The 57671-nt window shown below is 46.3% G+C and carries 57 protein-coding genes, 1 tRNA gene and 1 other RNA gene (1 of these 59 running past the window's edge); 21 read left to right on the forward strand and 38 right to left on the reverse strand.

Going from position 1 to position 57671, the window contains the following annotated elements; genetic code table 11:
* Window positions 1–72 precede the first annotated feature (72 nt).
* Genes C6G87_RS01070 through C6G87_RS01125 form a run of 12 tightly spaced genes read right to left on the reverse strand, consistent with a single transcriptional unit; the run spans window position 73 to window position 10496 of the window.
* Window positions 73–522 (reverse strand): ribosome maturation factor RimP, encoded by a 450-nt coding sequence (locus tag C6G87_RS01070; protein ID WP_233708941.1) that lies wholly within the window; start codon window positions 520–522, stop codon window positions 73–75.
* Window positions 516–869: a 30S ribosome-binding factor RbfA gene (gene rbfA, locus C6G87_RS01075; RefSeq protein WP_104751705.1), complete on the reverse strand. Its 354-nt coding sequence runs from the start codon at window positions 867–869 to the stop codon at window positions 516–518. The genes C6G87_RS01070 and rbfA overlap by 7 nt, the downstream gene beginning before the upstream one ends.
* Window positions 869–3601, reverse strand: a complete 2733-nt coding sequence (infB, locus tag C6G87_RS01080) for a translation initiation factor IF-2 (RefSeq protein ID WP_104751706.1) — start codon at window positions 3599–3601, stop codon at window positions 869–871. The genes rbfA and infB overlap by 1 nt, the downstream gene beginning before the upstream one ends.
* Window positions 3598–3858, reverse strand: a complete 261-nt coding sequence (locus C6G87_RS01085; protein WP_104751707.1) for a DUF448 domain-containing protein — start codon at window positions 3856–3858, stop codon at window positions 3598–3600. The genes infB and C6G87_RS01085 overlap by 4 nt, the downstream gene beginning before the upstream one ends.
* A complete protein-coding gene (gene thrB, locus C6G87_RS01090; protein ID WP_104751752.1) occupies window positions 3848–4756 on the reverse strand; it encodes a homoserine kinase in 909 nt (302 codons plus the stop codon). Before thrB ends, C6G87_RS01085 begins: the two co-directional genes overlap by 11 nt.
* 53 nt (window positions 4757–4809) lie before the next feature.
* The gene (locus C6G87_RS01095; RefSeq protein ID WP_104751708.1) at window positions 4810–5280 is read right to left on the reverse strand and encodes a hypothetical protein; all 471 of its coding nucleotides are present in this window, start codon (window positions 5278–5280) and stop codon (window positions 4810–4812) included.
* A 15-nt stretch (window positions 5281–5295) separates the two neighbouring features.
* On the reverse strand, window positions 5296–6204 hold the full coding sequence (gene lpxC, locus C6G87_RS01100; RefSeq protein WP_104751709.1) for a UDP-3-O-acyl-N-acetylglucosamine deacetylase: 909 nt from the start codon (window positions 6202–6204) through the stop codon (window positions 5296–5298).
* A complete protein-coding gene (locus C6G87_RS01105; protein ID WP_104751710.1) occupies window positions 6201–6800 on the reverse strand; it encodes a septum site-determining protein MinC in 600 nt (199 codons plus the stop codon). The genes lpxC and C6G87_RS01105 overlap by 4 nt, the downstream gene beginning before the upstream one ends.
* 3 nt (window positions 6801–6803) lie before the next feature.
* Window positions 6804–8165, reverse strand: a complete 1362-nt coding sequence (locus tag C6G87_RS01110) for a M23 family metallopeptidase (RefSeq protein WP_104751711.1) — start codon at window positions 8163–8165, stop codon at window positions 6804–6806.
* 11 nt (window positions 8166–8176) lie between these two features.
* A complete protein-coding gene (locus C6G87_RS01115) occupies window positions 8177–9151 on the reverse strand; it encodes an outer membrane beta-barrel protein (RefSeq protein WP_233708942.1) in 975 nt (324 codons plus the stop codon).
* A gap of 9 nt (window positions 9152–9160) precedes the next feature.
* Window positions 9161–9802: an outer membrane beta-barrel protein gene (locus tag C6G87_RS01120; RefSeq protein WP_233708943.1), complete on the reverse strand. Its 642-nt coding sequence runs from the start codon at window positions 9800–9802 to the stop codon at window positions 9161–9163.
* A 46-nt stretch (window positions 9803–9848) separates the two neighbouring features.
* On the reverse strand, window positions 9849–10496 hold the full coding sequence (locus C6G87_RS01125) for a hypothetical protein (RefSeq protein ID WP_104751754.1): 648 nt from the start codon (window positions 10494–10496) through the stop codon (window positions 9849–9851).
* Window positions 10497–10618: 122 nt separating this feature from the next.
* On the opposite strand from C6G87_RS01125, the gene panB reads away from it, so the two are divergent.
* The 4 genes from panB (at window position 10619) to C6G87_RS01145 (ending at window position 13385) form a co-directional block, all read left to right on the forward strand.
* Window positions 10619–11425, forward strand: coding sequence for a 3-methyl-2-oxobutanoate hydroxymethyltransferase (panB, locus tag C6G87_RS01130; RefSeq protein WP_104751713.1), 807 nt, complete (start codon window positions 10619–10621; stop codon window positions 11423–11425).
* Window positions 11425–12423 carry a Holliday junction branch migration DNA helicase RuvB gene (gene ruvB, locus C6G87_RS01135; protein ID WP_104751714.1) on the forward strand — a complete coding sequence of 333 codons (999 nt, stop codon included), beginning with the start codon at window positions 11425–11427 and terminating at the stop codon, window positions 12421–12423. Before panB ends, ruvB begins: the two co-directional genes overlap by 1 nt.
* A gap of 64 nt (window positions 12424–12487) precedes the next feature.
* Window positions 12488–12848, forward strand: a transfer-messenger RNA (tmRNA) gene (ssrA, locus tag C6G87_RS01140).
* Window positions 12849–12890: 42 nt separating this feature from the next.
* Window positions 12891–13385: a hypothetical protein gene (locus C6G87_RS01145; protein ID WP_233708944.1), complete on the forward strand. Its 495-nt coding sequence runs from the start codon at window positions 12891–12893 to the stop codon at window positions 13383–13385.
* On the opposite strand, the gene C6G87_RS01150 is transcribed toward C6G87_RS01145, so the two are convergent.
* The 3 genes from C6G87_RS01150 to C6G87_RS01160 are packed head-to-tail and all read right to left on the reverse strand — an operon-like array spanning window position 13382 to window position 14950.
* Window positions 13382–13714, reverse strand: a complete 333-nt coding sequence (locus C6G87_RS01150) for a chaperone NapD (protein WP_104751715.1) — start codon at window positions 13712–13714, stop codon at window positions 13382–13384. The two genes, C6G87_RS01145 and C6G87_RS01150, sit on opposite strands and share 4 nt — an antisense overlap.
* Window positions 13711–14193: a 4Fe-4S dicluster domain-containing protein gene (locus C6G87_RS01155; protein WP_104751716.1), complete on the reverse strand. Its 483-nt coding sequence runs from the start codon at window positions 14191–14193 to the stop codon at window positions 13711–13713. The genes C6G87_RS01150 and C6G87_RS01155 overlap by 4 nt, the downstream gene beginning before the upstream one ends.
* Entirely contained in the window at window positions 14171–14950 is a 780-nt protein-coding gene (locus C6G87_RS01160; RefSeq protein ID WP_104751717.1) for an exodeoxyribonuclease III, read from the reverse strand. Before C6G87_RS01160 ends, C6G87_RS01155 begins: the two co-directional genes overlap by 23 nt.
* 72 nt (window positions 14951–15022) lie before the next feature.
* Between C6G87_RS01160 and C6G87_RS01165 the strand changes: the two genes are divergently transcribed.
* Window positions 15023–15098 (forward strand) — tRNA-Phe (locus C6G87_RS01165).
* Between the two features lies 1 nt (window position 15099).
* Here C6G87_RS01165 and C6G87_RS01170 read toward each other — a convergent pair.
* Entirely contained in the window at window positions 15100–15858 is a 759-nt protein-coding gene (locus C6G87_RS01170) for a TSUP family transporter (RefSeq protein WP_104751718.1), read from the reverse strand.
* 176 nt (window positions 15859–16034) lie between these two features.
* Between C6G87_RS01170 and C6G87_RS01175 the strand changes: the two genes are divergently transcribed.
* Window positions 16035–16334 carry a type II toxin-antitoxin system RelE/ParE family toxin gene (locus tag C6G87_RS01175; protein ID WP_233708945.1) on the forward strand — a complete coding sequence of 100 codons (300 nt, stop codon included), beginning with the start codon at window positions 16035–16037 and terminating at the stop codon, window positions 16332–16334.
* A gap of 14 nt (window positions 16335–16348) precedes the next feature.
* On the opposite strand, the gene dxr is transcribed toward C6G87_RS01175, so the two are convergent.
* The 8 genes from dxr to C6G87_RS01215 are packed head-to-tail and all read right to left on the reverse strand — an operon-like array spanning window position 16349 to window position 27753.
* Window positions 16349–17467 (reverse strand): 1-deoxy-D-xylulose-5-phosphate reductoisomerase, encoded by a 1119-nt coding sequence (gene dxr, locus C6G87_RS01180; RefSeq protein ID WP_382262341.1) that lies wholly within the window; start codon window positions 17465–17467, stop codon window positions 16349–16351.
* Window positions 17451–18236 carry a phosphatidate cytidylyltransferase gene (locus C6G87_RS01185; RefSeq protein ID WP_104751720.1) on the reverse strand — a complete coding sequence of 262 codons (786 nt, stop codon included), beginning with the start codon at window positions 18234–18236 and terminating at the stop codon, window positions 17451–17453. Before C6G87_RS01185 ends, dxr begins: the two co-directional genes overlap by 17 nt.
* A gap of 2 nt (window positions 18237–18238) precedes the next feature.
* Complete coding sequence (locus C6G87_RS01190) at window positions 18239–19843, reverse strand: SLC13 family permease (RefSeq protein ID WP_104751721.1); 1605 nt, start codon at window positions 19841–19843, stop codon at window positions 18239–18241.
* Window positions 19844–19902: 59 nt separating this feature from the next.
* Complete coding sequence (locus C6G87_RS01195; RefSeq protein WP_104751722.1) at window positions 19903–20976, reverse strand: DNA-methyltransferase; 1074 nt, start codon at window positions 20974–20976, stop codon at window positions 19903–19905.
* Window positions 20970–21770 carry an HpyAIV family type II restriction enzyme gene (locus C6G87_RS01200; protein ID WP_104751723.1) on the reverse strand — a complete coding sequence of 267 codons (801 nt, stop codon included), beginning with the start codon at window positions 21768–21770 and terminating at the stop codon, window positions 20970–20972. Before C6G87_RS01200 ends, C6G87_RS01195 begins: the two co-directional genes overlap by 7 nt.
* A gap of 8 nt (window positions 21771–21778) precedes the next feature.
* Complete coding sequence (locus C6G87_RS01205; protein WP_104751757.1) at window positions 21779–22531, reverse strand: pseudouridine synthase; 753 nt, start codon at window positions 22529–22531, stop codon at window positions 21779–21781.
* On the reverse strand, window positions 22531–26103 hold the full coding sequence (gene dnaE / locus C6G87_RS01210) for a DNA polymerase III subunit alpha (protein WP_104751724.1): 3573 nt from the start codon (window positions 26101–26103) through the stop codon (window positions 22531–22533). The genes C6G87_RS01205 and dnaE overlap by 1 nt, the downstream gene beginning before the upstream one ends.
* A 54-nt stretch (window positions 26104–26157) precedes the next feature.
* Complete coding sequence (locus tag C6G87_RS01215; RefSeq protein WP_104751725.1) at window positions 26158–27753, reverse strand: methyl-accepting chemotaxis protein; 1596 nt, start codon at window positions 27751–27753, stop codon at window positions 26158–26160.
* Window positions 27754–27850: 97 nt separating this feature from the next.
* On the opposite strand from C6G87_RS01215, the gene waaF reads away from it, so the two are divergent.
* Window positions 27851–28837, forward strand: a complete 987-nt coding sequence (waaF, locus tag C6G87_RS01220; protein ID WP_104751726.1) for a lipopolysaccharide heptosyltransferase II — start codon at window positions 27851–27853, stop codon at window positions 28835–28837.
* Here waaF and C6G87_RS01225 read toward each other — a convergent pair.
* From C6G87_RS01225 to C6G87_RS01245, 5 genes are read right to left on the reverse strand one after another with little or no spacing between them, the layout of a single operon-like run.
* Window positions 28834–30531: an SEL1-like repeat protein gene (locus tag C6G87_RS01225; RefSeq protein ID WP_104751727.1), complete on the reverse strand. Its 1698-nt coding sequence runs from the start codon at window positions 30529–30531 to the stop codon at window positions 28834–28836. The genes waaF and C6G87_RS01225 overlap by 4 nt on opposite strands.
* 9 nt (window positions 30532–30540) lie before the next feature.
* Window positions 30541–31119: a hypothetical protein gene (locus C6G87_RS01230; RefSeq protein WP_104751728.1), complete on the reverse strand. Its 579-nt coding sequence runs from the start codon at window positions 31117–31119 to the stop codon at window positions 30541–30543.
* Window positions 31116–31970, reverse strand: coding sequence for an MlaD family protein (locus C6G87_RS01235; protein WP_104751729.1), 855 nt, complete (start codon window positions 31968–31970; stop codon window positions 31116–31118). Before C6G87_RS01235 ends, C6G87_RS01230 begins: the two co-directional genes overlap by 4 nt.
* On the reverse strand, window positions 31955–32737 hold the full coding sequence (locus C6G87_RS01240; protein WP_104751730.1) for an ABC transporter ATP-binding protein: 783 nt from the start codon (window positions 32735–32737) through the stop codon (window positions 31955–31957). The genes C6G87_RS01235 and C6G87_RS01240 overlap by 16 nt, the downstream gene beginning before the upstream one ends.
* 7 nt (window positions 32738–32744) lie before the next feature.
* Window positions 32745–33860 carry an MlaE family lipid ABC transporter permease subunit gene (locus C6G87_RS01245; protein WP_104751731.1) on the reverse strand — a complete coding sequence of 372 codons (1116 nt, stop codon included), beginning with the start codon at window positions 33858–33860 and terminating at the stop codon, window positions 32745–32747.
* A 72-nt stretch (window positions 33861–33932) separates the two neighbouring features.
* On the opposite strand from C6G87_RS01245, the gene C6G87_RS01250 reads away from it, so the two are divergent.
* Entirely contained in the window at window positions 33933–34607 is a 675-nt protein-coding gene (locus tag C6G87_RS01250) for an outer membrane beta-barrel protein (RefSeq protein WP_104751758.1), read from the forward strand.
* Here C6G87_RS01250 and C6G87_RS01255 read toward each other — a convergent pair.
* The 8 genes from C6G87_RS01255 to C6G87_RS01290 all read right to left on the reverse strand — a co-directional run bounded on the left by C6G87_RS01255 (window position 34604) and on the right by C6G87_RS01290 (window position 43245).
* The gene (locus tag C6G87_RS01255) at window positions 34604–34945 is read right to left on the reverse strand and encodes a branched-chain amino acid transporter permease (protein ID WP_104751732.1); all 342 of its coding nucleotides are present in this window, start codon (window positions 34943–34945) and stop codon (window positions 34604–34606) included. The genes C6G87_RS01250 and C6G87_RS01255 overlap by 4 nt on opposite strands.
* Window positions 34942–35619: an AzlC family ABC transporter permease gene (locus tag C6G87_RS01260; RefSeq protein WP_104751733.1), complete on the reverse strand. Its 678-nt coding sequence runs from the start codon at window positions 35617–35619 to the stop codon at window positions 34942–34944. The genes C6G87_RS01255 and C6G87_RS01260 overlap by 4 nt, the downstream gene beginning before the upstream one ends.
* Entirely contained in the window at window positions 35612–36715 is a 1104-nt protein-coding gene (locus C6G87_RS01265) for an ABC transporter permease (RefSeq protein WP_233708946.1), read from the reverse strand. Before C6G87_RS01265 ends, C6G87_RS01260 begins: the two co-directional genes overlap by 8 nt.
* On the reverse strand, window positions 36712–37770 hold the full coding sequence (locus C6G87_RS01270) for an ABC transporter permease (protein WP_104751735.1): 1059 nt from the start codon (window positions 37768–37770) through the stop codon (window positions 36712–36714). Before C6G87_RS01270 ends, C6G87_RS01265 begins: the two co-directional genes overlap by 4 nt.
* The gene (locus C6G87_RS01275; protein WP_104751736.1) at window positions 37770–38756 is read right to left on the reverse strand and encodes an HlyD family secretion protein; all 987 of its coding nucleotides are present in this window, start codon (window positions 38754–38756) and stop codon (window positions 37770–37772) included. The genes C6G87_RS01270 and C6G87_RS01275 overlap by 1 nt, the downstream gene beginning before the upstream one ends.
* Before the next feature lie 9 nt (window positions 38757–38765).
* Window positions 38766–40244, reverse strand: a complete 1479-nt coding sequence (locus C6G87_RS01280; protein ID WP_104751737.1) for a TolC family protein — start codon at window positions 40242–40244, stop codon at window positions 38766–38768.
* A gap of 21 nt (window positions 40245–40265) precedes the next feature.
* Window positions 40266–41555, reverse strand: a complete 1290-nt coding sequence (locus tag C6G87_RS01285) for a hemolysin family protein (RefSeq protein WP_104751759.1) — start codon at window positions 41553–41555, stop codon at window positions 40266–40268.
* 76 nt (window positions 41556–41631) lie between these two features.
* Complete coding sequence (locus C6G87_RS01290; protein WP_104751738.1) at window positions 41632–43245, reverse strand: inorganic phosphate transporter; 1614 nt, start codon at window positions 43243–43245, stop codon at window positions 41632–41634.
* Between the two features lie 83 nt (window positions 43246–43328).
* Here C6G87_RS01290 and C6G87_RS01295 point away from each other — a divergent pair, with 83 nt between their 5' ends.
* From C6G87_RS01295 to C6G87_RS01315, 5 genes are all read left to right on the forward strand, one after another.
* Complete coding sequence (locus tag C6G87_RS01295) at window positions 43329–43880, forward strand: 5'-methylthioadenosine/S-adenosylhomocysteine nucleosidase family protein (protein WP_104751760.1); 552 nt, start codon at window positions 43329–43331, stop codon at window positions 43878–43880.
* 583 nt (window positions 43881–44463) lie between these two features.
* Window positions 44464–45831, forward strand: coding sequence for a Na+/H+ antiporter NhaC family protein (locus C6G87_RS01300; RefSeq protein WP_104751739.1), 1368 nt, complete (start codon window positions 44464–44466; stop codon window positions 45829–45831).
* 138 nt (window positions 45832–45969) lie between these two features.
* Window positions 45970–46557 carry an LPP20 family lipoprotein gene (locus tag C6G87_RS01305; protein ID WP_233708949.1) on the forward strand — a complete coding sequence of 196 codons (588 nt, stop codon included), beginning with the start codon at window positions 45970–45972 and terminating at the stop codon, window positions 46555–46557.
* 12 nt (window positions 46558–46569) lie between these two features.
* Window positions 46570–47181: an HP0838 family lipoprotein gene (locus C6G87_RS01310; protein ID WP_104751740.1), complete on the forward strand. Its 612-nt coding sequence runs from the start codon at window positions 46570–46572 to the stop codon at window positions 47179–47181.
* A 12-nt stretch (window positions 47182–47193) separates the two neighbouring features.
* Window positions 47194–48921 carry an OmpP1/FadL family transporter gene (locus C6G87_RS01315; RefSeq protein WP_382262330.1) on the forward strand — a complete coding sequence of 576 codons (1728 nt, stop codon included), beginning with the start codon at window positions 47194–47196 and terminating at the stop codon, window positions 48919–48921.
* 11 nt (window positions 48922–48932) lie between these two features.
* Here the strand turns inward: C6G87_RS01315 and C6G87_RS01320 are convergent, their stop codons facing one another.
* Window positions 48933–50084 carry a pyridoxal phosphate-dependent aminotransferase gene (locus C6G87_RS01320; RefSeq protein WP_104751742.1) on the reverse strand — a complete coding sequence of 384 codons (1152 nt, stop codon included), beginning with the start codon at window positions 50082–50084 and terminating at the stop codon, window positions 48933–48935.
* Window positions 50085–50160: 76 nt separating this feature from the next.
* Between C6G87_RS01320 and C6G87_RS01325 the strand changes: the two genes are divergently transcribed.
* The 8 genes in view from C6G87_RS01325 to epsC are tightly spaced (at most 46 nt apart) and all read left to right on the forward strand, a layout consistent with a single transcriptional unit that may run on beyond the window.
* Complete coding sequence (locus C6G87_RS01325; RefSeq protein ID WP_104751743.1) at window positions 50161–51144, forward strand: lipid A deacylase LpxR family protein; 984 nt, start codon at window positions 50161–50163, stop codon at window positions 51142–51144.
* A gap of 14 nt (window positions 51145–51158) precedes the next feature.
* On the forward strand, window positions 51159–51986 hold the full coding sequence (locus tag C6G87_RS01330) for a hypothetical protein (RefSeq protein ID WP_104751744.1): 828 nt from the start codon (window positions 51159–51161) through the stop codon (window positions 51984–51986).
* Entirely contained in the window at window positions 51983–52321 is a 339-nt protein-coding gene (locus C6G87_RS01335) for a diacylglycerol kinase (protein WP_104751745.1), read from the forward strand. Before C6G87_RS01330 ends, C6G87_RS01335 begins: the two co-directional genes overlap by 4 nt.
* Complete coding sequence (gyrA, locus tag C6G87_RS01340) at window positions 52297–54750, forward strand: DNA gyrase subunit A (protein ID WP_104751746.1); 2454 nt, start codon at window positions 52297–52299, stop codon at window positions 54748–54750. The genes C6G87_RS01335 and gyrA overlap by 25 nt, the downstream gene beginning before the upstream one ends.
* Entirely contained in the window at window positions 54716–55147 is a 432-nt protein-coding gene (locus C6G87_RS01345) for a hypothetical protein (RefSeq protein ID WP_104751747.1), read from the forward strand. Before gyrA ends, C6G87_RS01345 begins: the two co-directional genes overlap by 35 nt.
* A 1-nt stretch (window position 55148) precedes the next feature.
* Complete coding sequence (locus C6G87_RS01350; protein WP_104751748.1) at window positions 55149–56288, forward strand: sigma-54-dependent transcriptional regulator; 1140 nt, start codon at window positions 55149–55151, stop codon at window positions 56286–56288.
* 46 nt (window positions 56289–56334) lie between these two features.
* Window positions 56335–57258, forward strand: a complete 924-nt coding sequence (gene cysK, locus C6G87_RS01355) for a cysteine synthase A (RefSeq protein ID WP_104751749.1) — start codon at window positions 56335–56337, stop codon at window positions 57256–57258.
* A protein-coding gene (gene epsC / locus C6G87_RS01360) for a serine O-acetyltransferase EpsC (RefSeq protein WP_104751762.1) crosses the window boundary here: on the forward strand, window positions 57239–57671 show its 5' portion. It continues 83 nt past the right edge of the window; 433 of the gene's 516 nt are visible here — the first part of the coding sequence; the start codon lies at window positions 57239–57241; its stop codon lies off the right edge, out of view. Before cysK ends, epsC begins: the two co-directional genes overlap by 20 nt.

Genomic DNA, 57671 nt, shown 5'->3' on the forward strand with positions numbered 1-57671 from the left:
CCCTAAAAATACCCCCCCCAACACCCACCAAAACCGCCGATCACTCTTGCCCAAGGCAACCCCGCATTCTTACTATTTAACTTTCTCAAACTCAAACACGCTTTTAGCTTTTTTGATTTGGGCAAAGGGTACATGTTTGATCTCTTCTTCTAGTCTAAAGACAATGACATCCCCTTGCACCTCCTGCACCACGCCCTTAAAGCGTTGGTGATCTAAAGTGCGTACCTCCACCAAGTCCCCAATAGAGAGCGCAAAATGCCTCAACTTGCTCAAAGCGCGCTCCAAGCCCATAGAGCTCACCTCTAGGGTGTAGGCACCGGGCATGTTGGCATGCACATCTAACAAGGGCGAAATGAGCAAACTAGCTTCTTGGCATGTGTCCAGGGTTGTGGGACCTTTTAGGGCTTTAATGCTAATGCGCAAAATATCGCGCTGGTTTTCTTTCAATAAAGCGACATCATAAAGCGCGCAATCCATACTCTGTAGGGTGTTTTCTAAGAGGGGTTCTAAATGCTCTAGCACTTGGACTCCTTGGCAATCGTTGCAAAGAGACTCTCTAGGCGCGCCTCTTGTTCTAAGGATTCATCAAGATGAAAGCTCAATTGGGGGCATTTAAACCACCCGCTCACCTGTAAGACATGCGCTCTGAGTAAAGGCGTGGCTTTTTTTAGAGCTTTGAAAATAGCGCTTCTTTCTTGTGCGTCCAAAAAACGCCCATCTAGGTAAATGTGGGCGTGGTACTTGCCCTTAGAACAATGCGCCCTAGTGAGCGTGAGCGCGTGCAATCTAGGATCGCCTAGCGCGCTCAAGGCTTCTTGCAGATACTCTAACAAACCCGCATCAAGGCGTTTGGCATGGATATTCTCCATCAGAGCACCCTAGCCTGCTGGACTTCTTTAAAGCTTTCAAAGACATCGCCCACGCGCACATCGTTATAACGCTCCAGCATGATCCCGCATTCATAGCCCTTAGAAACTTCGTTGGCATCGTCTTTAAAGCGTTTGAGAGAAATGATCTTACCCACATGCACCACCACGCCCTCTCTAATGAGGCGCACCTTGATCCCCTTGTTGATCACCCCATCAACCACCATGCACCCAGCAATCGTGCCCACTTTGGGGATCACAAAGGTTTCGCGCACTTGGGCTTGCCCGGTGTCTTCTTCGTGAATGAGCGGGCTCATCAACCCGCCCACTAGGGCTTTCATGTCATCTAAGAGCGCGTAGATCACGCTATAGGTTTTGATCTCCACGCGCAATTCTTTGGCGCGCGTGCGCACAATGCCGGTGGGGCGGATATTAAAGCCCAACACGAGCGCGTGCGCGTTATTGGCGACCAAGCTAAGATCGTTCTCGCTAATCCCTCCCACTCCCGCACCAATGATTTGCACGCTCACCTCTTCGTTATTCAAGCCCAACAAGCTATGCTTGATCGCCTCCAAAGAGCCCTGTGTGTCCGCCTTGAGCACCACGGGGATTTGGGTGAGTTCTTTAGTGGCGACCATAGAGGCGAGCTCGTCAATATGCACCTTTGTACTCTTGCTCAAGGCTTTTTGACGCAAGTAAGTCGCCTTCTTGTGCGCTAAGGAGCGCGCGGTGTTTTCATTCTCCACGGCGATCAAAGTTGAACCTGCCATGGGCACTTCGCTTAAGCCCGTGATGAGCGCTACACAAGAGGGTTTGAGCTCCTTAACACTGCTGCCTTGATCATCGGTCATCGTCCTAATCTTGCCAAAGGCAATATCTGCCACCACCGCATCGCCCACTTTGAGCGTGCCTTGTTGCACGATCACGGTGGCGACCGCACCCCGTCCCTTTTCTACACTCCCCTCTAACACCACCGCGCGCGCGCTCCCCTTTTCAGGGGCTCTAAGCTCCATGATCTCTGCTTGGATCAAAATGGTTTCTAAGAGGGTGTCAATGCCCTGCCCCGTCTTAGCCGAAATGGGGATAAATTCAAACTCCCCGCCCCAATCGCGCGGGCTAAAACCCAACTCGGCGCATTCGGCTTTGAGTTTGTCCACATTGGCGTTTTCTTTATCAATCTTGTTCATCGCCACAATGATCTGCACACCGGCATCCTTAGCCTGCTTGAGCGCTTCAATGGTTTGGGGTTTGACCCCATCATCAGCAGCGATCACAATGATGGCGATGTCGGTTACCTTCGCCCCGCGTTCGCGCATCTGTCTGAAGGCTTCATGCCCGGGGGTGTCAATAAAAGAGATCCACCTGCCATCTTTTTGCACCATGTAAGCCCCGATGTGCTGGGTGATCCCACCTGCTTCGCTCACAGCCACGCGCTGGTTACGAATCTTATCCAATAAAGAAGTCTTGCCATGGTCTACATGCCCCATGATCGTTACCACAGGGGGGCGCTCGCTCAATGTTTCTGTGCTGGTTTCTTCTTCTTCGGGGATAAAAACCTGTGCGCTCTCAATCTGCACCTCTAGCTTAAACTCTTCGGCTAAAATCTCAATCGCATCGCGGTCTAAAAAGTCGTTTTTAGTAACCATCATGCCCAAATTAAAGAGGGTCTTGATCACATCTGCCAAGTTGAGATTTGCGCTTTGGGCAAATTCATAAACCCGCACTTCCTCAGAGATGGTGATGTTATTTTGCACGCTCTTTTGGGTGCTTTCAGGGCGATAAACCCGTCTCTTCTTGGTGGCGCGGCGAATCCCCCCTTCATTGACCCAGGGGGTTTTACGCTGGATTTTGACTTTATCGGTGATCGCCTTAGGGGGGGTTTCTTCTTTGATCTCCAAATCTTGAGCGTGGAAATCAAAGAGCATGATTTCATCTTGTTCGTCTTCATAGAGATCGTTAAAATCGCGATTTTGTGAGAAATCCAACCTTTGGGCACGATTCTTGGGGCTGGGTTTGGCAGCACTCTTGGGTTTAGAGGGTTTCTTAGCCTTTTTCTCACCTGATTCCTTATGACTCATCATAGAGGCTAGAGCCGCCCTAGCCAAAGCCGCCTCTTCTTGATCGGTGCGTTTGACAATGCGGATTCCGCGTGTTCTTCTAGAGAGCGCATTGGGTTCTTTGGGCGCAACAGGGGGCTCTGTAGGGGCAACTAGGCTTTCTTGTTGGGGCGTAGGGTTTGGAGCGGGGGGTGGAGATGGAGGAGCGGATTCCACTTTGGGAGGGGTGTTTTTAAGAGGACTTGGCTGGGCTTTGCTGATTTGTGGCACTGGAGCAGAGCTGAGCTTGGGAGATTGAGAGGGACTGGGCTTAGGGGGCGTGCCGGTGCTTACGATCTCAATGCTGCGTTTTCTAGAAACGCTACGCGGAGCTTTGGGGGTGGGTACACTCTCCTCCTTGGGAGGGGTCTGCGGAGAAGCTATAGGGGCGATTACCTCTGATTTAGAAAGTGCTTCCATTTTAGCTTTGCTAGCAGAAGAAGCTCTTTTAGAAGGGCGCTTAGGAATGCGCGCGTTGAGCTTATTGGTGATGAAATCGTAAAGTTTGGTAGCAGTTTCTTCATCCAAACTAGAATTTGTTTTAAGATTCAAGCCAATTTCCTTGGCTTCCTCAATCACCATTTTCACATCGGTTCTGCCCAGCTCTAATACAAAATCCTTCAATGCGATATCACTCATGACGCTCTTACCTCTTCTAGCCACGCTTGAATGTAGTTTTTATTTTTGGGGGCATGCCTGACTTTCAAGACTTGTTTATAAACATTCTTGGCATGCAGGCATGCGCCGCACAAATAAAAACTACGCCCGCTTCCTTGAAACACAACAATTTTACTACCCTGCACACTAAAACGCAATAACTCTGCCTGCATTAAACGCTCCCTACAACACACACATGTGCGTACCGCGTTTTTAGAAAAAAAGACGCTAGTCTTCAATCTGCACTCCTTCATTGTCAAAATCTAACGACAATACCCTGAAATTATAATATTTTTCTTGTAATCTTGTTTGCAACGCATGCGCATCTTCAGCATAACACATGTTAAAAAACGATGAACCGCTCCCAGAGAGTGTACTCATCAACGCGCCATGTTCTAACGCCATTTTCTGCACGCCATAGAGCACGGGATAGAGTTTCATGCGCTTATCCTGATGCAAACGATCCTTAGAGGCCACTTGTAATATATCCCATTTCTCTTGGCTAAAAGCCATGCACATCAAACTAGCATGTGCTAGATTGTAAGCCGCATCAGAGTGGCTGCAACGCTTGGGCAACGCTTGTCGTGAGAGTTTTGTAGAAATGGTATGAGGAGGGATCACTACAACCGCTTTGAGGTAACTAGGAATTAAGGTGCGCAAATGATGAACTTTTTTTTTGTTTTCAGTGGATTCTTGATTGGGAAATTTTTCGACCATAGCGACATTAAACCCCCCAAAAACCGCTGGAGTGATATTATCCGGGTGGGATTCATAGACCAAGCTTGCGTTTAACACTTCTTCTTTTTCAATCGTACCATTCAAATAATAATTAATTGCGCTCAAAGCGCCCACAATAATTGCAGAACTACTACCCAATCCTCTAGAAATGGGGATAGCATTGTGAAAGAGAAATTCAAAATTCTGCTGTATACCCCGCTTCTGTAACGCGTTTTTGAACAAGTTAACAAAAATGTTGTCCACCAAAAATTTAGAGAAACCTTCACCTTCGCCCTGAATCTTGATACTCGTAAATACAGAAGGCACGACGCTAAAGCGATTCTTAAGATTCAAGCTCAGACCTAGACAATCAAACCCCGGTCCCAAGTTCGCGCTTGTGGCAGGCACACTGACAACCAAATCACTTCCTAAATTTTGATGCCACATTATAGCTTAATATTGCGTTTTTTACCCTAAACAGGGGGCAAAAGATATAAAGGTTTGGGGTCTGCATCAAACAAATTAGGCTTAAGAAGAACTGGCAATTGCATGGTTTGAACCTTAGGACTTTCCAAAGGACTTAAACAGATTGTACCTTGATGGTATACATAGTAGCTTTTACCAAAAGCTCTAATAGGTTGATAGGCATTAAAGACAAAGCCCAAAGCCCCATAAAGCTTAAGATTTTGTGTGATTGCTAGAGTGTGCACAAAGACATGCACGAGCTTCATCGCGGTAAAACTCCCCGGACCAGTGGCGTAGTAGAGGGTTCGCAAGGTGTAGTTCCTGCACGCAATCCATTTAGCGACATATCCAAACAATGTGGTTAGCGCAAGACTAGCTTGTTTGGTAGAACTCAAGCTATAGCACAACTCGTTTTGCACATAAACACCCATTTGTACAGGACTCTGTAAAGCAAGCACTACAAGCGCGCATGATCGCACCGACAAACCCTAAACTTAGTGATAGGCAACAGCTACTTCTGCAGAAGAAGTATCCTGCTTTTGTGGTGTAGGAGATACATGTACCACCTCATAAGCTTGCGTTTCTAAAACCTCATTGACAAGCATGGCATTGAGTTTATGGCTTCCCATGTAAGAGTGATACGCCCCAATAACTCCCATGCCTAAAAACGCTAAATCTCCCATTGCATCTAAAATCTTATGGCGCACAAACTCCTCTTCATAACGCAACCCTTCTTGGTTGACGATCCCCTGCTCATCTAATACAATGCAATTATTCAAGTTCCCACCCTTAGCAAGTCCGATAGAACGCAAGTAATTCACCTCCTGCAAAAAACCAAAGGTACGCGCGCGGGCGATCTGCTCTTTATACTGCTGCCTTGAAAATTCAAAGTGGTAATGTTGCTCTCTAATCATGGGGTGAGGAAAATTGATAGTAAAGTCAAAAGAGAGAGACGGGTTAGGGCTGATTTTAGCAAACTTGACCCCATCCCTAACCTCTACCTCCCGTGTGATACGCATAAAAGACTTGGGGGCTTCCAGCTCCACAATGCCCGCTTCATCCAAGAGCATGCAGTGGGCAATGGCAGAGCCGTCCATAATAGGAATTTCTTCATTGTCTACAGAGATTTTAAGATTATCGATCCCATAAGCACTCACTGCTGAAAGCAAATGTTCCACAGTAGAAATACGCGCCCTGGGGTTATTCCGGGAGCTCAAAGTCGTTGCCATCGTGGTGTCTACCACGCTCTTATGCGATAAGGGCATTTGTGCATGCAAATCTGAGCGCACAAACACGATTCCATGCCCTGCCCCTAAAGGTTCTAAAACCATTCTAACGGGCACACCCTTGTGCAAGCCAATTCCAACAACTTCTACACTTCTTGCAATGGTTCTCTCTTTCATGCAATATCCTTTATTTTAATTATATCGTCATTTCTAGTTATCAATTTTAACTTGTCATTTTCGTTAATGCGCGCCAACATTACGTCATTAAGAATTTCGCCTTGAAAAGTGATATGGGCAGAATACACATTTTTAAGCACCATACACACCCCCATGCAAATAATAATCCCTTCACAACGCCCATAGATACTAATATTCTGTTCTGAAACAATCTTAGCGCCATGATTAATATTGCCCAAAAAGATCAGGCTAGAAAGACTATCGATTTCTTCTCCGCTGCGGATATGACGTTCAAAAATTTGCACACGATCCAAAATAGGCTGGGGGGATTTAGTCTCCACAGATTCTAAAGCCTCCATAGCTTCATAAATCACAATTTGATCGCTGGGTTTTCCCTTAAGCTCCCTAGCGCTCACGCTGTAAGCAAGTCCATAGTGAGCTAGGACTTCCAACACTTCCAACTCTGGAGGGGCTTTAAATAAAAGTAAATAGTCTTGCAAAAGCGGGGCGTTTTTATGGATAAAATTCAGGTATTGTTCCTTGCGCGCGATGCTTAACTCAAAGCAACGCACTTGCTTTTGTCTAGTTTGTAACACCGATCACCTTTGTTCTTGAATACGCCGTTGTGCTTGGTGCAACACATCATTAAGGCGCTGGATAAAAAGAGTATCCATCCACTCATGCGGGCGCACCGACACACCTTGTACTAACACTTCAAAATGTACATGATCGACTTTGTTCATAAAACTCTTGCCACTGATCCCTAGCACGCTTGTAGGTTCTACCGAATCTGCTTTTCTCACTAGAAGCGAAGAGAGTCCCCCATAGAGTGCATGTAAACCCAAACCATAGGATATAAGCACACTCTTTCCATAACTTTGCATTTCTTCTGCCAACACCACGCGCCCTTCATTGCTGGCAATAATTTTAGAACGCTTTCCAAAGAAATCCACGCCCAAATGCAAGGATTCTCTCAATAAGTTTCTTTTGAAGAAATAGCGTCTTTTAGTGCCAAAAGCGATCAAGATTCTAGGTTTTCCAACGCCTAAAGGGTTAAATGTTTTAAATCTGAAAGCATCATAGGTGGGAAAGTTGGCTAAATCCTGTTTGATAATTTCTTGAATATTAGTGCGCATGTTAGCGCGTTCAAAATCAGGATAAGTGTTGAGACTTGCTATGGCTTCCGCTTCACGTGGATATTTTTTAGCCATGTCAATTTTGTGTTCAATATAGGGGATCTTGGTAATTTGTGTAAAACTTATGGGCAATGTTTTGGTATTGTAGGCTTTATCGCGTGCAATAATGGTGGCGCTAAAGGCACGTTGCTGTAAAGACCATGGTAGAATAGAAGCATAATATTTGTCTTTGGTAAAGGGGAAAGCTTTAAAATCCTGACTTCCATTGTGAATCCATACCGCATCTAAAGACTCTTCATCAACTTTGAAAACCACTAAGGCGCTACCTCCATAAGTAATACTAGGAGATTGGGCAATGGTTTGGATAGTGGGCGCTGTGGTGTCTAGTGTTAGATCAAATTTAGTTGTGCTGGTGTTACCGCTGAAGAAGTTTGCATTGCTCCAATCGCGCATGGTAATTTCATAGTGCAGGAGGGTTTGATCGCCCAGCTGGATACTAGGCTTAGGCAAGTCAAAATTCAAACGACTAGGTTCGTCTAAGACTATTTGTTTTTTTTCATAAACCACTAGATGATCGTTAGTAGAAACTTTGACATGGTAAGAGCGAATTTTAGAGGGAGACTCCAAAGTAACGACCATGCGATGTTGCAGATTCCAATGCGTAGGATTCTCAATGATCACATCCTGCATAGGAGTCCTTTTGCCGCTCGCTTTGATAACTTTCATCGCCAAGCTAATACGCCCCTGATTATCTTTGCTAATCCAATAATTATAACTCAAATACCCGCATCCTATAAGCAATGCCATGATAATCCAACGCAACACGATTTATCTCCCTAAAAAACATAAAGCACATTCAACACAGCAAAGCTAGAACGCTTAAAACCGATGTTGTTGCCAATCAATGTTCGACTATTCTGCCCATTATAATAAGTGGCTGCGCTCTCCATACCAAGACGCAAATAGGTCAAAGGAATCTTAGTGCCTAATTCAAAACGCAAATGCCGCTTATAAGTGAAAACCAGTCCAATATTGATCGTGTAATCAGCTTGCATGAGCATTTTCCAAAACACATTGGAGCTTTTATAGGCGTTGGCAATCACTTCATTAAAAGCGCTACTGCTCATCCCGCGTAACACCATCATGCCCACACCAAAACCCGCATAGGCACCGATGAAATGTTGCTTTTGTTTATCCAAAGGCACATCTACCAACGCATCCATATTTAAAGACCCTAATCCATAAACCCATTTCCCAAAACCCTTAGAGCTATTTTTATTGTTCAGTGTGCTGATTGTAGCAAGTCCGGGCACAACGAGCAAATCTCCATAAATCCGTGTTCCAAAGTAAAGATTGAAGAATTGCTGGTAACCAAGCTCTAAATTCAACATATTAGCTACGCCCTTGATGGTTACATTGGTATTAAAGACATCATTAGCAACAGGGATTCCCAAAGTGGTGTCTATGACCTGCACCCCAGTATAACTTTCCTCTAAAATCCCAACACCATAGCCTCCCCCTAAAAAAAAGCCACTTTTTTCCTTAGCAATCTTATAGCTTTCCAACTTTTTAGCTTTAAAAGCTTCGCTTTTGTTTTTATAATGCTTTTCAATGTATTTTTTAGCATAATAAAATTGTGTTTCTGGCACACCCCCCAAATCCCTAATCTGTTCTTTGAGTTGTTCGATTTCAGGATCGGAGGGTATTGTGGAGATTGCTTGTGGCGTATGTGGCTGTGAAGTTTGTAAGGACGGATGAGGTGTTACGCTTGGATTTGTCGCCACCATACCCGCTACTATTAAGGATTTCATTGCTATTTCCTAAAGCAAAAAATTATAGCTGATGTAGTAGGCATTCCCGCTCACAAAGCTGTAAGAAAAGGCATGGGTAGTTTTAAGAGGAGGAATTTTTAAAGCGAGTTCGATGCGGTGTCGGGTATCTAGAGTTAAAGCCACTCCCAAATTAACCACTAATCCAAAACTATTGGGATTGTGCAATGCGCTGGGATAATCCTTGTAGGCGCTCCAACCCACGCCAAGCCCTCCAAAAACCCCGATAGCATATTTCTTTTTCTTGTCCATAGATTTATCCATCACTAAATCTACATTGAAGCTCACTATCTGATAAGAACTAGACTGCTCGGGCTTTAAAACACTCCTATTAACACCACCCATATATTCCCCGTACACACGCAAGCCACCCACATCGCTTCTAATACACTTTTGATAGCCCGCTTTCAAGCCATACAGAAGGGGTAAACTCCCATTACTCGTTCCATCAACTTTAACACGCGCCTGTGCCAAGAGTAAACCTATAAAAGGTCCACTTTTTTGGCGGGCTACTTCTTGAGCAAATTTTCTTTGTGCTGCCTCAAAGAGTTGCCCTTTGAGCATGTAAATCTGAAATTCTTTTTCCGCACGCGCGCTACGCTGTTCTTGGGCAGGCATTCCTGCCCAACACATCTCTATGAGGAACGCACCTAAAAAAAATTTTGATAATAACATGTGTCTAGAAAACATACTGGTATCCCACATGCATGAGTGTTCCCCACCAAGAAATATCTTTGTTGGTGATTGCTTTAAACTCAAGTTCCACGCGGTTATGCCCAAAGATACTAAAGGCGATCCCCGCATTGGCCATCATGCCAAAAAAAGCGTTGGTACTTGCTCCTTGCGTGATCACCCCCAGCCCCACTCCCAATAAAAAGCCCATCGAAAGGTAACGCTTTACTAAAGGCAGAGTAGGATCGATCATCAAATCCGCATTGATAGTTGCGCTCTGATAACCGATACGCCCGATATTGGCTTGTTTGGGAATCGCCCCGATGTATTGGATGTAAATCCTACGCCCTATGAAATTGGGGCGCATGGTTTTAGCAAAGAGCGAGGGGCGAAAAGTTTGGTAGCCAAAGCGCACGCCGATACTCCAAAGATAGTCCATACGCTTCCCCCGGATTGTACCCTCTTGCATGGCGTGTTTGATCGCACTATTGTAGAAAAAACCTGTGCTAAGTCCCAGCAATAAGCCTGTTTTGCTTTCTGCATCCTTAATATCATCAATCAGGAGAGCAATTTCTCTATCAGTGTATTTTTCGTAAAACTTAATGTATTTGTAGTATTTGGGGTCGAGCGTTTTGTAATCTATACTCCACAACATCTGCCCTGACAAAACCAAAGCAGACAGCCTAAGCGCCCCGCAGATCTGCAATACCAACCCTAGTGAAAGATTTTAATCTTATCATAGCATTTTAAAGGTAAAATCTCTCAAAAAGTGTAGTCATGAAAAAAATCACCTTAGATTCTCTGTATCGTAAAAAACACCCTAAAGAAGGCGCAAGTCCTAGCAAGATCAGCGCGATCACCGCTTACGATGCGCTCTTTGCAAGCCTATTTGACCCCCATGTAGATCTGATTTTAGTGGGCGATAGCTTGAACATGAGTTTTGCGGGCAAACCGGATACCTTGAGTGTGGGCATGGCAGAAATGCTCTATCACACTAAGGCGGTGTGTCGGGGTGTGCAACGTGCCTTTGTAGTAGCGGATATGCCCTATGGGAGCTACACCCATGAAAAACAAGCCCTCAAAAATGCTTTAAAATTCTACCAACAAACGCGTGCAGATGCGATCAAATTAGAGGGCGGACAGGCGCGTGCGCCCTTGATTGCAAGATTGGTACAAGAAGGCGTGGCGGTGGTGGGGCATATAGGGTTGTTGCCCCAAAGTGTGCGCGCGGTGGGGGGCTATAAGATTGTGGGCAAAACACCCACAAGCGCGCGCCAACTTTTAGAAGACGCTTTGAGCGTGCAGGAAGCAGGGGCTAGCTTGGTGGTGTTAGAAGGCGTGGTCGCATCTGTGGCTACAGAGATTAGCCAACGCTTAAAGATCCCCACCATAGGCATAGGGAGCGGGGCGGGGTGTGATGGACAAATTTTAGTCTTTAGCGATCTGCTAGGACTATTCAAGGCGTTTAAACCTAAATTTGTGCGCACCTATTTAGAGGGGGGCACTCTCATAGAAGAGGCGTTGCAACGCTATGTCCAAGACATCCAAACAGGGCATTTCCCCTCTGAGCAAGAGAGTTACTAATGCAACGACTCGTCAATGTGGAGGCACTAGACCTAGAAGAGCAAGAATCTTTAAGCCTACGCCCTAGCTTGTGGGAGGACTATATCGGGCAAGAACAGATTAAAAAATTATTGCAAGTTTCTATTAGCGCCACACGCAAACGCCAAGACACCCTAGATCATGTGCTTTTCTTTGGACCTCCGGGTTTGGGTAAAACCACTCTAGGCCATCTCATCGCTAAAGAGCTTAATGCCAATATCAAAGTTACCACCGCCCCCATGATTGAAAAGACCGGCGATTTAGCCGCCCTTTTAACCAATCTCAACCCTAAAGACATTCTCTTTATTGATGAAATCCACCGCTTGAGTCCGGCCATTGAAGAGGTGCTTTACCCGGCAATGGAGGATTTTAGGCTAGATATTATCATCGGCTCTAAAGCGGCTGCCCAGACCATTAAGATCGATCTAGCCCCTTTCACCCTCATAGGGGCGACCACGCGCGCCGGGTTGCTCTCTAACCCCCTGCGCGAGCGCTTTGGCATGCATTTTCGCATGCAGTTTTACAGCATAGAAGAACTAAGCACCATCATCACGCGCGCGAGCGCGCGCTTGCAAAAGGACATTGAGCCCCAAGCCAGCATGGAGATCGCGCGCCGATCTAGGGGCACGCCCCGCATCGCGCTAAGACTGCTAAGACGCGTGCGCGATTTTGCCGATCATGCCAATGAATCATGCATTTCTTTACAAACCACACTCTTTGCCCTAGAGGAATTGGGCGTGAACGCGCATGGTTTTGACGCGCTGGATTTGCTCTATCTCAATCTCTTAGCCAATGCCAAAAACAAAGCCCTAGGGCTTAGTACCATTGCAGCCAGTTTGCATGAAGATGAAAGCACTATTGAAGAGGTGATTGAGCCCTTTTTATTGGCTAATGGGTATTTGGAGCGCACGGCTAAGGGGCGTATCGCCACGCTCAAGACTTACGAAACGCTCAAACTCAGCCGCCCCCGCTTGCTCTAAAAATTTAAAAAAATTGTAAGCATAGCATGCTATACTGCACCACTTAGTTTTTGCTAAGTTTTTTGGGGCTGAACAGGATTTCGACAAGGGTTGCATAGCGTGGGTTGCATGCCAAGTGTCTCTTGTAAAACGACACAAACAATAACCGTAAACAATCCTAATTACGCTCCTAACTACGCTAAAGCTGCGTAGCGAGCTGGAAGTCGGCAGGGTTGCTGGTGTCCTGTTGGCATTCCATCATTGTTAGCCAGATGCCTTTAAAAAGTGCTCGTTTTTTAAAGTAAGATTTAGAGCTAGGGGTCTTTATTTGAGCTAGAGAGGTGGCTTAAGAAGAACCCGACAATTTGTTCACTTCTCTAAGCATGTAGATGCCCACGGACGGATGTGATTTTTGGACTGGGGTTCGATTCCCCACAGCTCCACCATTTTACAATGTTTCCCCATAGCAAGAAGGATTGAGTACGCCAATGAGTCTGAAGCGATGTTTTATAGTGTCTGTTTTGTGGATGCTGACTACAGCGTCTTCACTGATGGGTATTGATGTCCATGCGCTCGCCAATGCAGAAGCCAAGAGTGCGGAATTGGCAACGCAATTGGTCAGTGCCAGCAACAAAATTTTAGAAGAGGCTATTGATAGAGGTAGAGATTATCGCGAAGTCAAAAAGCTCGATCATCTTTATCAAGAAGCCAAGGGGATTAAGCTCGTCGTTGCTCCCAATGCTGGCGCTCAGGAAGGTACAAAAAAAGAAGGACTTGAAGAGGCGTTTAAGAAGGCACTAGAACGCCCTGTAGATTTAGATAAAGCATTAGATTTGGTGGATGCGCTGCAAAAAGAGCTTAAAGAGACTAAATGGAGCACAGATATAACTCCCGTGCTCACCCTTACAAATCAACTCCAAAACTCCCTGCACACCGCTATGGATCTGAAAGCCCAATGGCTCAACACCCGCAAGGCTAATTAAAGCCAATTATTAATATCCCCACCATAACGCACCGCTTTAGCGTCTTGGGATTTTTCAATTTTCTCCAAACTGGCTTGGATATTGGGGGGGAGGGGGTTTTCATCTGAATAGCTAAAATGCATGTGCGCGCTCACCACCCCGGGGGCGTTTTCGATCTCTCTATTGGCGCACAATTCTGCTTGCACATCAGGAGCTTCGATCAAGGCGATGATCACCCCTTTGTCTTGATCGAAAGCGGGCACCTCCACACACTCCAAAGCCTCAATCGTTTTTAAACTCTGCTCAAAACTCTCCGGTTGGACTTTGACAATCACACTTGAAATATTCATGTTTTCCTTTCTACAAACAAGATAGCCTGACTAGGGCACACGGGTGCACACATGCCACAGCCCGTACAGGAGGCATGAATGTGGGGGAAAAACATGCCCTCAAAGCTAATGGCGTTGTAGGGGCATGTGTCCTTGCACGCAAAGCACACCACACCTTGATAACTCAAACAGGTTTGCGAATCAATGAGTGCCCACGCCCCTATGACACTAGAGTGCTCCCTTTCTAACACCCCTGCGTGCTCTTGAGCACACACCTGCGCGCATTCCCCACAAAAGGTACACCCGCGCTCTTTAAAATCCAAATAAGGGTGTGTCGCCTCTTTTTTGACAATGATATGTTCAGGACAGGCTGAAACGCACCCCCCCACACAATCTAGGCACCCTTGCGCCCTTTGGGGGTTGAAATAGGGCAGGGGGATCACAAAAGCTTTAGGCTTTAAGCCCTTGAAAATCTCTCTAAAGGGTTTTTTGGGATTCATTGGGTACGCTTATTTCTAAACTAACAGGACAATGATCGCTACCTAAAACATGGGCGTGAATCTGCGCATCAGCGAGCTGATTTTGCAAGTTCTGAGAGACCAAGAAATAATCAATACGCCAACCGATATTGCGCGCTCGAGCTTGACTCATATAGCTCCACCATGTGTACACTTCTGTTTGGTTGGGGTAAAAATGGCGGTAGGTGTCCAAAAATCCCAGTTGGAGTAATTGTCTAAAGGCATCGCGCTCGGGATCGCTAAAGCCCGCGTTATAGCGGTTACTCTGCGGGTTGGTCAAATCGATCTCATTGTGGGCGACATTCAAATCCCCGCACACAACCACCCCCTTATGCCTTGCCAAATTCTGCAAAAAATCCCTAAACGCGCTCTCCCACTGCAGGCGATAAGGCAGGCGCAATAGCCCCCTTTGCGAATTAGGCGTATAGACATTGACCAAGTAAAAGTTCTCATACTCACAAGTGATCACGCGCCCCTCGTTGTCATGCTCTTCTAGCCCCAATCCATAGCGCACGCTCAAAGGCGCGTTTTTGCTCAAGGTCAACACCCCGCTATAGCCCTTCTTCTGTGCGCTATTCCAAAAAGCATGGTAGTTTTCAAAGGCAAAATCCGCCTGCTCAGGTTGCATTTTAGTCTCTTGCACACAAAAAATATCAGCCTCGCTCGCTAGCAAAAACTCTTTAAAACCCTTTTGCATGCATGCGCGCAAGCCATTGACATTCCACGAAATTAAGCGCATCTAACACCTTTTAAAGCGATTATAACACTTTAAGTTAAATTTTAGGGACTTATGTAGTATAATTGCGCTTTTGGCTTGATAGCTCAGTCGGTAGAGCAGAAGACTGAAAATCTTCGTGTCGGTGGTTCGATTCCGCCTCAAGCCACCATCTAATCTATAAAATCCCAAAAAAGTTTTAGAATTGTCGCCCCCACCACGCATAAAAAGACTCGGCGGATAAACTTGACTTCTTTAGCCATCACCAAATTAGAGCCCACCCATGCCCCTAACATCTGCCCTGCCCCCATCAAGAGCCCCACAGACCAAATTACCTCCCCCCCCATTAAAAACACGCTCAGGCTCACAATATTGCTGGTGAAGTTGAACACTTTTGTGCGCGCGGTGGCTTTTTTCATGTTCAGCCCTAAGAGCGCGACCATGGCAAAAGTCCAAAACGAACCCGTACCCGGTCCAAAAAAGCCGTCATAAAACCCCAATCCTAACCCAAAAATGCCATAGAAAAGGGCGGGTTTGACCCTAGGATGGCTATCCCCTTCCCCCACTTTGGGAGCTAGCAAGGTGTAAATAAAGATCAAAGATAAGAAAATAGGGATGAGTACGCGCAACATGTCCGCCTTGAGCCATAAAATCAAGGTCGTACCCAACGCCGCGCCCACCACCACACACCCCACCCCAAAGGCGACTTCTCTTAGAGGCACCATGCCCTTTAAGCAGAAATTCAGCGCGGCGGTGAAGCTCCCAAAACTGCTTTGTAATTTATTGGTGGCTAGCACCATGTGGGGGGGGATTCCTAATGCCATCAAGGTGGGCACGGTGATAAGCCCCCCACCCCCAGCAATCGAATCCACCAGCCCCGCGCTGAATGCCGCCACAAAAAAGATCCCATAAACATACCATTCTAACTCCATCGCACACTCCTCATCAATTCGCATCCATTATAACAAAGCTACATTTTAGGTTTATATCGCTAGAATTCGATCCCCCAAGCTCCTATGGTTGGAGCTTTGGTTTTATCTCGGGTTAAAGGAGTATCTTTTTGGACCTTAGTTTGCAAGCACTTTTTAACGCAAGAAAGGATACTAACATGCGTTCACAATATCGTTTGGTTTTGCTAAAGCTTATGGAAATGGGATGTCGCGTTTCTAGTTCTTTTAAACGTGCCCTTAAAAAACTGAGTAATAATGACCTATTTGAGCTACTATCTACAATCTGTATTCTACAATCGCAAAGAGTAATCCCTATTAAATATGCCAATCATAGAGTGAAAGGCAATCTAAGTTATCAAGATTGTCATGTAAAACCTGATTTAGTATTGATTTATCGCTCGATGGGCGCGTCTTTAGAATTAGCGCGCTTGGGCAAGCATAATAAAGTGTTCAAATAATTTCTAATATTACTCTACACCGCTATAGACGCGCGTACCTGCGCGTCTAGGTGATAAATATCCTCCAAATGAGAAAGCCCCCTACACGCGCTCTCAAAGCGCGCTAGGCTTTGTTCTACTACTTGGACAATCTGCCCAAAGGCAATTTTGCCCTCTATAAAGGCTTGGCAGGCTGCCTCCGCGCTCGCATTCAACACCACACCTAATTTTGGGTTCTGCAATAGGGTGTCCTTTAAAGCCCATAGGGGGTATTTGCGCGTGTCTATGGGCTCAAAGCGCAAGGGGGGCAGGGCGCATAAATCTAGGGGGGCAATGCTGGCAAGCTTGGGGGCAAGCTTGGGGGCTAGGGCATGGGCGATGGGGAGCTTCATATCCGGGGTGGCTAGCTGGGCGTGCAGGCTTTGATCCTTAAAGCGCACGAGGGCGTGCACGCTAGAAGTGCGCTCAATATAGGCATCAATGGCGCTAATACCAAAGAGCCAACGCGTTTCTAGCACTTCAAAGAGCTTATTGAGCATGTTAGCCGCGTTGATGGTGATGTGCATGCCCATGCTCCAATTAGGGTGTTTGAGGACTTTTTCTAGGCTTTGATGGGGGATTTGCTCAGGGTCTAGATCGCGCAACGCGCCCCCACTCGCGCCCAAATATAAAGTTTGCACCTCTGATATAGAGCGTTGTTTGAGCAAACTCCACAGCCCGAAGTGTTCGCTATCAATGGGGATCATGTTCTGGGTGGGCAAGAGCCAGCCCGCCACGACTAAGGATTCTTTATTTGCTAAGGCTAGGGTTTTGCCTTGTTGCAAGGTGCTTAGGGTGGGCTGCAAGCCGGCAAACCCACTTAAGGCATTGAGCACTAGATGAGAGCAGCAAGCACCCAACATCTCCTCTAGCCCATGTGTGCCTTGAAACAACACCACCTCTTTAGGCAAAGCCTGCACGAACGCACGGCTAGGCTGGGGCAGAAAGACTTTTTGGGGCTTGTGGGCGTGGATTTGTTGCAATAACAGCTCTTCATTGCGCCCGGCACTCAAGGCTTCTAGGCGCACCCCTAATAATTGCGCCACTTCTAGGGCTTGTGTCCCAATTGAGCCCGTGCTCCCTAAAATCACCACCGCCTCAGACAAAGAAGACATCTCCAAAAAATAACAAGAAGTGCAAGCTCACCCCCCCAAACAACATGGCATCTAGGCGATCCAAGATTCCCCCATGCCCGGGCAAGCACGCCCCGCTGTCTTTGACCTCCGCCCTGCGCTTGAGATAACTCTCATACAAATCTCCTAAAATCGCGCTCAACGCCACGATCACGCTCACCCCCAACGCCCACACAAAACCCACACTCCACATGCCCACCAATCCCCCCAACAGGCTAGAAAGGGCTAGACCAATCAAAGAGCCCTCTAGGGTTTTTTTGGGCGAAGTGGGACTTAGGGGGATTTTGCCCACCAATCTCCCCCCAAAATACGCCCCCACATCAGCCACCACCACGATCACCACCAGCCACACCACCCCGCGTACGCCAAAATCCTTAAACAGCGCCAAGAGGATCACAAAGGGCAGAGTGGGGTAAATGAGGGGCAGGACCTGCGCAATATTCTTTGCTCTGAAGGCTAAGACCCCGGCAAAAAACATCCCCACAAACAACGCGCTTTCAACGGGACGCGGGCTAATGTAAGCAAGCCCCCACACCACTAAAGCCAATCCATAGTGCCAAAACGAAAAACTAAGAGCATGGGTTTTTTCATAGAGTTTTAAAGCCTCATGAAAACCTAGCAAATACGCCACGCCCAGCACCGCCCACACAAAACGCACATCATTAAAAGCCAGCACAACTCCCACCAAGACAACTAAAACTAGCCCCGTGATGTAGCGCGTTTTCTCCCCCTTCAACTTAGAGAAGTCCATTTTTAACTCCTAACAAAGATTGCCCCCACTAGGGCATAGGTGATCGCGCTGATGAGCGCGATCCCTAAGACATTGAGCCATAACCCGGCTTTGATCATGTCTTGAATGCGCACATAGCCAGAACCATAGGCGATCGCATTGGGTGGGGTAGCCACGGGCAACATAAAGGCACAGGTAGCCGCTAGGGCAACAGGGATGGTAAAAAATAACGCTTGGGCGTGCTCATAGCCCAAGCCCAAAGCCACGCCCCCAATCACGGGCAAAAAGGCGGCGGCTGTGGCGGTGTTAGAAGTTACCTCGGTTAAAAAGATCACCAACGCCGCCACCAACACGATCAAGAGCAATAAGGGCAAATTGGAGAAATGCGCCACTTGATGCCCGATCCACAATGAAAGCCCGCTTTTGCCAAATTGCGCGCTCAAAGCCAGCCCGCCCCCAAAGAGCAAAAGCACATCCCAGGGGAGTTTTTTCATGGTGTCCCAATCAATCAAGCGGGTTTGTTGGGCGGGGATGATGTAGAGGATAAGCGCGATTGCCATCGCGATGATGGAGTCTAGATTGGCGATCTTGATCCCCATAGCGTGTAAAAGCGTGCCTAAGAAAATCCAACTCAAACACGCCAGCACAAACAAGCATGCCACCCAAATCTCTCCGGGACTCATCGGTCCTAATTTTTGCAATTCCTTAGCGATCACCTCCTTACCCCCGGGGATTTCTTTAATCTTGATGGGAAAAATAATGTAAGTTAGCAGAAACCACGCCCCTATAAGCATGAGTAAGGCGATGGGCACGCCTAAGATCATCCACTGCCCAAAGCCAATTTTAAGATGAAAGGCTTCTTGCATGTAGCCAGCTAGTAGGGCGTTGGGGGGCGTGCCTATGAGGGTGGCTAGCGAGCCAATAGAGGCGCTATAAGCAATGCCCAACATCAGACAGATACTAAAATTGGTGCGCGGAGTGGGAGTGGGGAGCGCCTCTTTAGTTTTATGCATAATGGTGTGCAATGCCCCGCCATGCCTAGATTGGTAAGAGAGGGGGTCGTCTAGGGATTGGGGCTTGCTTAAGGGTTCTTGCCCTTGGAGCAATTTTGCCACCAAATTTAGCACACTCAAACCCACGGGCATCATCATCACTGCCGTAGCGGTGTTAGAGACCCACATGGACAAAAAGGCGGTCGCGAGCATAAAGCCCCCCACCAACGCCCTAGGACTCGTGCCCACAAAGAGGATAATTCTGAGCGCGATACGGCTATGCAGATTCCAGCGTTGCATCGCCATCGCCAGCACAAACCCGCCCATGAATAAAAAGATAATAGGACTCCCATAAGAAGCCCCCACCTCTTTAAAGCTTGCCACCCCCAACGCACTAAAGAGCACTAAAGGCAAGAGAGCGGTGGCGACTAATTCGATCGCCTCGCTCATCCACCACACCCCCATTAAAACCGCCACCCCCGCTACGATGGGCAAAGAATCCAATTTGAGCCCGGGTTTGCTCAATATGCTTTTAATGACCTCTAAATGCGCGCTAAGGGCGCAATACACCCCCAAAGCCAAAAGCAACCCCCCCCAAAAACCCACCCATGGCACACTGATCTTAAAACCCTTCATTAGCGATCCTTTTACAAAACTGGAGTGTAAGCTAGAAGGCTTAACATTTTGTTTAAATCTTAAGAATGGGGCGCACAAGAGCGCGCATAAGCATAACGCAACACATCTATACTCACAAAATCCCCCTCCCAAAACACATAGAAATACGCCCAACCATTGTGGTTTTTCTTGCCCAAGTGTTTAGCCGCCATTTGGTGGATACTCAAGGCTTCTTGATGATCATGCAAGCGATTCTCTAGCAAGTAACAGATGTAATTTTTCTGCTTGTCGTAAAATTCTTGTTTCTCTTGTAGAAAGCCCGCTAGAGTGAGTTCTCTTAAGCTCACTTTGGGAGGCTTGATCTCTAGGCTAGCTTCTATGAAGGGATTGCTTAGTGGGGTGATTTGGGCAATACGCTGGGTGGCTTCCTGCACAAAGAGGGGGTCTTGTTCGATGCCTAAAAAGTGCCGTTTAAATTTTTTAGCCACCGCCCCCGTGGTGCCCGTGCCAAAGAAGGGGTCTAAGATTAAATCCCCGGGCTTACTGCTGGCTAGAATGATCTTTTCTAAGAGGGCTTGGGGTTTTTGGGTGGGGTGGAGTTTTTTACCATCGGTGCCTTTCAGGCGCTCTGAGCCAATACAAATCCCAATCTGCCATATACTGCGCTCTTGTTTGTTGTGGTTGAGGGCTTTCATGGTTTTGTAATTAAAAGTGTAGCGGGCATGTTTGTCTTTGGCGCACCAAAGCAGGCTTTCATGGGCGTTGCAAAAGCGCCTACCCCTGAAATTAGGCACGGGATTGGGTTTAGCCCAGACAATATCATTGAGAATCCAAAAGCCCAAATTCTGCATCAAATAGCCCAGGCGGTAAATATTTTGAAACGAGCCCATCACCCAGATACTCCCATGCGCCTTTAAAACCCGTCTGCATTCATCTAGCCACGCTAGACAAAAGTTATCATAAGCCTGCAAACTCTCAAAACGATCCCACTCTGCACACACGCCCATAAAGACCTCCCCATTATCACGCAACAACTCCCCATGCGTTTGCATAAAATAGGGTGGATCGGCGATGATCAAGTCCACACTCTCAGAGGGCAGGGTAGGCAAGAGTTCTAGGCAATCTCCTTGTAGAATGCGATCGACTTCTAACATGATAAACCCTTGAGATTTTTTCCTGTAGGAAAAAGTTCTTCTCTAAGTTCTACAAAGGGTTCTTGATTGGAGAGTAGTTTTTGGATGAGTTTAGGCTTGTTGGCTTGCAATTTCAGCAACGCTTCCCTTGCCTCATCACTCGTATCAAAGTCTGGAATACTCAGGATATCCTGACAGCGTTCTTTTTTATGGCGTTTCAAGTGCGCGATAAACTCCTCATAAATATCCTCTCTGCAAAATAGACAACTAAAGAGTTCCCTGCCGTAGCAAATAAAAGTCTGTTCGTTAGAATGATGGGCTATTTGTTCTTGATAGTATTTTTGATTCTTCTTCAGCGCATCATCGCTAAACCACATGCAGGATTTTAGGGTTTTATGCCGGAATCTTTGTTGCAACACCTGAATTTTTTTACAGAAATTGGCATATTGCCCTCGCTTTTTGGTGCTGTCATGGTCATCTCTAATTTTCTGCTCGATCAAGTAGATCGCCTGTGTATCTTGAAACACCTGATCGGCACTAAGCGGGTTGCCCTCTTCATCTGTGCCTATCTGCTTATCTAGGGGTTCATAGCCCATCTCAAGAATATAATCGCCTAGGACTTTTTCCAAAAAATTACCAAACTTGATCTCATAGCTTTGCGTGAGGTTTTGGATTAATTTAGTCTTGGCATTGCTCACCCTAAATAATCCCGTGTAGCGTTCAGGGTGTTGCAACACATCGAGCAAGAGTTGGTAACAAATGTCTTTAGCAAAAATTTCGGCATTAAGCTTTGCTTGAAAATCCACATAGTCCATTAAAATCCTTAAAGTTTTATCTCTTTGAGAAAAGCATGCAGGTGCTGGTATTCTTTGGGGTTTAAATAGCGCGTTTTGCCTTCAGGGAGGGCGTTAAGATGGGCAAAGCCATAGGACACCCGTTTTAAATCCAACACCGCGCGATCAAAATGGGCAAAAAAGCGGCGCAATTCTCTATTCTTGCCCTCTGTGAGGGTGATTTTGAGCTTAGAAAAATGGGGGTGATTTTTAATAATGTCGTAGCGCGCAAAGGGGGGGAGCTGTAGGCTTTGTTGGGGGTTTTTGGGGTGTGCGCCCTTGTGGGAGTGAATGCCTGTTTGCATGCCCTCTAAAATCTGGGGGGTGATAGGTCCCTCAATTTTAAGCAAATACACCCGCTCTAGCGCGCTGTGCATGAGCGCGCTCACTACCCCGCTATGATCGCTCAACAACAAAAGCCCACTAGAGGCAAAATCCAAACGCCCCACAGGGATGAAGTGGGCGAATTTGCGATCCAAGCTCTCAAAAATAGTAGGGCGGGCGCGATCGTCCTTGCGCGCCACGAGCTCCCCCTTAGGCTTGTGGTAGATCACCACGCTATAGCGGGGGGCTTTGGGGATTTTGAGCAATTTACCCTCTACAAAGATTTTATCTTCTTTGTTAAAGGGGGTGGTGAAGGTGGCGATCTGGTGGTTGATCTTAACCTTACCTGCGCCAATGAGGGCATCGGCTTGGCGGCGCGAGCAGTGCAAATAACGGGCGACAAACTGGTTTAAACGCATCAATCCACCCACTGGTAATCTTTAAATCTCTCTTTGATCTGCGGGCTCACTCTTAGGGGGGTGCTGATGGTGATCTTTTTGTCCTTTTCTTGCACCACCACACACAACGCGCGCGCGCCCTTGTTGGCATTTGCCGCCTCCTTTAAATGCGCAAACAACTCCACAGGCACGCTAGCATCCACCACAAGGCACAAGGGTTGCCCTTGCAAGCATGAAGTGCCCTTGTTGAAGTCTGCTTGCAAATCCAAAGGTTCTATGTCGCTGGGCTGTGCCTCTGCTTTGTAGCGCACTTTAGCGATCTTCTCTGTGCTGATTTGCTCTAGGGTTTTGATCTCTAAGAGGCGCAAGCGCGCGACCTCCTCTTGCTCCTCCACCTTGCATTTAAAGGCTAGGGGCAGATTGCTATCTAGGTGTTCTAAGGCGTTGAGTTGTTTTTCAAAAAGCATGAGTTCAAAACGCCCAGACAAATCCACGATCACCGCCTCGCCGTAAGGTTTTTTGCTCTTCTTGCCCAGCTTGCGCTTGAGTTCTAAGATTTTGCCCACCAACACGACATTTGCCCCAATCTCCACCCGTTTAATGTCCGTGCTTTTGAGGATATTCTTCAGGGGCTTGATTTGATCCTTAAACTCGTTTAAGGGGTGTCCTGAAAAATAAATCCCCATGCATTCGTATTCAAAATCTAATAGGGTGTTGTTGTCGTACTCCTCATAGAGTTTTAGATTGAGATTAGCGCGCTCGCTCTGCGCGTCTGCAAACAATCCGGTACGCATTTGGGCGTTGGTTTTGTCCTTTCTGCGCCCCTCCTCACAGATAGTGTCCAAGTTCTCTAACATGGTGCGCCGATTATAACCCAAGTTGTCCAAGCTCCCGGATTTGATCAAGGGCTCTAAAATGCGCTTGCTAAATTTAGAGAAATCAATTTTGCTAATAAAATCCTGCAAATCCTTAAACGCGCCCTGTTTTTCACGAATTTCTATCAAAGTGCCCAAAGGTCCTTCCCCCGCCCCCTTGATCGCCTCCAAACCAAAGATAATTTCTTTACCGCCCTGCTTTTCTTGCACCCCAAAGCGCACATCAGAGACATTCACATGGGGGCGTTGCACTTTGATCCCCATAGAGTTTGCCTCCTCCACATAGTGGGCGACCTCTTCAATGTGGCGGCATTCGCTACTGAGCATGGCTGCCATAAACTCGTGCTTGTAATGGGTTTTGAGATAGGCGGTTTGAAAGGTGAGCATGGCATAGGCAGCCGAGTGGGATTTGTTAAAGCCATAGCCGGCAAATTTGACGATCAAATCAAAGAGATCGCCCGCTTTGTTAGCCTCATAGCCCTTTTTGCGCGCCCCCTCTATGAATTTGGCGCGGTTGTCTGCCATGATTTGTGCGTCCTTCTTGCCCATCGCACGGCGGATCAAATCCGCCTCGCCCAAAGAAAAGCCCCCAATGGTTTGCACAATCTGCATCACCTGCTCTTGATAGACAATGGTCCCATAGGTGGGGCGTAAAATGGGTTCTAACGCCTCAAAGGCGTAGGTGATGGGCTCTAGCCCGTGCTTGCGATTGACAAAATCATCTACCATCCCGGACTCCATAGGACCGGGGCGCCCCAAAGCGATGATAGCGATGATGTCTTCAAAACAAGAGGGGCGCAGACGTTTATTCAAGGTTTGAAACATGCCCGATTCAATTTGAAAGATCCCAATGGTGTTGCCCTCTTGAATGGTCTGATAGACCGCCGGGTCGTCCATGTCCACGCTTAAAAAGTCAATCTTTTTATGGGCGTATTTTTCAATGAGCTTGAGCGCATCGTCAATCACACTCAAGGTTTTAAGCCCCAAGAAGTCAAATTTGATCAAATCCACCGCTTCAAGGTATTTCATAGAGTATTGCGTAACAATGCCCCCCGTGCGCTCGCTGGTGTATAGCGGGGTCTTGTGCCAGAGTTCGCGCTCACTATCCACCACCAACGCAGCCGCATGCTTGCCTGCCGAGCGATTCAAATTCTCCAAGCTTAGAGCAAACTCCCAAACCTGTTTGGCGGTTTCGTTGGTATTGATGAGCATCGCGATCTTGGGCTCTAACTCGTAAGCCTCTTTGAGGGTGATTCCTAGACGATTGGGGATGAGTTTAGCCATTTCATCGGCTTCTTTATAGGGCATGTCCAACACGCGCGCCACATCGCGAATCACTCCCTTAGCGAGCATTTTATTGAAGGTGATCACTTGGGCGACATTGTATTTCCCATATTTGGAGACCATGTAGTCTAGCATTTCGCCCCGCCGTCTTTGGCAAAAGTCGGTGTCAATATCGGGCATGCTCACGCGCTCGGGGTTTAAAAAGCGCTCAAAGAGCAAATCGTATTTGAGCGGGTCAATATCGGTAATTTGCAAACAAAACGCCACAAGACTCCCCGCTGCGCTGCCCCGCCCCGGCCCCACGGGGATATTATTTTCGCGCGCATGGCGGATAAAATCCCACACAATGAGCATGTAGCCGGCAAATTTCATCTCTACAATGGTTTTGATCTCGTATTCTAGGCGTTCTTGGTAAGTAACGTGTTGGCTAGGATCAATGATCTCTAGGCGTTTTTTTAAGCCCTCTCTGGCTTTATGGGCAAAATAAAGCGCGTCTTCTTCAAAGTCTAGCCCCTCTTTAGTGGCGTATTCTTTAGTGAATTTAAAGCGTGGGGGTGTGGGGGGGTTGGAGTCGTCTTTGAGGTCTAACTCTAGCTGGCATTTGCGCGCGATCTCTTGGGTGTGCTCTAAAGCCTCAGGGATGTCGGCAAAGAGTTGTGCCATCTGGGCGGGGGATTTGATATAAAACTCGTGCACGGAGTGTTTTAAGCGATCTTTATCCCCTAGCGTTTTGTTCATCGCCACACACATGGCGACTTCTTGGGCGCGCGCGTCTTCTTGCTTGGTGTAGTGGGTGTCGTTGGTGGCGATGAGTTTGATCCCTGTTTCTAAAGAAAGTCTGATGAGTTGTTCATCAATATAGAGTTGATCGGCAATGCCATGGCGCATGATCTCCATGTAGAAGTCGTCCCCAAAGATGTCTTGATACTCACATGCTACGCGTTTAGCCTCTTCATAGCCCTTTGCGCCGTATTGTTTGTTTTTAGGGTTGTTGAGGTTGAGATGCCAATTGATCTCCCCTTGCAAGCACGCGCTCGAGCAGATCAAACCCTGTGCGCGTTCTTTAAGGAGTTTTTTATTAATGCGGGGGTAGTAGTAAAAACCCTTGAGAAACGCCTGCGAGCTCAAATACATCAAATTGGCATAGCCTTCTTGATCTTTGGCATAGAGGCATAGATGAAAGCGTTGGCGGGATTGTTTATCGTCTAAATTTTGGGCGTTGTGCAAATAGGTTTCAATGCCAATAATGGGCTTGATCCCCTCTTTTTTCATGCAGGTGTAAAAATCAATCGCGCCAAACATATTGCCATGATCGCTCATGCTCACACTGGTCATGCCCAGCTCTTTAATGCGTTGGGCTAGGATTTTGATCTTATTAGCTCCATCTAGTAGGGAGTATTCGGTGTGCAAATGCAAATGGGTGAAGTTTTCCATGTTCGTCCTTTGCCACATGCTAGAGCAGAGGGGCTAAAAAGCCTCTTAAAAGCCTCACACTTTGAACTTAGAAAACTCTGAATCTAGTTGGGCGTTGTTATTGAGCATTTCTTTAACATTGCCCTCTAACTTCGCGCGCTCGCTCTTCATGCCCTTGAACATGTCTACTAAATCTTGGGTAACTTTGGCGATCTCTTGGATTTTGTAGCAAATCTCTTGATTGCTTGTAATCGCCTCTAGGGAGGTTTGCTTAGAAATAGAGAGGCTCTCTTTTACCCCATCGATTCGATCCACCAAACCAGAAGCCTCGCTAGAGATTTGCTCAGATTCTAGGGCGATCTTTTTAATGCGCCCGCCCATGCCCTCGATGCTTTGGGTTACCACATTAACCATGCTAGCGATCTCGGCTAAGGATTTTTGGGTTTGCTCGGCGAGTTTGCGCACTTCATCAGCCACCACCGCAAAGCCGCGCCCATGTTCGCCCGCGCGCGCGGCTTCAATGGCGGCGTTCAGGGCTAATAAATTGGTTTGGTTGGCGATGTTTTCAATGATGGACAACACTCCTTTAATTTCGTTGGCTTGATTAATGAGAGTTGTAGAATCATTGGCGATCTCAATCTGGTTTTTAGAGGCATCTAGGGAGAGTTGCACATAGCCGGTCATGCTTTGGCTAAACTCCTGCATCATGCGATCTGCGCTCTGAATCGTGGTCGTGGCGCGCTCAAGCAAGTCTAGGGCTGCGCTAGAGTTTTTCTCCACCTCTTGGCTGAGTTGGTGCATGGTCTCAATGCTGGTGGTTTCATGAATCTCATTAGACTGCAAACTTTGAGAAGTCTCTTTGATGGAGTGGCTAATGGCGATATTAGAAGAGAGAATGTTTTTTCCGCTCTGCACGATCTCTTGGATCTTTTGGATAAAGAGATTGAAGAAGTGTGAAGTACTCCCCACCTCATCTAAGACCTTGCTTTCTAGGCGTTGAGTTAGATCTGCCTCTTTGCTCTGGGTGAGCATGCCCGCCATGCGTCTCAAACGCCCCAAAGGTCTAAAAAGGTCTTTTTCTACCACCACAAACATGATCAAGCTCATGATCAGAAAAACTCCCAAGATATAAGCCAGTGTTTTTAGAGTGTTGCTAAAGATCTGATTATAAGTTCTTGTGAGATCAAAGCGTACATTTAAAATCGCAATCACATCGCCCAATTGAGAATTGACATGGCAATTCAAACAAAGTTTATCAGCGATGAAAGGTTGGCGCAACAAGAGGTAACGCTTATTTTGTTCCTTGATAAGATGAATGCTTTTTGTGCGCTCTTTATTCTTAAAGATGCGTTGCATATGCGCGTTGTCTGTAAAGCTTTGGTTGAGTCCAAATAGTGCAATCACTTCTTTAGAGGGCACAAAATTAACCTGTGCACCTTCAATATTCTCGCTATCTGTGATCACGCGTCTAAGCTGTTCTGGATCCCCTGTGAGTGCGGCCTCCCTGACCATATTCATAAGCACTTGATTTAAAACATGGATTAATTCGACGCTTTGCTTGGTAGCAAGCCTCTCATAACCCGCGCGCAGAGTGGCATAAACTACTCCGATGACTAGCAAAAACCCCACTACAGCATAGATGGTCGCTTTGGTTTTGATGCTTTTTAACATACCCATCCGTATCAGGTGAATTTAGCTATTATAGCAACTTAATTCTCCATAAGATATTAATGGGAAAATGGCAGGAAAAACTTAAAAGAGACTTAACATGAAAATTCTACTGCGTTTGCCCAATTGGCTAGGTGATGGGGTGATGGCCACCCCTATGCTTGAAACTCTGCGCTCTCATTATCAAGACAGCGCGTTCATTCTGGTGGGCTCTGCTGTGGTGTGCGCGCTCTTTAAAGACTATCCTAACACTACTTCCATTATAGACAACACCAAGCAAGCCAAAAACCGCCTTCTAGCTACGGCACAACTGGCTAAACGCATCGGTACTTGTAATCTATCTATCACGCTCACCAACCACTTTTACAGCGCGCTATTGCTCTATCTTACCAAAACACCCACACGCATAGGCTATGCCAAATTTGGGCGCACTTTTTTGCTCACCCATGCCCTAAAGCCTCTTTCATCAGGACACCAAGTCCAACGCTATTATCACTTGCTCAGCACTTGTATCCCCCATTTAAATCCCAATCCCCCCGCGCTTAAACTCCTTGCCCCAACCCTTCCAAAAACCTCTAAGCGTATCGGGCTCAATCCGGGGGCGGCTTATGGGAGCGCGAAGCGTTGGAGTGCAGAGTCTTTTGCCCAAGTGGGGGCGCATTTTCTAGATCAAGGCTATGAGGTCTATCTCTTTGGCGCGCGGGGGGATTTAGAGGTGGTGGGCGCAATTGCGCGCCTCATTGGGAGCAATCCTAAGCTCATCAATCTTTGCAACCAAACCACTTTGCCAGAACTCATTGCCATGTTAGCCACCCTTGATCTCTTTATCACCAACGATAGCGGACCGATGCACATCGCCACCGCTTTGCAAACCCCCTTAATTGCCCTTTTTGGACCTACTGACATGCAAGAGACTAGCCCATGGCACCACCCGCGTGCGCGCCTCATTTCTAAAAACCTGCCCTGTGCGCCCTGTAAAAAGCGCGTCTGCCCGCTTAAAAGCGGGGGGGCTATACAACCCCATGCGTGCATGCACGAGATCACCCCTGAGGAGGTGATTATCCATGCCCATGCACTTTTAGGTTAATTTTTCAACAAAGATCTGAGGGTTTCCCTAGCTTTTTGATTGCCTAGCTTGCTGGCAGATTTAAAGCACTCGATCGCCTTTTGCAAATCTTGCGCAATACCTTCGCCTTGATAATAGATCACACCCATGTTATACAGCGCGTTAGAATTTCCTTTGCTGGCGGCTTTTTCAAAAAAGGTGATCGCTTGTTGGATATCCCGCTCCACGCCTTCGCCCTTGCTATACATCACCCCCACATTGTAACAATCCTTGATTGAACCTAATTGAGTGGCGCGGTGGAAATATGCAAACGCTTTGGGAAAATCTTTTCTGACCCCCTTACCCACATGGTAGAGAGATCCTAAGTGGTGTAAAGCATTAGCGTTATCCATTTTAGCTGCCTCTTCATAATAGATAATTGCTTGAGCAATGTCCTGTGCTGTGCCCTTGCCATATTCGCACATCACCCCTAAATTATAATAAGCCTTGTCATCTCCCAATTTAGCCGCTTCTTGGAAGTAGAAAAAGGCGCGCACATGGTCTTTTTCTACTTCCAAACCCCTGTTATAGATCACCCCTAAATTGTAATTGGCTTTAGCATGTCCAAGACGAGCAGCCTGTTGGAAATAACCCAAAGCTTTTTGACTATCTTTAGAGACACCCTGACCATTGGCATAAAGCACTCCCAAGTTATAAAGCATCTGTGATTTTTGCCCACCCACTTGTGTGTTCATGGCTTTGAGATTGCTAAAGGCTTGCGAGTTACCTAAATCTGCAGCTTCCTTGTAATAGGCAAGTGCCGCATATTTATCCTGTTCAACCCCTTGACCAGTGCGATACAGGGTGGCTAAGCTAGAAAGCGCATCTGAATTCCCCATTTTTCCAGCTTCTTGGTACAGCGCAATCGCTTTGTCTATGTTTTTTTCCACTCCATTACCACTTTCATACATGTTAGCCAAAGTGTAAGTGGCTTTGGTAAAGCCTGACTGCGCCGATTCCTTAAAAAGCTCTAGGGATTTTTCTATGTTTTTTTCCACCCCCTCCCCATTCTCATACATGATCGCTAGATTATAGCACGCGCGCGCATCGCCCAAATCTGCAGCTTGTTGAAAATATTCTAGAGCTCTAGGATAATCCTTAGGCGTGCCTTGACCCGTGTAATACATGCTCCCTAAACTGACCAAAGCTTTTATGCTTCCACGCTCAGCAGCCCTTTGATAAAGCTCTAAAGCTTTTGTATAATCTACACCCACTCCATTGCCGGTGCGATACATCATTCCCAAGTAATTTAAGGCGTTCATATCTCCCAAGCTTGCCCCATGTTTGAAATAATTTAGGGCTTTCTGATAGTCCTTTTTAATTCCCCTGCCCAAGTTATACATCACTCCCAAGTTGACAAAACCCTGACTATCGCCCGAGTTAGCTGCCTGTTGAAAGTAGTCTAGAGCCTTGATATCATCCTGAGGCACCCCCTTGCCATTGACATACATCACACCCAAGTAGATTAACGCTCTAGAGCTTCCTAAATCCGCAGCTTGTCTGTAATGCGCCAATGCTTCTTCATAACGACGTGCCCTATAGGCATCGTGTGCCATGACTAGAAAATCTTGATAAGCACTCCCTTGACCCTCTTCATCCTCTGTAGATTCTAAGTCTTCTTGCAAATCTTCTTCAAAAGGGTCTTCAAGAGGTTGGATTCGTTCGTACTCTTGCATGTACATCCTTTATAGACTAACTTTAAGTTGGGTGATAACCTGCGCGATCGCTTGTGTGCTAACATGTTGCAATGCTCGAATTGCGGTTACAGGAATCTCTAATTCTTTATTCTCAACTTTAAGGGCAACCTCTTGACTTTTAAACACCATAAAGCTTTGTGCATTGGTGTCCACAGAAAGGATAATTTGCGCATAGTAAACCCCCTTATATTCCACAAGTCCTAATGAAAGCACATTGAGCTTCAAGCCTATACGGACATTTCCAGAAGACATACTCACCATAACACACTGACGCATCCCCTCTAAAACAAGCATATTTTTGAGCATATTGGCAGGCAAATCTACAAATTTTTCTTTAACGCTACGCTCAATTTGCCCATCAGTCCGTTTGAGTAAAATATCCTTCGTGTTAATGAGATCCGCCCCCCAAACTCCCACCAACGCAAGATGTTTAGGATTGGCGCACACGGAAGGCGCACTTTGTGTGTTGAGATCATAATAACTAATCCTAGGTAAAGTTTGCTTCAGGTTAAGATTTAAGCACCCGCTGAGCAGAGGCATTAACAACACATAAAACCACACCCTCATTTATGTTCTCCAAAGAGCGTTTTGTAGGGATTAGCGTCAAACTTGTCCATAATTAAAGAGCCTTTTTGCACAAATTGATCGATACTGCGTAAACTCAATTCTGCCTGCATGAGTAAGGGTCCTAAAATATTTTTTAGATCATATTGCCCTTCTTGTATTTTTTGGTTAATATTTAATACCAACTGATCGCTGTGTTTTAAAAAAGTATCCCCCTTGCTAAAAAGGGCATCGCTTTTTTCTAGAGTTTGGCGCGCTTTGGTCAGCAAGCGATCTAGATCGGTTTTTGTGCTGTCCAAGCCCTGTGTAGTCTGTTGAATTGACGCGATGATCTTGTGGATGTTGTCAATATTTTCTGGGCTCAAAATCTGATCGATATTTTTGATGATGGCGAGCACTTCATCAGAAATATGCCCCGCACTATTGCCCAATTTTTCTAAAAAACTCTGCTCGTAATGCAAAATACGATCATGGTCGTTTCTGCTATAAAATTCCTTAGACTTACCCTGAATCAAGCTTAAATACTTTAAGCCTACTAAACCCTGCGATTCAACTTTCAATGTTGCATCTTTACTAATGGGCACTTTACTTTTAATGTCAATGGCAAGCTTAACCACCCCTAAGTGCTGAGGATCGAAGCCCACACTTCTGATTGTGCCAATTTGTATCCCCTTGTAATTAATAGGTGTGTTAGCCCCAATCCCGCCCAAATCTTTATCTGTATAGACCACATAGCGCAAGTAATCCTCTTCTTCAAAATTGACATGCCCTAACCACAAAATAAAGATCACCATGCATGCAATGCATGCTAAGAAAATACCCCCAATCAAAGTGTAGTTTACATGCCTTTCCAAAATTTTTCTCCTCGCGTGGAATTGAACAGGTTCCCCTCTTCTAAAGGTACCTGCTTAGTCCGTTCTACAAATTCCTCTAAATTGCCATCAAAACTAATTAAACCGTCTTTGAGCATGATAAAGCGATCGACCGCGTTTTTAATGGAATCTAGATCGTGAGTGATCATCACCACGGTTAAATTCAAGGCTTCTTTAAGAGAAAGGATCAGCGCATCGAATTTATCGGCAGAATAGGGGTCTAGCCCACTGGTGGGTTCGTCTAAAAAAAGAATATCCGGATTGGTCGCCATGGCGCGTGCGAGCCCTACGCGCTTTTTCATGCCTCCACTGAGCTCATAAGGATAGAGGTGGTGTACTTTCTTGCTCAAACCCACACGATCGAGCCACATTTTTGAAATCTCTACAATATTGCTTTTGGGGTAGGCGCTGTGCTCTTCAAGCATGATCCCCACATTTTCTAGTACGCTCAAGGAGCTATAGAGCGCGCCAAACTGAAATAGAACTCCAATACGATGGAAAATCTTATAGCGTTCCGAATCCTTCAGTTTCCAAATATCTAGATCAAAAATGCGAATGATGCCTTTGGTGGGTTTGTTAAGCAAGATCATGCTTCTTAGTAGGGTGCTTTTCCCGCTCCCACTTCCTCCTAAAATCGCTAACACCTCGCCCTTGTGGACGGAAAAATTTACCCCACGATGGACTATGTGATCTCCATAGGAGGTGTAAAGACCCTTGACATCAATTAGACGCGGTGTATCAGGTATCATCGTAAGCCTACATGTTGAGTTTGCTAAAGATCACTGAAAAAAGAGCGTTTAAAAAGATGATCCAAAAGAGCGCATTTACTACGCTTATAGTGGTGAGCGTACCTATGGACTCCGTATCACCCTTGACTTCAAACCCGCGCATACATCCCACCAACGCGATCGCAAACCCCCAAAAAGGAGCTTTGATCAGCCCAACAAAAAAATGTGTCAGCCCCACATTTTCATGTAAGCGTGCTATATAGTGGTTAAAGGTTACGCCTAGTTGGTATTTAATAGCCACCATCGCCCCTAAGAGCGCAAAAGCATCGGCAATAAAAACCATCAAGGGCATCACAATCACGAGAGCTAACACCCTAGGTAAGACCAGCCATGCAAAGGGGTTGAGCCCCATAGTATGCATCGCATCGAGTTCTTCGGTGATCTTCATCACTCCAATTTGAGCGGTGAAACTAGAAGCGCTACGCCCTGCTACTACGAGGGTTAAAATGAAAGGTCCCATTTCTCTGAGTGCGAGTTTAGCGGTCATTTCAATACTCATCAAAGGGAAGCCCAATTCTTGCAATTGGATCGCGCCCTGCAAGGCGATGGCAAAACCCACCACGAAGACGGTCAAAATACTTACGGGCAAGACTTTAAACCCGCTCTCATGAATATGATGAATCAAGGGGGTTAAACATAGAGTTTTTGGTTTGATAAACGCGCGTGCTAAAAAATAGAGCACCATACCACAGAAATTAAAAGTATTGAGCACGGTATTAAAAAAAGTAGCCACACTTTCACCCAATTTCTCCACGAGATTGCGCTTAGGATGATTTGCCTGTTCCTTGCGCAAAATGCTGGGATCTTCTTTTACCCAGCTCTCCACAACCTCCAACACACGCCCATTGTAGATATTGGCGTTTAAGAAGGCGGGTTTTTTGCGCCCCAATAGATCATAAAGCAACATCAAAAAAACAAAATCCAAACTTTCAACTTCTTTAAAGTCGATTGCCTTGATGGGAGGGGCGGCTTTGATCACGCTTTCTAGCTGTTTGAGCGCATCTGCAGGGGTTTTAAAATCCCAATTACCACGCAAAAACAGCGTCTCAGATTTCACATAACCCACAGGTGCTGTTGCAATCACAAGATCCCTTAGTACAAAAGTAATCCACATCTTAATTGTGGGGGCTGTATGTTATTATACAACAAAAGCATAATGGGTAATAATTTGAAGCGTGCGCGGATTGTCTTGCTAAGTTGTGGTGTGGGGTTAGCTTTGGGCGCACAAGAAAGTATGTGGCTCAAAGAACAAGATACTTACGCCCGTCTTTACAACCAACGCCAACAGCTTAAATTAAAAAATGGCGGATACTTTGGCATAGGATTTGGAGTGATCAGTATTAAAAAAGATTATAAAAACACCAAACTAGAAAGTTTTCCTGTGATTTTGAGCTTGAAGGGGGGATTACAGACTTTTTTTAAAAATTATATTGGGATACGCGGATTTATGGCGCTAGATTTAGCCACTTCTGAAGTTAACTGGCAATCTAGGTTTAACCCTTCTGATTCCTTTTATGGTATGGCAAGCGTAGGGTTAGAGATTCCTATGGAAATTAGCCTCACGCGTTCCTACAAACATTTTCTAGGAGTTTATGGCGGGATTGGACTAGGGGCTGTGCTCTATGCAGATAATGCAAATTTTAGTTTCAGAAACAAGCAATTTATTTACACAGCAGGACTGATCGCGCAAGGGGGAATTACCCTTACCCTCTACACTAAGCACCGCATCGAAGCTGGACTTAAGCTCCTGCCTACCAATAAGACCCTGCTAGCTTCTGAACGTTTTGAAACCTCTTTGATGTTCCATTGTATGTACATTTATAAATTCTAAAAGAATTTGTTTAGGATTGCACTCTGCACGAGCCACATGTAAAGTGCAGTACCCCCCACAACACTTAATACAAACACTCTTAATATTAAGTGCGAAACCACCACACAACTCACTGCCAACATTTCATTAAGCCCATAAGGGGGGCTAGAAAAGGGCGTATCTTTGAGGCTATAGACAATGAGCATGCCCACCACTCCCAAGCTCAAAACCCGACCCAAATAAAGCAAGATGTTAGGCGCGGGGCGCTTGGCATTAAAAAGCAAAAATGGAAAAACACGGATAAAGTAGGTGGTCATTGCTGTCATGATCAGCACAAGCCATACGTAGAGATCGCTCATTCTAAACGCCTTTTAAAGAAAACAAAAATGCCTACCATCACCAGTAGCGTGGGCAAGAGAAAATGGGTTTTGCCAAAGAGGACAAAACATCCTAAAGCGCTCAAAAATCCGATAAGTGCGGGAGTATGACGCTCTGTAGCTTTCCATTGTTCCATAAAAATCACCAAAAAAGTCCCGGTTATGATGAAAGAAATGCCCTCTACATTGAGACTGAACCCTTCTCCCAAAAGCGCCCCTAAAACCGTCCCTGCAACCCAATAAATTTGATTGAGTAGCGCGATAGCGAGCATGAAATCTTGGGGCATGCTCTGTTTGGGTTTGGCAAAATTTAAGAGCATGAAAGTCTCATCTGTAAGGGTATGGGCAAGATAGTAGAGACGCCCACCTGTTTTACTAAAAGGCTCGAGCATGGAAATCGCATAGCAGATTTGGCGGGCGTTGAGCAAAGCCACCAAGAGAAAAATATTGAGCAGGCTCGCATGCACACTTAGCAACCCCACTACTAAAAATTGCACCGCCCCAGCGTAGATAAAAAGGCTCATAAATATAGCCACCCAAAAGCTATACCCTTCCTGTTGCACTAACACCCCAAAGGTCGCTCCTACTAGAATAAAACCCAAAAGCATGGGGATTGTGTGAGGAAACGCCTCTTTGAAAGCTAATTGACTAGGCATGCGCTTTCCTAGAAAGTCGCCAAGCTCCCAAGAGAGAGCTACAGATTAAAATCCCCCCCAAAAAAAATAAATGAGGCAATGCTGCATCTATAGGTGCGCCTAGCTGATTGAGCATCACCATAGAGGAGATACCATGGTAGGCAGGTACAATCTGTAGCAACATGCGCAAGGAGGCAGGCAAGAGTTCTAGGGGCCAAATAAAGCCCACCATAAAGATCAGAGGTAAAGAAGAGAGTAAAATAATTTGGGTTGTTTGTGTGGGCTTGTGGATATAAGTACCCAGCACCACGCCACAGCTTGCCGTAGCCATCAGAAACACGAGCACAAAGCCTAATAAGATAGAAGGGTTGGCATGAGTATGGATGCCATAGTGAGGGAAAAGCACTCCAAAGTAGAGCAGAGCTAAGACAATATAGATTGCACTAAAACAAAGGCAACGCACCCAAACTAGACTGAGAGCATCCAAAAAACTAGGTACAAAGCGCGTTTGTGCACAAGTAAGCATACTTGCTCCAATGAGTAAAGTTTGGTGCAGGATAAAAATGAAAACATTGGCGATCGCATAATTAAGATAGCCCACAGAAGGATTATAAATAGGGATGGTCTGTAAGGAAAATAAACTATGTTCTTTAGCAATTTCGGATTCAAAAAGACTTTTGTGAGTTTTGATGGCATCGCTCAAGGCATTGAGTACATCCACCACTGCGTTGGCAATCGCGCTATAGATTAAAAAGTAGTTAGCGTTGGCATAAAGCTCGACATGTGCAGGAGTGCTAGTGTAAATGGCACGCTCAAAAAAGGCAGGCACTAAGATGATTCCATAAACCTTTTCTTCTTCAAGCATTTTTTTTGCATCTTGAAGAGATTTGGGAAAGTGAGCAATATGGATACTGGGTGTGCTCTCCAACATAAGTGCGAGTCGTCTCGAGAGGGCGCTTTGATCCATATCTACCAATGCCACGTTTTGTTGTGTTACAATGTCATTTTTATAGGGTAATGGGTAAAGAAAAGCATAAAAGAGCGGTCCTACAATGATAATAAAGCGCACTCCTGCATGGGCAAAAATAGCTTTGAATTCTTCGAAAATCGTTTTCATGCCACCTTCTCTTTTAAACGCCATATACATAACCCTAATGGTAAAAACAATATAAAAAATCCCATTTTAGCTAGAGATTGCCATGCCAACGCCAATCCATTGCTATAGTAAGATAGGGCGATGAGAGCTTTGATAAAATAGCTCACGGGCAGTAGTGAACCCCAAAACTCCCCCAACACATCCATGTTGCTCACCGGGTAGGTAACTCCCACAAAAGCAAGCGAGGGGGCAGTGTAGGCTGCAATCGCTGAAGCACTTTTGATAGGATCGTCTAGTAAAGCATATAAAGCTAGAACCACACTGGAAATACCAAGCACCATAAGCACAACTCCACATAAGAGTATTCCTAAATGTGCATAGTAGGGTTTTAAAAACCACAGCATGAGCGCGCCCCATAGGCTAAAGATAAACGTATTAAGCCATAATGTGCTGAAAGCTTGTCGAAGACTTTGACTATGCCCCAAGAGATTAAGCATGCCCAACGCCGCTAAGATTTGCCACATGCAGGGTAAAATCACTCCCAATAAAAATTGCGCGTAGTTGTTAGTTTCGTTGTAGAGTGGGTGAATATTGGCATGTAAGGGGAAGGCTAGGGCTTTAGCCGTGTTAAGATCGCCCTGTGCACCTAAGTTAGTGGCAACATCGTTTTTTATATTCAGGGTCATAAGCACTTGGGTAAAGGCGCTCAAAATTGCTTTACCCACTAGCACAAACTCAGCATTGTAATACAGCACAACTGGGGTTTTAATGCGTAACTTAATATGACGTTCCAAATCCTTTTGGAGCACTACTGCCCCATAAATTCTTTTACGCCCCAAATCTGCCTTAGCATCGCTCAAAGAGGGATAAAAATGCTTGAGATCAAGATGACTACTCGCGTTGAGCGCGCTAACGATCTCTTGACTCAAATGACTATGATCTAAATCTACGATTCCAATGGGGAGTTTAGTGGGGAGTTCCTTATAAAACACTCCAACCATCAAGGCCCACAGCAACAAGGGCGCGCCCAAGCATAAAATCCATGTAAATTTATCCCTCTTTAATGTCTGCCACATCAAGGATTAACCAACACACTCATACCCACCCTTAAGCGTGTTACCTCGCTTAAGGGTGTTGCTTCAATACTAAAGGAGCGCATATCATAACTCTTGCTCGCGCTCGTGCTCTTCCATGTAGCAAAATCCCCCATCACACTTACATAAGTAACTTTAAATTCTAAGGTCTGATCCAGAGCGGGTACATAACCCTTAAACACAGATCCTACAGCGAATTGCTTGAGATACTTCTCGGGCACGCTGAGATTGAGCCACGCGTGTGCGGTATCAGTTACTAGTACAACGGGGAATCCCTTAGGACTCAATTCTCCGCTATAGAGCAACACATTACTTACTTCCCCATCGATGGGACTATAAGCGTTTTTATCGCGCAAAAATACCTGCACTTCATTCAGTTGCCCTAAGGCAGCCTGTTCTTTTTCTTTAGCAGCGATTTTACTCTCATGACTAGCCCCCTCGCGCGCCAGCTGGTATTGTTGGAAGGTGGCCTTTTTATTGTAATTGGCACTTTGAAACGCTGCATAGGCTTCATCGCGTTTTTGCAAACTCGCTACGCCCTTGTTGTAAAGTTCCTGTACACGCTTATAAGTTTCTTCGGCTAAGTCGCTTTGAGCTTTGGCGGCCTGATAGACATCTTGAGCGCTTTTAATGGTCTGACTGCGACTCCCTTTGAGCACCTCATCGCGCAAGGCTTGGGCTGCCTTATGGCTTGAACTTGCCTGTAAAAGTTTAGCCTCCGCTTCGGGGCTATGGATGGTAAAAACAAGATCGCCTTTTTTAATCCGATCGCCTTTTTTGACCACCACGCTTTCAATCCGTCCGGCAAGTTTAGAACTTACACTATATTCTCTAGCTTCGATAAAACCTTGCAGGCGTTCCATTTTATGACTATAAGCTTGATAATAGAGTTTGCCTAACCAGCCCAAAATAACAAGGGCGATAAGAATAGTTAGAACAAGGGTTAAAGGTTGCTTTTTAGTTGCCATGCTTAATTCCTAATGCGCGTAATCATAGAAGAGATCGATATGATCCCCAAGAGCCATCAAATCCACCAATGCGCTCAAGTATTTAAACGCGCTTGTTTTTTGCTCGACTAAAATCCCTGAGAGCGAGTTACGCGCATCAATAACTAAAGCATTCGTACCCATACCCTGATTAAAGGCCTCCTCTTGCAACTTAAGGTTTTCTTTAGCCAACTCAATACTGGTATTAAGACTTTGATACTCTCTTAAATAAGATTGGCATTGCAAATAGGTTTTATGCACCAAGAGCTCCATATCTTTTTTGGCTTGACTTTGTAGTGCGCTGGCTTGCAATTCGCCAATCTTGGCAGCTTGATAATGCATGATGCGTCCTGTGGGGGTTAAAATAGGTAGGCGTGCCCCCACCCCCACAAACCATTCAGGAATCATATCAGTTAAAGTAGAATTATTTTGTTTCATCATATAAGCCCCAAAGAAATTAAAATGGGGTAGAAATTTAGAAACCTGTAGTTTGGTCATCTCATGTGCGCTCTTTTGTTTGATGGCAAGACTTCTAAGTACAGGGTAAGAGCTCAAGGTTTCTTGTATAAAAAAGTTTAGATTGGGTAAATTCTTGGGGTGAATATCCAAACTAGCATTGGGGGCAAAATGTGCACTAGAGACATTATCTTTAGCAAGAATAGTGTTAAAAGCCAGCGTAGCTACTTCGAGAGCATCTCTAGCTTGCATAGTTTTGATCTTACTCTTTTCGTAAGCAACGGAAGCGCTCAGCACCTCTACACGCGCAATCTGCCCCGCCTTTTGGCGTTTCAGGGCATTTTGGTAATGCTTTAAATGCCCTTGTTGTACATCCTGGAGCACGGCTAGCACTTCTCTATCTAGTACCAAGCCATAGTAAATTTTCACCAATTCTTGGAAAGTAGAGAGTCTTTTTAAACGCGAAACCTCCATGGATTCCTTATGTGCTAAAGAGGCAAGTTTGCTCATATAAAAGCGTGCCCCGCCCATATAAAGAGGGTAAATAATGCTCAATGCCCCTAAAACAACATTTTCCTTAGAGAAGAGCAGAGGTTGACTCAACGCTCCCAGCATACCGGAGACTCCCTGAGCAAGCGCTCCCCCACCCATAGCTTGCAGAGGTGGCTGGTTTAAAACATGCTTGAGTCCTCCGACAAATTCTTGCAATTTGGCATGATCGCCACTACTGAGTGGATTCACTTCGATAGGTTTAGCCAAATGCACATAGAAGGCACTCAAATCAATTTGGGGTAGAAAAGAAAGTTTAGCTGCCGTGCTGAGTTTCTTTGCCCTCTGCTCGGCATAGTCCTGTGCCTTGATTTCATCGTAATTAGCTAAAACCATGCCCCATGCCTGCTTGAGAGAAACCATAGATGGATTATTTGAAACGGCTTGTGACAGATCCTGAGTGCTTTGGGCATGCAGACTCCCTATCACATAGAGCGCACCTACCCAGCATCTTATTTTACCCATTTGCGCTCCTTACACCCTTTCTTAGAGATTCTTCTTCATTAATTTAAGTTTCTTGATACGCGCCTTGTCCATATCTAACACTTCAAAAATACAATGCGTGTCCCCCACCACATCGCCCACTTCCGGCAAGCGTTCCAACAAGCTAAAAACATACCCTCCCAAAGTAACCTGCTCGTAATCTGGGTCAAACTTGATTTTAAGTAGCTCTGCCATATTTTCCAAATCCACCATGCCATCACACTCAAAGGTGTTTTCATCTAGGCGTTTAATGCCCTCTTTACTTAAATCATGGGCATCGGAGATATTACCCATGATCTCCTTAATGATGTCATCCATCGTGAGCAAACCAGAAGTACCCCCATACTCGTCTACCACTAGAGCGGTGTAAACCCGTTTATTATTCATTTTAAGCAAGATTTGAGAAATAGATGCACTTTCAGGCACAATAAGCATCTCTTTAAGCAGATGTCTAAAATTTTGCACATCCTCGGAATCGAGCAAAGAAGCTGAAAGTACATCCTTGATATGGATCAGACCTAAGATATTATCCTTATTGCCTTCACAGCATGGATAACGCGTGAAAGGGTTTTTGAGCATAGTCTGAATATTATCTTTGTAAGAAGCTTGCAAGTCAACACAAATCATATCCTTTCTAGGAGTCATGACCTCTTTAGCGTTGGTATCAGAAAAATCCACGGCGTTTTTAATGATCTCTTCTTCTACAAAATCGATCACTCCTCCTTTTAGACTCTCTCCCACGATGATTTTCAACTCTTCTTCTGAATGCGTACTATCGTGCTGGGGTTCAATTCCAAAAACCTTTAGCACGATCTTAGCTAAGAAATCAAAAAGATTGACAATGGGGTAAGAAATCAACCAAAAGGCATGTAAGGGGCGCGCGATCCAAAGTACCACACTTTCAGAGCGCACAATAGCAATGGATTTAGGTACAATTTCACCCAAAATTACATGTAAAAGTGTGATAAAACTAAAGGCAATCACCACGCTGATGCTATGCACGACAAGATAAAGACTCTCAAGATGCACCCACTTCTGTAAAAATAAGGTGATAAAGTGCGCGATAGCCGGCTCACCTAACCACCCCAAACCTAAAGATGAGAGAGTAACTCCTAGCTGTGTTGCGCTAAGATAGGTGTTCAAAGAGGCATTGATTTTGAGGGCTAAGGTGGCTTTTTGGTTATTGTGTAGACTGAGCTCTTCAAGCTTGGAGCGACGCACTTTAACAATTGCAAATTCTGAGAGCACAAAAAATGCATTCAGCAACACCAAGAGCAATGCCAACGCAAACATCAAAATCGGTTCGTAAAGCCCCAAGGGCTCTCCTTAAAAATAGGAAGCTCTAGCAGGTGCGCTGGCTACGCCCACTCTACAGCCGTTCCACAATATGAAAAACATCAACGATATAATAACCAAATGCCCCTAACAAGGCAGAAATGGGTACGGTAACCACCCAGGCAGTAATGATCTTCACAATCACAGAGCGCTGGACTAACTCGCTCTTATAAGCCTTTTTAAGCGCCTTGCGTTCCTTTTTGCTCAAGCCAATAGAGTATTCTAAGGTATTATTATTCTTCTTGAGAGCTTTAAGATAGGCTAACATTTCTTGCTTCTGCTTGGGGTTAGCCTTTTCGAAGCGTTCTAAGAAATTCTCGATCACGCTCGCATCTTCACCCACATGGGCATCTAAAATCATCTGCCTAATCGCTAAAGTGCGTCTTTGTAAAAATTCGCGCAAAAATCCCACTCCAAAAACCGCCCCGATAGTGATATGCGTTGAACTTACAGGCAAGCCCAATTTAGAGGCAAAAAGCACAGTGATCACGGTTGCCATCGCGATACAAAAGGCTTGCATCTTATCTAGTTCGGTGATCTCACTTCCTACAGTCTTGATGAGCTTAGGCCCATACAAACTCAGACCTAAGGCAATGCCCATACCTCCAATCAACATAATCCATGTGGGAGCGTAGGCTCTAGTAGGAATAGCATGGTTGCCCCACTCCTGCAGACTTTGCACAATAGCTGCTAGAGGACCTACGGCATTGGCGACATCATTAGCTCCATGCGCAAAGCTTAACAATGCCGCCCCAAAGATCAGGGGGTAGGTGAAGAGCGTATGCACACTCTCCTTTGTATTTTCTAAAACGGGGAGTTTTTTGAGGACATAGGATTTGAAGAGTCCATAAACCCCCATGCCCACTGCAAGACTCAAGCCGATCTCTTGCCACCCTTGCATAGAAAAAGGTAACTTCTTATTCAAAACCTTAGCCAACATGTACCACGCGAAAGCTGCGCCCATAACGCCCACCAAGAGGGGCATCACGCGCAAAGCAGCCTGCTTTTTATCCTCCTTGTCACTCAGCACTTGTTTGATGACTGCCAACAAGCCCATAGCAATCCCACCACCCATTACCGGTGAAATCACCCAACTTGCCACAATCCCCCCCAAAAAACGCCATTCTACCGCCCCTACACCCCCCGCCATCAGACCAGCTCCCAAAACTCCACCTACGATAGAATGTGTGGTAGAAACAGGTGCGCCGATTGCGGTAGCCAGATGCAACCACAATGCACCAGAAAGTAATGCTGAGAGCATCATGCCAACAAAGATAGTCGTACTTTCTATATGGGCGGGGTTGATAATTTTGCCCTTAATGCTTTGTACCACATCTGCACCTGCTAGCACAGCACCGAGCACCTCACAGATAGCAGCCAGTAAGATTGCTACCCCCAAAGTGATTGCCTGTGAGCCTACCAAAGGACCCACATTGTTTGCCACATCATTGGCGCCTATATTCATCGCCATATACCCCCCTATTACAGTAGCCAAAGCGAGTAAAGGAAAATGGATTGTAGCATGCCCCAAAGCTAGAGCCATGCCTGCGATACAAACCACAAACACGACCGCTAGAGTGATCTTGACATTATCTCTTTGGAGTTCCTTAAAAGCCTTTCTAAAAGGGGGAGCATCTTTAGCTTTCATTGTGGGTGCACTTTAGTATAAAATTCTCTAAGAATTGCTTAAAGAGAAATGCTTTAGTGTGGCAAAAATATGAAGGGTTGGACATGCTTGTATGTGCTGGATCGCTAGAAAATTTTAAAGAGGCTAAGAGTATCGGAATGGGGTTAATACAAAGTGCAATTTCTCTCACGCGCCTATGCCTACTAGAAAGTCCTACAGAGCTGATTTTTGTAGGCAGTGCGGGGGCGTACGACCCAACCCTACCCCTACTCTCCCTATATAAGAGTGCACAAGGCTACCAAATTGAACATAGTTTCACATACGCGCAGAGTTACACTCCTCTAGAAAATAGCTTGAGTGTGCAAAGTGCGCTTTTAGAGCGCATCAACTTGCCCTGCGTCAAGGTTAATTCTAGCAATTATATCCACACGGATACTGCTTTCGCTAAGCAAATGCTGAGTGCAGGCATTGCTCTAGAAAACATGGAGTTTTTTGCAGTACTCAGCGTGGCGCAGATGTTTAATATCCCCAGTATGGGTGTGTTTTGCCTCACTAATTATGTAGGACCACATGCTCACCAAGAGTTTTTAGAGCACTGCCAACAAGCCAAAACCCGCTTGAGTGCGTGGATGCAGACATTTTTGATAGGGCAGTGAAGTACCTCGCGTTTGTTGGTCTCACACATCAATCTGATAAAGGCGTAACTTTGCGCACTCCCTGTGCTAGATACGAACGTATGTAGGTATTGTACTACGAATTAGTGGGCATTCATCCTACTATCTAAAACAAACGCATCGCGCTTGCTGAGTGTGATTTCTGCTAAAGAGTTTTAAATTAAATTTGACTATAATGCGCGCATGGGAGCTAAAGCTTCCAAATACAATAAAGGAGAACGCTATGAGCAATAATAACAACAATAGTTGCAACAGCAACAACAGCAATAACAGTGGCGGTTGTGGTTGTGGCAGCACTAAAAATAGTAGCAACAACAGCAATAGTCAAAACAGCAACAACCAAGACTAAAGGTTGTTGCCCCTACTTCGGTAGGGGCTTGTCTTTCACCCTGGTTTGGCTAAAGCTTTTTGTGTTAGAATGGTGTTATCTTTGACTTCTGAAAGGGTTTTTCATGGTGTCTTTTGTCGTGGCACAGAGAGCTAGACGTTTTTCTTTGCATCTTAGCGATCTGATGTGTATGGGTGGTTTTCTTTCTTACACCCATTTTACACACAAAGGACATACATGCAAAGTCTTAAGCAGGAAACTTACCACGCCCAGCCTAGTGCGCTAGGACTTGTCCCTTTTTTTATTTTTATTATTGTCTATTTGGGCACGGGAATTTATTTAGAATTGGTCGGGGTGAAGATGGGTTTTTATCAACTTCCCGGGCCTGTAGCTGCAAGCGTAGGAGTAGCTAGCGCGTTTTTACTTTTTAAAAGCAATCTTAACCAAAAGTTTGATGACTTTTTAGCTGGTTGTGGGGATAAGAACATCATGACCATGTGTGTAATCTACCTCTTGGCAGGAGCTTTTGCTGTAGTGAGTAAGGCGATGGGAGGGGTAGATTCTACGGTCAATTTAGGGTTAACCTACATTCCTGTGGAGTATTTGGCTGCAGGCTTATTTGTAATCGCCTCCTTTATTTCTACTGCTATTGGTACAAGTGTGGGCGCAATCGTCGCCTTAGGACCTATTGCAGTAGGTCTGGCGCAACAAAGCGGGCTTTCTATGGCGCTAGCTTTGGCGGCTGTGATGGGAGGGGCGATGTTTGGCGATAATCTTTCTATCATTTCAGACACTACAATTGCAAGCACCCGTACCCAAGATGTGGCGATGAATGACAAATTCAGAATTAACCTTTATATCGCTTTGCCAGCAAGTTTGCTCACTATTGTCCTGCTTCTAGTGTATGGGAAACCAGAAAGTATAGCGCCACTCAGTACCCATGATTTCCAGTTTGTCAAGACCTTGCCTTATCTTTTCGTCTTGGTCTTAGCTCTCTTGGGTTTAAATGTCTTCTTGGTACTCTTTGTAGGGATTTTACTCTCTGGAGCAATTGGGCTATACTATGGTAGTTTTACTTTGTTGAGTTTTGGTAAAGAAATTTACCATGGCTTTTCGGGCATGCAGGAGATTTTCTTACTCTCCTTGTTGACAGGAGGGATCGCTTTCATGGTAACGCGTGAGGGTGGAGTGGCGTGGGTTATCTCCAAGATTGAAAAACTTATTGTGGGTCCTAAAAGTGCTAAGGTAGGCATTGCTAGCTTGGTGAGTGTGGTGGATTTAGCCGTAGCTAATAACACTGTAGCGATTGTGATTGTGGGGGAAATTACTAAGAAAATCAGCGTAAAGTTCGGCGTGGATCGGCGCGAGGGCGCGGTGATCTTAGATATTTTTTCTTGTGTTTTTCAAGGATTGATCCCTTATGGGGCACAAATGCTTATTCTGCTAGGCTTTGCTAAGGGAAGTGTAGATTTTTTGGCTGTGTTGCCTTTATTGTGGTACCAGGGTTTACTAGCGATCTTTACATTGTTTTATATTTTTTCGGGAACTTATAGTGCATGGGTGCTTAGGGGTTTAGAGTCCAAAGCTGGGAGTGTTCAGGCGTAGTTAGGGTTTTTGTGCTATAATAGCGGGGCTAAATTATTTAAAGGTTGGATAATGAAACAAAAGGGCGGTGTTGGGGCGCGGGGCGTTGTCCCCTTGTGTGTGTCTGTAGGGTTAGCCTTCGCAGTAGCAGGTTGTGGAATGTTCAAGCGAGGGGGCACGGCACAACTTATTCCTCCTTCTGCTACGGGCTTGCAAGCTCCTGTCTACCCTCCAACGACCTTTAACAGCTCTAGCAGACCCCCCATGCCACCTAATTTTTCTCCCAGAACACCCGCTTCCTCTGCCCAAACGCCCCAAATTGAGACCCGTTTTGACAACTCCTCTCAGGGCAACCTCTCTGGAGGGGGCGGAGGTACCCCTGCGATGGTGCCCAACACACCCATTCTTACTCCCACTAATGTAATTGAGCTTAGTGCGGTGGGTATGGGGGTTGCGCCTGAATCCACTATTTCGCCTTCTCAAGCTCTAGCTTTAGCTAAACGCGCGGCAATCGTCGATGGATATCGCCAGTTAGGCGAAAAGATGTATGGAATCAGAGTGAATGCGACCGACACAGTTAAGGATATGATCTTGCAAAACTCGGTCATCAAGACTAAAGTGAATGCCTTGATTCGTAACGCCGAGATCACGGAAACCATTTATAAAGACGGCTTATGTCAAGTGAGCATGGAACTTAAATTAGATGGGCGCATTTGGTATAATGTCTTTAATCAGGGGCGAGGGTAATTTCGTTGTGTGATGGCACAAGTGCGATCGAGACACCACTTTTGCCTGCGTTTTTTGGGGACGTTGGCGCTAGGGTTCCTGTTGGTTTCATGTGCGCACAAGAAGAGTCCTAAGCCTAAGTCTGCACACAAGCAACATAAAAAGCTTTTTATCAAGAAGAGCGCTGAGCAACGCAAATTAGAAGCGGAGGTGGCGCGCAAAAAAGCCTTAGAGCAATTCAAGCTTATCTACATTTACACACCTGTATTGCGTTTTTATGACTATGGAACTATTAATCATACTAAAGAGGGCGATGTACAACTGGTACTCTACCAATTAAGTAAAAAAGTTGGTGAGGTGGTGATTAAGAAAAACTATCTTTGTTTTTCCGGAATCTGTTCAGCTAAGTGGAGCGCCGCTAGGGATCTCTTTGGGAAAGTGAGTTATGGGGATCTTTTCGATGATATTGTGTTAGGGCGCGACATTTTTAAGGGTATTGGTAAGCGTATCGAACCCAATGGAGAGATTGTGCAGCGCTTTGTAGAAAATGGGGAAGTGATTTATTACGAGCGCAAACCCGGGAAAATTTTGTTCCAAAACATGAGCACAGGGACAGCAATCGTGATCCAACAATACCATCCTTAAAGTGAGGTGCATGTGCGTTGGTGGCTTGGATCGCTTTTAGTGCTTGCTCCTGTGGCTATTGAAGCCAATGGTTTTAAAGTCTCTGAACAAAGTTTAAACGGCACGGCGCTTAACTCCGCCTACATTGCTGGGGCACGGGGCGCAGATGCGAGTTACTACAACCCTGCTAACATGGGCTTTAATAACGATTGGGGGGAGAATGAAAGCGAGTTTGAAGTCACTAGCACGGTGATCAACATCCCTGCTTTTAAGTTTATGGTACCTAGTACGAATCAAGGGCTTTATTCGGTAACGCACTTGGTGGTAGATCCAAACCAGCAAAACATTGGCGAAATTCTTAAGATTTTAGGCATAGGTTCAGTCAGCAGTGCGGCGGCGCAAAAATTTATCACGGGTGGGCTCAAAGCAGTTGAGCAACTTATTAAAAATCTTCAGGGACTCACTAATCAAAATGTTACCACAGTGGCTTCTATGCCCGATGCGCAGGTAGTGAGTGGATGGACAGGCACCACTAATTTTGTCTTACCTAAATTCTTTTATAAAACCCGCACTCATAATGGTTTTACTTTTGGAGGGAGCTTTACTGCCCCCTCAGGCTTGGGCATGAAATGGGATGGTAAAGGCGGGGAATTCTTGCAAAATGTCTTTATCATGATGGTTGAGCTTGCTCCTAGCATGAGTTACACTCTTGATAACCGCTTTTCTGTGGGTGTGAGCGCGCGGGGGTTATATGCTACGGGGAGTTTTGATAACACTGTTTATGTACCATTACATGGTGCGTCTGTGCTAGAAGGTAGCCAAATTGTGGGTTTGCCCAACAATGTTTTTAGCCAACAAGTACCTAGTTCAATGCGCCAACAACTAGCTAGCATAGGTTATCGCCCCGCCATGCAATGTACTGCCGATATGGATCAAAATAGTCCTATATGTCAGACTTACTACAATGGACTCAAACAAATCATGAGCTATAGCGGCTTGCAAAAGGCAATTTCTGATCTTTATGGCACTTCTCAGGTGGTACAACAGAGCAATGGAAGCTCTTGGGGTGGAGGTTATAAGATTGGGGCTAGCATGCGTATTTTTGAAAATGGTATGTTCTCTGTAGTTTATAACAGCAGCGTAACTTTTAACATGCGGGGAGGATTGACTGCGCTCACTAAGTTAGGACCTAGTTTAGGTAATGTGCTCACAAAGGGAAGTCTGAATATTAATGTTTCCTTACCTCAGGTGATCAACATTGCCTATGCTCACGAATTTTTTAAGCATCACTTGCGCGTAGAGGGAGTCTATGAGCGCACTTTTTGGAGTCAGGGTAATAAATTCTTGGTTACGCCTGATTTTGCCAATGCTAGTTATCAAGGGATTGGGGGAACCGTGCAATATCTAAGTTCAGAAACTTTAAAAAAGATGGTGGGACTGGCAGATTTTAGCGGGGTGATGAACATGGGTAATGGGTGGCGCGATACAAACACCTTTAGGATTGGTACGACATACATGGGTAAGAGTCTACGCCTAATGGGCGCGTTAAGTTACGATCAGGCCCCTAGCCCTCAGGATGCTATTGGAATCCCCGACTCTGATGGGTATTCTATTGCCTTTGGTGCAAAGTACAATTTCAGGGGATTTGACATCGGCTGGGGCGGAACTTTCACTTTTAAAAGCAACCGCGATAGCTACTACCAATCTCCCAATATCGGGCAGTTGCGCATCTTCTCCGCCTCGTTAGGGTATCGGTGGTAAAAATCTAAAACTTACAAACTGTGACAAAATTTTTCTAATCTCTCCAAGCCTTGTTGGATTTGCTCAAGCGAGCACGCATATGACATGCGCACAAAACCCTCCATCTCAAAGGCGACCCCGGGCACCAGCGCAACCCCCTGACTCTCTAGTAATTTTTGGCAAAATTCTAAGCTTGTACTTGGGATTTTGATCCACAAATAAAACGCCCCTTGGGGTTTCAAGCAACTCAGCCCCTTGATGGCGTTAACCCCCGCATAAGCCACATCGCGGCGTTGCTTAAAGGCTAGACGCATGCGCTCCACATCGGCATTCACTGCCCCGCTGAGCGCGTGCACCGCGGCGTATTGGGCGATGGAATTGATGTTGGAAGTGGCGTGGCTTTGCAAAGCAACCATGTGTTTGAGCAGGGTTTTATCCTTAGTACCCAAAAAACCCACCCGCCAGCCGGTCATGCTAAAGGCTTTAGAAAGCCCATTAATAGTAATGGTGCGCTCCAACATACCCGGCAACGCCCCAAAGGCGTAGAAACTCCCCTCATAAACCAGTTTCTCATAAATTTCATCGCTCAACACAAAGGCGTTAGAAGTGGCGATCACGGGGGCTAGGGCTTCTAGCTCTTCTTTGGAGTAGACCATGCCCGTAGGGTTAGAAGGGCTGGTCAATACAATGATTTTAGTTTGGGGGTTAAGCGCGCTTTTGAGTTGGGTAGGGGTGATCTTAAAAGCGCTCTGTTTGGTGGTGGGCAAAAACACGGGCTTTGCCCCGCTATAGCGCACTAGCTCGGGGTAAGTAACCCAGCATGGGGTGGGGATAATCACCTCATCGCCCGGATTGAGTAATGCCTGAAAGACATTAAAGAGGCATTGTTTTGCCCCATTGCAAAGCATCACCTCATCAGGGCGGTAATCTAGTTGGTTTTCATGTTGGAATTTCGCGCTCACGCTTTTAAGCAGCTCAGGGATACCCTTTATGGGTGTGTACTTGCTACGCCCCTCTTGAATGGCTTGGATAGCGGCTTGCTTAATACTCTGAGGGGTGTCAAAATCTGGCTCCCCGGCGCTAAAACTCAAAATGTCCTTGCCTTGGCTTTTGAGCTCTTGGGCTAGAGTGGTGATGGCAATGGTGCTCGATTCTTGAATCTGAGCGATTTGCTGAGAATACATGTTGATCCTTGTAGGTGGTATAGAACAGACATGCATGCTAGCAGTCAAAACATGAATTTTTGCTATAATATGAATTATGCGTTGCTTGCCCCCCTTTCTCTTTCTATTGTCCAGCTTAAGCGCGGTTTCTCTTAGCCCCTATAAAAAGCAGTACATTGATTTACTCAGTGAAAACGATGGCTATATTAATCCCTACATCGATCGCTACTACACGGCCGGGACACGCATCGGTTGGGCGAGCAAAGAGTACGATTTTAACCATTCTAAGATGGCTTGGATGGACTATCTGAGCTTGCAGATCAAAAAACCCAAGGTAACCCGATTTACCCTTTATCTCACTCAAAGCATGTTCACCCCCACTCTAGCCCACCGCTTCGCCACTGAGCCCATAAAGGGCGATCACCTCTATGGGGGTTGGTTGCGCGCGCAATTAGGGATTTTACAAAGGAGCGAACACACTCTAGAGAGTTTGGCTATCTCGATGGGCACAGTGGGGCCGGGCGCTCTAGCGGGCAAAACCCAAGATTTGATCCACACTTGGGCGCACGACCCCAAGTTCTTGGGTTGGGGCTCTCAGATTGCCAATGAATTTATCTTTGAATTCCACTACGCATGGCTACAAAAAGTCCCCCTCCTCAAAACCCGTTTCTTGGATATGGATATGCTCACGGGGGCGGGGGTAGACTTGGGCAATGCGATCACGGATTTTAAAGTGGGTTCGATGTTGCGCTTGGGCTATAATTTGAGTGTGGATTTTGGACCCAATAAAATCAACACGGGCTTTAGCGGGGGGATGCCTGTGAGCAACGCGTTTTCTCTTTATATCTTTGCTGGGGCGACGGGGAAGTTTCAGCCCATTGATATTTTTGTGCAAGGCAATAGCCCCACCACAAGAGGGATCACTGCTTTGCCTTATTTTCTCTATAATGCTGAAATTGGGATCGCCATCGCTTACAAGGGCTTTAGACTATCTTTTAGCGCGATCGATCTGAGCAAAACCTTCAAGGACCAGCCCCGTAACCACAACATCGGAAGTATAGAATTGGACATTGCATTTTGAAAAGAAGGAAATTTTTGCGTATTCTTGTGATTGTGGGCGCGTTGCTGGTAGCGGGTTTATTGGGGGTAGGGCTCAAGCTCAGTCATGACATCAAAAAAACCCTGCAAGAGAGTTTGAATCATTTAGCCCCCCATATCCACGCCGCCCCCTTTGAGTGCTCGGGATTCAAACATATTAAATGTGTGAGCGCGGGGGTTAAAGAGCCCAATCTAGGACCTATTATGGTGCGATTGAGCGAGGTCAAATCGCATGGGTTAGAGTTTCAGCTGGATCTAGCACATATAAAGATGTCTAAAGCATGGATTCCTCAAAGCGTGCATTGCACTATAAATTTACAACTTGTTAAAGAAGAACTTTCAACTCAAAGCCATTGCAAGGCGCCCGGGGAGTTGGAGTACGCATTGAGTTTGGACGCCCGCCTCAAAGACCCTAAAAGACCCCTCAACCTTAAAACCCTCTTGCAAACCAATGATCTCAAAGCGTTGCAAGCGCATATAGAAACCCTAGATGTCGATTTAACGAGTCAGAATTTTAAAGCCGTATTGTTACCTCTCTTACAAGAATCCGGTGATCTCAAAGACCCCAAAGACTATAATAAAGCCCTAGCAGAGATTCAAAAGTCGTTTCAGGGGGTGGTGATTGTGGGCTTGATGGTCGCAGGTTTACAAGAGGAAGTTACCCATGCGCAAGAATTGTTCAAAGCCTTTAACACTTTTGCCACCAATAAGAGCGATCATTTTGGCTTTACTGTGCGCAATAAGGATTCTGCCTTTAAGCCCCTAGAAGCCTTCAATAGTCCATGGGAATTTCTTCCTCACTTGAGCCTAAAAGTACACCCATGAAGCGTATCTTGAAAGCATGGCTTTATTCTAAGGACGGCTTGAGAGCGGCTTTTAAAGACGAGCCCGCTTTTAGACAGGTGTTGTACTTGGCATTGGGGGGCTTGGTGGGGGCGTTTCTGTGTGCGCATTCTTTTGTGCAATTTGTGCTCTTGGTTTTGCCCGGGGTGCTGTGCGTGGTGGTAGAATTACTCAATAGTGCGCTAGAAAACGCGGTGGATTTCACCAGCACACAAGAGCACCCCCTAGCCAAAAAGGCTAAGGACATGGGCAGTGCCGCCCAGTTAATCGCTTTGGTGTTTTTTGCGCTCGTATGGGGGGCTTATTTTGTATTTTAGGAGGAGTTTTGCAACCCAAGATTGAAGACATTCGCATTGAAGAGTCCCTACAAGAGAGTTATTTAGACTACTCCATGAGCGTGATTGTAGGGCGCGCCTTGCCCGATGCTAGGGATGGGCTAAAGCCGGTGCATCGGCGTATTCTATATGCCATGCATGAATTGGGCTTGGGCTCTAAAGTGCCCTATAAGAAGAGCGCGCGCATTGTGGGGGATGTGATTGGGAAATACCACCCCCATGGCGATAGCGCGGTGTATGAAGCCTTAGTGCGCATGGCACAGGATTTTTCTATGCGTCTGCCTCTAGTGGATGGGCAGGGCAATTTTGGCTCTGTTGATGGGGACAACGCCGCGGCGATGCGCTACACTGAGGCGCGCATGGCAGCCCCCAGTGAAGAACTCTTGAGGGATTTGGATAAGGACACGATCGATTTTGTCTCCAATTACGATAGCACCCTCAAAGAACCCGATATTTTGCCCAGCCGTTTGCCCAATTTGCTCATCAATGGCTCTAGCGGGATTGCCGTGGGGATGGCGACCTCCATCCCCCCCCATCGCCCCGATGAAATCATTGACGCGCTGATCTATGTGCTGGACAACCCTCAAGCGGAGTTGCTAGAGTTAATGGACATTGTGCAAGGACCAGACTTCCCCACAGGGGGGGTGGTCTATGGCAAGGCGGGGATTTTAGAGGCGTATACTACGGGGCGGGGGCGTATCAAAGTGCGCGCCAAAAGTCGGGTAGAAAAACACAACAATCGCGAGACTATCATCATTGAGGAGATCCCCTATCAAGTTAATAAGGCAAAGCTAGTTGAGCAAATCAGCGCCCTAGCTAAGGATAAAGTGCTAGAGGGCATTGCCGAAGTGCGCGATGAATCCGATAGGGAGGGGGTGCGCGTGGTGATCGAACTCAAAAAAGACGCGTTTTCTGAGATTGTTTTAAACCATCTCTACAAGTCTAGCAATATGGAGATCACTTTTAGCATTATCTTACTTGCCATCTACAATAAAGAACCGCGCATTTTCAATCTCTTAGAATTGCTCAAGCTCTTTTTAGTACATCGTAAAAGCGTGGTGATTCGGCGCACCATTCACGAATTAGAAAAAGCCAAAGCGCGCGCGCATATCTTAGAGGGGCTCAAGGTTGCCTTGCAACACAGCGAGGCGATGATCGCGCTCATTAAGGGGAGTGCGGACGCACAGGGGGCTAAGGACTTGCTCATGCAGTCTCATCATTTAAGCGAGGAGCAAAGCAAGGCGATTTTAGAGATGCGCTTGCAACGCCTCACCGGATTAGAGCAGGAAAAAATCCAGCAAGAACATGCCCAATTACAAGAAAAAATCGCGCTTTTAGAGGGGATTTTGCAGAGTGCAGACAGACTCAACGCCCTCATTAAAGAGGAGCTTTTAGAGGTTAAGGAGAAATTCAGCACCCCGCGTAAAACCCAGATTGAAGAGGACTACGAGGGGATTGGCATTGAGGATTTAATCCCCCATGAAGACATGGTTGTTACCATCAGCCACAAGGGTTATGTCAAGCGCGTCCCCTTAAAGGTCTATGAACAACAAAGGCGCGGGGGCAAGGGCAAGATGTCTGGCAACACCCATGAGGACGACTTCATCGAATCCTTTTTCATCGCCAACACCCATGACATCATTTTGTTCATCACCAACACCGGGCAACTCTATTGGCTCAAGGTCTATAAAATCCCAGAGATGGGGCGCAATGCGATCGGGCGTGCGCTGGTCAATTTGATAGACTTGCAACCCGGGGAGAGCATTAAAGCCACCATCCCCACTAAGGATTTTGATACAGATAAATCCCTAGTCTTTTTCACCCAAAAAGGCATGGTCAAGCGCACCGAACTGAGCGCGTTTGGGCGCATTAGGGGGGGGGTGCGCGCCATTGTGCTTGAAGAAGACGACACACTGGTTACGGCTAAAATTATGGATTCAAGCGTGCAGGAGCTCTTTATGGCAAGCTCTAAGGGGATGTGTATCCGCTTTAGCGTGCAGAGTGTGCGCGAGATGGGGCGGGCGGCTAGGGGGGTCATTGGCATGCGCTTAAGAGAGGGCGATGCGGTGATCGGGGGAGGGGTGATTTTAAGCGATGAGCAAAAACTCTTGAGTGTGAGCTCTAAGGGCATAGGCAAACAAACTTTAGCCGGGGCTTATCGCCCACAGGGGCGGGGGGGCTTGGGATTGATTGGAGTGAAGATCACCCCTAAAACCGGGCATTTAGTGGGGATTGTGAGCGTAGATGAGGGGCAGGATTTGATGTTGCTCACCAAAAGCGGGAAGATGATTCGCATGCCTATGGATACGATCCGCGAAACCGGGCGCAACGCTAGCGGGGTGAAGTTGGTGCAAGTACAAAGTGATGAGGTGGTCTATGCGAGCACCTGCCCTAAAGAAGAAGCGCAATAAAGCTCTCTGCTTGTTATGCTTGGTGGGGTTTTTGCACGCGCAGGAGTTTGTGATCTCTTATGCCATGCAGGTGCATAATGGGATTGCCAAGCGCCAATCCTTTGGGATCGCGCGCGCGCTAAGAAAACATGCCAGCAAGGCGCATTATACATGTGAAATCCCGGTCAATGAGCCCAAACTCCCCCCCAAACAAGAACCCTTTTTGTTGGATATTTTGCTTAAAAGCTATCAAGAACAAGTGGTGGATTGTCTGTATCAAGGGGAGGTGCGTATTGAAAGCAGTGGGTTTAACACGGCGATGCAAAACCAAAACAACGCCACTTTACGCATGGTCGCCCCCGTTAGTGTGTCCTTAGAGGGGGGCTTGTTAGTGCTTGAAATTTACACAAGGAGATAGCATGAAAATTGCCATTGTAGAAGATGACATCAACATGCGCAAGAGTTTAGAACTCTTTTTTAGCGATCAAGAAGATTTAGAAGTGGTCGCCTTTAAAAGCCCTAAAGACGCGCTCAAAGCCCTAGATGCAAGTTTTGAACTCATCATCACAGACATCAACATGCCCCAGATGGATGGGCTGGAGTTTTTGCGCAAATTGGAGGGGCGTTATGAAGCCATTGTGATTACGGGTAATGCCACACTCAATAAAGCCATCGAGTCGATTCGCTTAGGCGTGAAGGATTTTTTTCAAAAGCCCTTCAAGCCAGAATTGCTTTTAGAATCCATTTATCGCAGTAAAAAGGTGCTTGAGTTTCACAAAATCCACCCTGTGAATAAAGCTTGTAAAAAAGAATTTTTCATCGCCACATCGTGCGCCCTAGAGGCGGTGCAAAAACAAGCGCTCAAAGCCGCTGCCACCGATGCGAGTGTGTTTTTACAAGGTCCTAGTGGGGTGGGTAAGGAGGTCTTTGCCCATTTTATCCATGAACACTCCAAGCGCAAAGACGCGCCCTTTGTGGCGATCAACATGGCAGCCATCCCCGAGCATTTGTTAGAATCAGAGCTCTTTGGCTATGAAAAGGGGGCTTTTACGGACGCGACCAGTGCCAAGGCGGGGCTGTTTGAGAGCGCGCACAAGGGGAGCGTGTTTTTAGATGAAATTAGCGAAATGCCCTTGAAACTCCAAAGCAAGCTTTTAAGAGCGATCCAAGAAAAAGAGATCGTGCGGCTTGGTAGCCACAAGCCTATTAAAATTGATGTGCGCTTCATCGCCGCCACCAACACCAATATCCACGAGAAGATCGCCGCCAAAGAGTTTAGAGAAGATCTCTTTTTTCGCCTGCACACCATCCCGCTGAAGATCCCCCCCCTAAGAGAACGCAAGGAGGAGATTTTACCCCTAGCGGAGTGGAAGTTACAAGAAGTGCTGTGCGCCTATGATTTGGGGGCAAAGAGTTTTAGCGATCAGGCTAAGGAGTGCATGCTAAATTACACATGGCATGGCAATATCCGCGAACTGCTCTCTGTGGTGGAGAGGGCGGCTATCTTAAGTGAGGGGGCACAAATTAGCGAAAAAGACCTGTTTTTAGAAAGAAGTTAACTTCTTTGTGCTACTCATGGGCATCTTGTACAGAAAGGATTAGTAAGTGGTTTATACAAATGCTTTAGAACTCATCGGCAGCACCCCCATTTTAAAGACAAACCACCTTTTAGAGGAGGGGGCGGCAGATTTTTTTGTCAAATTAGAGAAATTTAACCCGGGAGGGAGTGTGAAGGATCGCGCGGCTTTGGGGATGATCGAGCAGGCAGAACAAGACGGGCGGCTGACTAAAGGAATGACCATCATTGAGCCCACCAGTGGCAACACCGGAATCGCTCTAGCACTCATGGGCTTGCTCAAGGGCTATAAAGTGATTATTGTGATGCCAGAGACCATGAGTGTGGAGAGGCGCGAACTTATTAGGGCTTATGGGGCAGAACTCATCCTAACAGAAGGAGCGAAAGGTACAAAGGGCGCTATCGATAAGGCTTTAGAATTGAGCAAACAAGAGGGCTATTTCATCCCCCAACAATTTGAAAACCCCGCTAACCCCCAAAAACACTACGACACCACCGCCCAAGAGATTTTAAAGGATTTGCCCGGCGTGGATGCTGTGGTGTTGGGCGTGGGCACGGGGGGCACGATTGCGGGCGTGGGGCGTAAGTTTAAAGAACAAAACCATCCAGCTAAAATCATCGCAGTAGAGCCCGCCCAATCTCCCATTTTAAGTGGGGGGACGCATAGCCCCCATAAGATTCAAGGCATCGGAGTGGGTTTTGTGCCGGCCAATTATGATAAAAGCGTGGTGGATGCAGTGATCACTGTGGATGAAAAAGAGGCAGCGCAGTGTGCCAAACTCTTTGGAGAAAAAGAGGGGATTTTGGTGGGGATCTCTTCAGGAGCGGCGATTTTTGCCGGATTACAGGTGGCGCGCAAATTGGGCAAGGGCAGGTCTGTACTTGCTATTGCCCCTGATGGGGGAGAAAAATACATCTCCACCGGACTCTATGATGCTGGATCTGGATTATAGCTTAGAGCGCGCCCTGCAACAGGACCCGGCCGCGCGCAATAAATGGGAGGTGTTATTGCTCTATCCGGGGATCCATGCCCTGCTTGCCCACCGCCTAGCCCATACCCTGCACAAGCGCCGGCTTTACTTTATCGCGCGCGCGCTTTCACAGCTGATGCGCTTTATCACCGGGATAGAAATCCACCCGGGGGCAAAAATTGGGCGCGGGCTTTTTATTGATCATGGCATGGGTGTGGTGATTGGGGAAACCACAGAAATTGGCGATGATGTTACCATTTATCACGGGGTAACTCTAGGGGGCACGGGCAAGCTCAAGGGCAAGCGCCACCCTACCTTAGGCGATCGTGTTGTCGTGGGAGCGGGGGCGAAGGTGCTAGGGGCAATTAGTATTGGCAATGATGTCAAAATTGGAG

Origin of the sequence: Helicobacter baculiformis, from assembly GCF_900197685.1 — a bacterium.
In the GTDB taxonomy this organism is placed as follows: Bacteria; Campylobacterota; Campylobacteria; order Campylobacterales; family Helicobacteraceae; genus Helicobacter; species Helicobacter baculiformis.

Bases quoted from the DNA above. Each gene is read 5' to 3' on its own strand.
- rbfA (WP_104751705.1), bottom strand. From the start codon at position 869: ATGGAGAATATCCATGCCAAACGCCTTGATGCGGGTTTGTTAGAGTAT.
- infB (WP_104751706.1), bottom strand. From the start codon at position 3,601: ATGAGTGATATCGCATTGAAGGATTTTGTATTAGAGCTGGGCAGAACC.
- lpxC (WP_104751709.1), bottom strand. From the start codon at position 6,204: ATGAAAGAGAGAACCATTGCAAGAAGTGTAGAAGTTGTTGGAATTGGC.
- C6G87_RS01115 (WP_233708942.1), bottom strand. From the start codon at position 9,151: ATGAAATCCTTAATAGTAGCGGGTATGGTGGCGACAAATCCAAGCGTA.
- C6G87_RS01120 (WP_233708943.1), bottom strand. From the start codon at position 9,802: ATGTGTTGGGCAGGAATGCCTGCCCAAGAACAGCGTAGCGCGCGTGCG.
- C6G87_RS01125 (WP_104751754.1), bottom strand. From the start codon at position 10,496: ATGTTGTGGAGTATAGATTACAAAACGCTCGACCCCAAATACTACAAA.
- panB (WP_104751713.1), top strand. From the start codon at position 10,619: ATGAAAAAAATCACCTTAGATTCTCTGTATCGTAAAAAACACCCTAAA.
- ruvB (WP_104751714.1), top strand. From the start codon at position 11,425: ATGCAACGACTCGTCAATGTGGAGGCACTAGACCTAGAAGAGCAAGAA.
- C6G87_RS01145 (WP_233708944.1), top strand. From the start codon at position 12,891: ATGAGTCTGAAGCGATGTTTTATAGTGTCTGTTTTGTGGATGCTGACT.
- C6G87_RS01150 (WP_104751715.1), bottom strand. From the start codon at position 13,714: ATGAATATTTCAAGTGTGATTGTCAAAGTCCAACCGGAGAGTTTTGAG.
- C6G87_RS01155 (WP_104751716.1), bottom strand. From the start codon at position 14,193: ATGAATCCCAAAAAACCCTTTAGAGAGATTTTCAAGGGCTTAAAGCCT.
- C6G87_RS01160 (WP_104751717.1), bottom strand. From the start codon at position 14,950: ATGCGCTTAATTTCGTGGAATGTCAATGGCTTGCGCGCATGCATGCAA.
- C6G87_RS01170 (WP_104751718.1), bottom strand. From the start codon at position 15,858: ATGGAGTTAGAATGGTATGTTTATGGGATCTTTTTTGTGGCGGCATTC.
- C6G87_RS01175 (WP_233708945.1), top strand. From the start codon at position 16,035: ATGCGTTCACAATATCGTTTGGTTTTGCTAAAGCTTATGGAAATGGGA.
- dxr (WP_382262341.1), bottom strand. From the start codon at position 17,467: ATGTCTTCTTTGTCTGAGGCGGTGGTGATTTTAGGGAGCACGGGCTCA.
- C6G87_RS01185 (WP_104751720.1), bottom strand. From the start codon at position 18,236: ATGGACTTCTCTAAGTTGAAGGGGGAGAAAACGCGCTACATCACGGGG.
- C6G87_RS01190 (WP_104751721.1), bottom strand. From the start codon at position 19,843: ATGAAGGGTTTTAAGATCAGTGTGCCATGGGTGGGTTTTTGGGGGGGG.
- C6G87_RS01195 (WP_104751722.1), bottom strand. From the start codon at position 20,976: ATGTTAGAAGTCGATCGCATTCTACAAGGAGATTGCCTAGAACTCTTG.
- C6G87_RS01200 (WP_104751723.1), bottom strand. From the start codon at position 21,770: ATGGACTATGTGGATTTTCAAGCAAAGCTTAATGCCGAAATTTTTGCT.
- C6G87_RS01205 (WP_104751757.1), bottom strand. From the start codon at position 22,531: ATGCGTTTAAACCAGTTTGTCGCCCGTTATTTGCACTGCTCGCGCCGC.
- dnaE (WP_104751724.1), bottom strand. From the start codon at position 26,103: ATGGAAAACTTCACCCATTTGCATTTGCACACCGAATACTCCCTACTA.
- C6G87_RS01215 (WP_104751725.1), bottom strand. From the start codon at position 27,753: ATGTTAAAAAGCATCAAAACCAAAGCGACCATCTATGCTGTAGTGGGG.
- waaF (WP_104751726.1), top strand. From the start codon at position 27,851: ATGAAAATTCTACTGCGTTTGCCCAATTGGCTAGGTGATGGGGTGATG.
- C6G87_RS01225 (WP_104751727.1), bottom strand. From the start codon at position 30,531: ATGCAAGAGTACGAACGAATCCAACCTCTTGAAGACCCTTTTGAAGAA.
- C6G87_RS01230 (WP_104751728.1), bottom strand. From the start codon at position 31,119: ATGAGGGTGTGGTTTTATGTGTTGTTAATGCCTCTGCTCAGCGGGTGC.
- C6G87_RS01240 (WP_104751730.1), bottom strand. From the start codon at position 32,737: ATGATACCTGATACACCGCGTCTAATTGATGTCAAGGGTCTTTACACC.
- C6G87_RS01250 (WP_104751758.1), top strand. From the start codon at position 33,933: ATGGGTAATAATTTGAAGCGTGCGCGGATTGTCTTGCTAAGTTGTGGT.
- C6G87_RS01255 (WP_104751732.1), bottom strand. From the start codon at position 34,945: ATGAGCGATCTCTACGTATGGCTTGTGCTGATCATGACAGCAATGACC.
- C6G87_RS01260 (WP_104751733.1), bottom strand. From the start codon at position 35,619: ATGCCTAGTCAATTAGCTTTCAAAGAGGCGTTTCCTCACACAATCCCC.
- C6G87_RS01265 (WP_233708946.1), bottom strand. From the start codon at position 36,715: ATGAAAACGATTTTCGAAGAATTCAAAGCTATTTTTGCCCATGCAGGA.
- C6G87_RS01270 (WP_104751735.1), bottom strand. From the start codon at position 37,770: ATGTGGCAGACATTAAAGAGGGATAAATTTACATGGATTTTATGCTTG.
- C6G87_RS01275 (WP_104751736.1), bottom strand. From the start codon at position 38,756: ATGGCAACTAAAAAGCAACCTTTAACCCTTGTTCTAACTATTCTTATC.
- C6G87_RS01280 (WP_104751737.1), bottom strand. From the start codon at position 40,244: ATGGGTAAAATAAGATGCTGGGTAGGTGCGCTCTATGTGATAGGGAGT.
- C6G87_RS01285 (WP_104751759.1), bottom strand. From the start codon at position 41,555: ATGTTTGCGTTGGCATTGCTCTTGGTGTTGCTGAATGCATTTTTTGTG.
- C6G87_RS01290 (WP_104751738.1), bottom strand. From the start codon at position 43,245: ATGAAAGCTAAAGATGCTCCCCCTTTTAGAAAGGCTTTTAAGGAACTC.
- C6G87_RS01295 (WP_104751760.1), top strand. From the start codon at position 43,329: ATGCTTGTATGTGCTGGATCGCTAGAAAATTTTAAAGAGGCTAAGAGT.
- C6G87_RS01300 (WP_104751739.1), top strand. From the start codon at position 44,464: ATGCAAAGTCTTAAGCAGGAAACTTACCACGCCCAGCCTAGTGCGCTA.
- C6G87_RS01305 (WP_233708949.1), top strand. From the start codon at position 45,970: ATGTTCAAGCGAGGGGGCACGGCACAACTTATTCCTCCTTCTGCTACG.
- C6G87_RS01310 (WP_104751740.1), top strand. From the start codon at position 46,570: ATGGCACAAGTGCGATCGAGACACCACTTTTGCCTGCGTTTTTTGGGG.
- C6G87_RS01320 (WP_104751742.1), bottom strand. From the start codon at position 50,084: ATGTATTCTCAGCAAATCGCTCAGATTCAAGAATCGAGCACCATTGCC.
- C6G87_RS01325 (WP_104751743.1), top strand. From the start codon at position 50,161: ATGCGTTGCTTGCCCCCCTTTCTCTTTCTATTGTCCAGCTTAAGCGCG.
- C6G87_RS01335 (WP_104751745.1), top strand. From the start codon at position 51,983: ATGAAGCGTATCTTGAAAGCATGGCTTTATTCTAAGGACGGCTTGAGA.
- gyrA (WP_104751746.1), top strand. From the start codon at position 52,297: ATGGGGGGCTTATTTTGTATTTTAGGAGGAGTTTTGCAACCCAAGATT.
- C6G87_RS01345 (WP_104751747.1), top strand. From the start codon at position 54,716: ATGCGAGCACCTGCCCTAAAGAAGAAGCGCAATAAAGCTCTCTGCTTG.
- C6G87_RS01350 (WP_104751748.1), top strand. From the start codon at position 55,149: ATGAAAATTGCCATTGTAGAAGATGACATCAACATGCGCAAGAGTTTA.